The sequence below is a fragment of the Streptomyces longhuiensis genome (genome assembly GCF_020616555.1).
In the GTDB taxonomy this organism is placed as follows: domain Bacteria; phylum Actinomycetota; class Actinomycetes; order Streptomycetales; family Streptomycetaceae; genus Streptomyces; species Streptomyces longhuiensis.
In genome coordinates this window covers 2,677,501-2,732,722 of sequence record NZ_CP085173.1, presented here as the reverse complement: position 1 = coordinate 2,732,722, position 55,222 = coordinate 2,677,501, and the positions used below count along the sequence as shown (strand labels likewise).

At 71.3% G+C, this 55,222-nt stretch carries 58 protein-coding genes and 1 pseudogene (2 of these 59 running past the window's edge); 33 read left to right on the top strand and 26 right to left on the bottom strand.

Annotated features, from left to right (window positions below):
• Positions 1–692: the 5' portion of a nucleopolyhedrovirus P10 family protein gene (locus LGI35_RS12810; protein WP_227293985.1), read on the bottom strand. It extends 43 nt beyond the left edge of the window; only the first 692 of its 735 coding nucleotides appear in the window; it begins with the start codon at positions 690–692; the stop codon falls past the left edge of the window.
• A gap of 117 nt (positions 693–809) precedes the next feature.
• Between LGI35_RS12810 and LGI35_RS12805 the strand changes: the two genes are divergently transcribed.
• Genes LGI35_RS12805 through amaP form a run of 5 tightly spaced genes read left to right on the top strand, consistent with a single transcriptional unit; the run spans position 810 to position 3,083 of the window.
• Positions 810–1,271 carry an Asp23/Gls24 family envelope stress response protein gene (locus LGI35_RS12805; protein WP_227293984.1) on the top strand — a complete coding sequence of 154 codons (462 nt, stop codon included), beginning with the start codon at positions 810–812 and terminating at the stop codon, positions 1,269–1,271.
• Positions 1,272–1,309: 38 nt separating this feature from the next.
• Positions 1,310–1,495, top strand: a complete 186-nt coding sequence (locus LGI35_RS12800; protein ID WP_227293983.1) for a hypothetical protein — start codon at positions 1,310–1,312, stop codon at positions 1,493–1,495.
• A 3-nt stretch (positions 1,496–1,498) separates the two neighbouring features.
• Positions 1,499–1,840, top strand: a complete 342-nt coding sequence (locus LGI35_RS12795; RefSeq protein ID WP_227293982.1) for an Asp23/Gls24 family envelope stress response protein — start codon at positions 1,499–1,501, stop codon at positions 1,838–1,840.
• Positions 1,837–2,499, top strand: coding sequence for a DUF6286 domain-containing protein (locus LGI35_RS12790; protein ID WP_227293981.1), 663 nt, complete (start codon positions 1,837–1,839; stop codon positions 2,497–2,499). The genes LGI35_RS12795 and LGI35_RS12790 overlap by 4 nt, the downstream gene beginning before the upstream one ends.
• On the top strand, positions 2,496–3,083 hold the full coding sequence (gene amaP, locus LGI35_RS12785) for an alkaline shock response membrane anchor protein AmaP (protein WP_227293980.1): 588 nt from the start codon (positions 2,496–2,498) through the stop codon (positions 3,081–3,083). The genes LGI35_RS12790 and amaP overlap by 4 nt, the downstream gene beginning before the upstream one ends.
• Positions 3,084–3,108: 25 nt before the next feature.
• On the opposite strand, the gene LGI35_RS12780 is transcribed toward amaP, so the two are convergent.
• The 6 genes from LGI35_RS12780 to LGI35_RS12755 form a co-directional block, all read right to left on the bottom strand.
• A complete protein-coding gene (locus tag LGI35_RS12780) occupies positions 3,109–3,864 on the bottom strand; it encodes an SDR family oxidoreductase (RefSeq protein ID WP_227293979.1) in 756 nt (251 codons plus the stop codon).
• 5 nt (positions 3,865–3,869) lie between these two features.
• Entirely contained in the window at positions 3,870–5,654 is a 1,785-nt protein-coding gene (locus LGI35_RS12775; RefSeq protein WP_227293978.1) for a glycoside hydrolase family 15 protein, read from the bottom strand.
• Between the two features lie 90 nt (positions 5,655–5,744).
• A complete protein-coding gene (locus tag LGI35_RS12770) occupies positions 5,745–6,539 on the bottom strand; it encodes an SURF1 family cytochrome oxidase biogenesis protein (RefSeq protein WP_227293977.1) in 795 nt (264 codons plus the stop codon).
• A 55-nt stretch (positions 6,540–6,594) separates the two neighbouring features.
• A complete protein-coding gene (locus LGI35_RS12765; RefSeq protein ID WP_100592621.1) occupies positions 6,595–6,828 on the bottom strand; it encodes a hypothetical protein in 234 nt (77 codons plus the stop codon).
• Between the two features lie 63 nt (positions 6,829–6,891).
• Positions 6,892–7,887 carry a DEDDh family exonuclease gene (locus tag LGI35_RS12760; protein ID WP_227293976.1) on the bottom strand — a complete coding sequence of 332 codons (996 nt, stop codon included), beginning with the start codon at positions 7,885–7,887 and terminating at the stop codon, positions 6,892–6,894.
• A gap of 61 nt (positions 7,888–7,948) precedes the next feature.
• A complete protein-coding gene (locus tag LGI35_RS12755; protein ID WP_227293975.1) occupies positions 7,949–8,578 on the bottom strand; it encodes a TetR/AcrR family transcriptional regulator in 630 nt (209 codons plus the stop codon).
• Between the two features lie 83 nt (positions 8,579–8,661).
• Between LGI35_RS12755 and LGI35_RS12750 the strand changes: the two genes are divergently transcribed.
• The 8 genes from LGI35_RS12750 (at position 8,662) to LGI35_RS12715 (ending at position 16,462) form a co-directional block, all read left to right on the top strand.
• On the top strand, positions 8,662–9,459 hold the full coding sequence (locus tag LGI35_RS12750; RefSeq protein WP_227293974.1) for an acetoacetate decarboxylase family protein: 798 nt from the start codon (positions 8,662–8,664) through the stop codon (positions 9,457–9,459).
• A complete protein-coding gene (locus tag LGI35_RS12745; RefSeq protein ID WP_227293973.1) occupies positions 9,459–10,343 on the top strand; it encodes an SDR family NAD(P)-dependent oxidoreductase in 885 nt (294 codons plus the stop codon). The genes LGI35_RS12750 and LGI35_RS12745 overlap by 1 nt, the downstream gene beginning before the upstream one ends.
• Positions 10,344–10,353: 10 nt before the next feature.
• Complete coding sequence (locus LGI35_RS12740; RefSeq protein ID WP_227293972.1) at positions 10,354–11,637, top strand: amidohydrolase family protein; 1,284 nt, start codon at positions 10,354–10,356, stop codon at positions 11,635–11,637.
• Positions 11,634–12,860: an amidohydrolase family protein gene (locus tag LGI35_RS12735; protein WP_227293971.1), complete on the top strand. Its 1,227-nt coding sequence runs from the start codon at positions 11,634–11,636 to the stop codon at positions 12,858–12,860. Before LGI35_RS12740 ends, LGI35_RS12735 begins: the two co-directional genes overlap by 4 nt.
• Before the next feature lie 22 nt (positions 12,861–12,882).
• Positions 12,883–13,605 (top strand): VIT1/CCC1 transporter family protein, encoded by a 723-nt coding sequence (locus LGI35_RS12730; protein ID WP_227293970.1) that lies wholly within the window; start codon positions 12,883–12,885, stop codon positions 13,603–13,605.
• Between the two features lie 124 nt (positions 13,606–13,729).
• Positions 13,730–14,632 (top strand): sterol desaturase family protein, encoded by a 903-nt coding sequence (locus tag LGI35_RS12725; RefSeq protein ID WP_227293969.1) that lies wholly within the window; start codon positions 13,730–13,732, stop codon positions 14,630–14,632.
• On the top strand, positions 14,629–15,360 hold the full coding sequence (locus LGI35_RS12720) for a lysoplasmalogenase (RefSeq protein ID WP_376221525.1): 732 nt from the start codon (positions 14,629–14,631) through the stop codon (positions 15,358–15,360). The genes LGI35_RS12725 and LGI35_RS12720 overlap by 4 nt, the downstream gene beginning before the upstream one ends.
• A gap of 58 nt (positions 15,361–15,418) precedes the next feature.
• Entirely contained in the window at positions 15,419–16,462 is a 1,044-nt protein-coding gene (locus tag LGI35_RS12715) for a zinc-dependent alcohol dehydrogenase family protein (RefSeq protein ID WP_116502839.1), read from the top strand.
• A gap of 18 nt (positions 16,463–16,480) precedes the next feature.
• Here LGI35_RS12715 and LGI35_RS12710 read toward each other — a convergent pair whose 3' ends face one another.
• From LGI35_RS12710 to LGI35_RS12695, 4 genes are all read right to left on the bottom strand, one after another.
• On the bottom strand, positions 16,481–17,512 hold the full coding sequence (locus LGI35_RS12710; RefSeq protein ID WP_376221523.1) for a CopD family protein: 1,032 nt from the start codon (positions 17,510–17,512) through the stop codon (positions 16,481–16,483).
• Between the two features lie 84 nt (positions 17,513–17,596).
• Positions 17,597–19,003, bottom strand: a complete 1,407-nt coding sequence (locus LGI35_RS12705; protein WP_227293968.1) for a CoA transferase — start codon at positions 19,001–19,003, stop codon at positions 17,597–17,599.
• Positions 19,004–19,090: 87 nt separating this feature from the next.
• Positions 19,091–20,638, bottom strand: coding sequence for a S8 family serine peptidase (locus LGI35_RS12700; RefSeq protein WP_227293967.1), 1,548 nt, complete (start codon positions 20,636–20,638; stop codon positions 19,091–19,093).
• A 103-nt stretch (positions 20,639–20,741) separates the two neighbouring features.
• Positions 20,742–22,283, bottom strand: coding sequence for a S8 family peptidase (locus LGI35_RS12695; RefSeq protein ID WP_227293966.1), 1,542 nt, complete (start codon positions 22,281–22,283; stop codon positions 20,742–20,744).
• Positions 22,284–22,618: 335 nt separating this feature from the next.
• Between LGI35_RS12695 and LGI35_RS12690 the strand changes: the two genes are divergently transcribed.
• The 3 genes from LGI35_RS12690 to moaA all read left to right on the top strand — a co-directional run bounded on the left by LGI35_RS12690 (position 22,619) and on the right by moaA (position 25,746).
• Positions 22,619–22,987, top strand: coding sequence for a DUF485 domain-containing protein (locus LGI35_RS12690; RefSeq protein ID WP_116502843.1), 369 nt, complete (start codon positions 22,619–22,621; stop codon positions 22,985–22,987).
• A complete protein-coding gene (locus tag LGI35_RS12685; RefSeq protein WP_227293965.1) occupies positions 22,984–24,612 on the top strand; it encodes a solute symporter family protein in 1,629 nt (542 codons plus the stop codon). Before LGI35_RS12690 ends, LGI35_RS12685 begins: the two co-directional genes overlap by 4 nt.
• A gap of 144 nt (positions 24,613–24,756) precedes the next feature.
• The gene (moaA, locus tag LGI35_RS12680) at positions 24,757–25,746 is read left to right on the top strand and encodes a GTP 3',8-cyclase MoaA (RefSeq protein WP_227293964.1); all 990 of its coding nucleotides are present in this window, start codon (positions 24,757–24,759) and stop codon (positions 25,744–25,746) included.
• Between the two features lie 9 nt (positions 25,747–25,755).
• Here the strand turns inward: moaA and LGI35_RS12675 are convergent, their stop codons facing one another.
• Together LGI35_RS12675 and LGI35_RS12670 are read right to left on the bottom strand one after the other, a co-directional pair.
• Positions 25,756–25,977 (bottom strand): hypothetical protein, encoded by a 222-nt coding sequence (locus tag LGI35_RS12675; RefSeq protein WP_206301923.1) that lies wholly within the window; start codon positions 25,975–25,977, stop codon positions 25,756–25,758.
• Positions 25,978–26,173: 196 nt separating this feature from the next.
• A complete protein-coding gene (locus LGI35_RS12670) occupies positions 26,174–26,584 on the bottom strand; it encodes a DUF3099 domain-containing protein (protein ID WP_376221515.1) in 411 nt (136 codons plus the stop codon).
• Positions 26,585–26,775: 191 nt separating this feature from the next.
• Here LGI35_RS12670 and LGI35_RS12665 point away from each other — a divergent pair, with 191 nt between their 5' ends.
• Positions 26,776–27,051, top strand: a complete 276-nt coding sequence (locus LGI35_RS12665) for a GlsB/YeaQ/YmgE family stress response membrane protein (protein WP_116502848.1) — start codon at positions 26,776–26,778, stop codon at positions 27,049–27,051.
• A 101-nt stretch (positions 27,052–27,152) separates the two neighbouring features.
• Here the strand turns inward: LGI35_RS12665 and tyrS are convergent, their stop codons facing one another.
• The 3 genes from tyrS to LGI35_RS12650 all read right to left on the bottom strand — a co-directional run bounded on the left by tyrS (position 27,153) and on the right by LGI35_RS12650 (position 31,427).
• Positions 27,153–28,421, bottom strand: coding sequence for a tyrosine--tRNA ligase (gene tyrS, locus LGI35_RS12660; RefSeq protein ID WP_227293963.1), 1,269 nt, complete (start codon positions 28,419–28,421; stop codon positions 27,153–27,155).
• 82 nt (positions 28,422–28,503) lie between these two features.
• Positions 28,504–29,898: a metallopeptidase TldD-related protein gene (locus LGI35_RS12655; RefSeq protein ID WP_227293962.1), complete on the bottom strand. Its 1,395-nt coding sequence runs from the start codon at positions 29,896–29,898 to the stop codon at positions 28,504–28,506.
• Positions 29,899–29,903: 5 nt separating this feature from the next.
• Positions 29,904–31,427 carry a TldD/PmbA family protein gene (locus LGI35_RS12650; RefSeq protein WP_227293961.1) on the bottom strand — a complete coding sequence of 508 codons (1,524 nt, stop codon included), beginning with the start codon at positions 31,425–31,427 and terminating at the stop codon, positions 29,904–29,906.
• Positions 31,428–31,671: 244 nt separating this feature from the next.
• Here LGI35_RS12650 and fabG point away from each other — a divergent pair, with 244 nt between their 5' ends.
• From fabG to LGI35_RS12635, 3 genes are all read left to right on the top strand, one after another.
• On the top strand, positions 31,672–32,388 hold the full coding sequence (gene fabG, locus LGI35_RS12645; RefSeq protein WP_116502852.1) for a 3-oxoacyl-[acyl-carrier-protein] reductase: 717 nt from the start codon (positions 31,672–31,674) through the stop codon (positions 32,386–32,388).
• A 5-nt stretch (positions 32,389–32,393) separates the two neighbouring features.
• Positions 32,394–33,161: an enoyl-ACP reductase FabI gene (fabI, locus tag LGI35_RS12640; protein WP_227293960.1), complete on the top strand. Its 768-nt coding sequence runs from the start codon at positions 32,394–32,396 to the stop codon at positions 33,159–33,161.
• Between the two features lie 153 nt (positions 33,162–33,314).
• Positions 33,315–33,692, top strand: a complete 378-nt coding sequence (locus LGI35_RS12635; protein ID WP_227293959.1) for a hypothetical protein — start codon at positions 33,315–33,317, stop codon at positions 33,690–33,692.
• Positions 33,693–33,720: 28 nt separating this feature from the next.
• Here LGI35_RS12635 and LGI35_RS12630 read toward each other — a convergent pair whose 3' ends face one another.
• On the bottom strand, positions 33,721–34,404 hold the full coding sequence (locus tag LGI35_RS12630; protein WP_227293958.1) for a FadR/GntR family transcriptional regulator: 684 nt from the start codon (positions 34,402–34,404) through the stop codon (positions 33,721–33,723).
• A 127-nt stretch (positions 34,405–34,531) separates the two neighbouring features.
• Here LGI35_RS12630 and LGI35_RS12625 point away from each other — a divergent pair, with 127 nt between their 5' ends.
• The 4 genes from LGI35_RS12625 to LGI35_RS12615 all read left to right on the top strand — a co-directional run bounded on the left by LGI35_RS12625 (position 34,532) and on the right by LGI35_RS12615 (position 37,028).
• Positions 34,532–35,815 (top strand): CynX/NimT family MFS transporter, encoded by a 1,284-nt coding sequence (locus tag LGI35_RS12625; RefSeq protein ID WP_227293957.1) that lies wholly within the window; start codon positions 34,532–34,534, stop codon positions 35,813–35,815.
• 60 nt (positions 35,816–35,875) lie between these two features.
• Positions 35,876–35,995, top strand: a complete 120-nt coding sequence (locus LGI35_RS46100; protein WP_264484672.1) for an SGM_5486 family transporter-associated protein — start codon at positions 35,876–35,878, stop codon at positions 35,993–35,995.
• Positions 35,996–36,209: 214 nt separating this feature from the next.
• Entirely contained in the window at positions 36,210–36,425 is a 216-nt protein-coding gene (locus tag LGI35_RS12620) for a hypothetical protein (RefSeq protein ID WP_227300283.1), read from the top strand.
• Positions 36,426–36,509: 84 nt separating this feature from the next.
• Complete coding sequence (locus LGI35_RS12615) at positions 36,510–37,028, top strand: SixA phosphatase family protein (protein WP_227293956.1); 519 nt, start codon at positions 36,510–36,512, stop codon at positions 37,026–37,028.
• Between the two features lie 98 nt (positions 37,029–37,126).
• Here the strand turns inward: LGI35_RS12615 and serB are convergent, their stop codons facing one another.
• Together serB and LGI35_RS12605 are read right to left on the bottom strand one after the other, a co-directional pair.
• Positions 37,127–38,365: a phosphoserine phosphatase SerB gene (gene serB, locus LGI35_RS12610; RefSeq protein WP_116502858.1), complete on the bottom strand. Its 1,239-nt coding sequence runs from the start codon at positions 38,363–38,365 to the stop codon at positions 37,127–37,129.
• Between the two features lie 242 nt (positions 38,366–38,607).
• The gene (locus LGI35_RS12605) at positions 38,608–40,638 is read right to left on the bottom strand and encodes a streptophobe family protein (RefSeq protein ID WP_227293955.1); all 2,031 of its coding nucleotides are present in this window, start codon (positions 40,636–40,638) and stop codon (positions 38,608–38,610) included.
• 267 nt (positions 40,639–40,905) lie between these two features.
• Between LGI35_RS12605 and LGI35_RS12600 the strand changes: the two genes are divergently transcribed.
• Entirely contained in the window at positions 40,906–43,446 is a 2,541-nt protein-coding gene (locus tag LGI35_RS12600; RefSeq protein ID WP_423835703.1) for an ABC transporter ATP-binding protein/permease, read from the top strand.
• Positions 43,447–43,533: 87 nt separating this feature from the next.
• On the opposite strand, the gene LGI35_RS12595 is transcribed toward LGI35_RS12600, so the two are convergent.
• From LGI35_RS12595 to LGI35_RS12585, 3 genes are all read right to left on the bottom strand, one after another.
• Positions 43,534–44,259, bottom strand: a complete 726-nt coding sequence (locus tag LGI35_RS12595; protein ID WP_227293953.1) for a transglycosylase SLT domain-containing protein — start codon at positions 44,257–44,259, stop codon at positions 43,534–43,536.
• A gap of 295 nt (positions 44,260–44,554) precedes the next feature.
• Complete coding sequence (locus LGI35_RS12590) at positions 44,555–45,637, bottom strand: S-adenosylmethionine:tRNA ribosyltransferase-isomerase (protein WP_227293952.1); 1,083 nt, start codon at positions 45,635–45,637, stop codon at positions 44,555–44,557.
• Positions 45,634–46,335, bottom strand: coding sequence for an SDR family NAD(P)-dependent oxidoreductase (locus LGI35_RS12585; RefSeq protein ID WP_227293951.1), 702 nt, complete (start codon positions 46,333–46,335; stop codon positions 45,634–45,636). Before LGI35_RS12585 ends, LGI35_RS12590 begins: the two co-directional genes overlap by 4 nt.
• Before the next feature lie 202 nt (positions 46,336–46,537).
• Between LGI35_RS12585 and LGI35_RS12580 the strand changes: the two genes are divergently transcribed.
• The 4 genes from LGI35_RS12580 to LGI35_RS12565 all read left to right on the top strand — a co-directional run bounded on the left by LGI35_RS12580 (position 46,538) and on the right by LGI35_RS12565 (position 49,201).
• A complete protein-coding gene (locus tag LGI35_RS12580; RefSeq protein WP_227293950.1) occupies positions 46,538–47,683 on the top strand; it encodes a GAF domain-containing sensor histidine kinase in 1,146 nt (381 codons plus the stop codon).
• Entirely contained in the window at positions 47,676–48,320 is a 645-nt protein-coding gene (locus LGI35_RS12575) for a response regulator (RefSeq protein WP_227293949.1), read from the top strand. Before LGI35_RS12580 ends, LGI35_RS12575 begins: the two co-directional genes overlap by 8 nt.
• 199 nt (positions 48,321–48,519) lie before the next feature.
• Positions 48,520–48,762 (top strand): chaplin, encoded by a 243-nt coding sequence (locus tag LGI35_RS12570; RefSeq protein WP_227293948.1) that lies wholly within the window; start codon positions 48,520–48,522, stop codon positions 48,760–48,762.
• Between the two features lie 199 nt (positions 48,763–48,961).
• Positions 48,962–49,201 (top strand): chaplin, encoded by a 240-nt coding sequence (locus tag LGI35_RS12565; protein ID WP_227293947.1) that lies wholly within the window; start codon positions 48,962–48,964, stop codon positions 49,199–49,201.
• 121 nt (positions 49,202–49,322) lie between these two features.
• Here LGI35_RS12565 and LGI35_RS12560 read toward each other — a convergent pair whose 3' ends face one another.
• Positions 49,323–50,111, bottom strand: coding sequence for a hypothetical protein (locus tag LGI35_RS12560; RefSeq protein WP_116502867.1), 789 nt, complete (start codon positions 50,109–50,111; stop codon positions 49,323–49,325).
• Here LGI35_RS12560 and LGI35_RS12555 point away from each other — a divergent pair.
• The 3 genes and pseudogenes from LGI35_RS12555 to LGI35_RS12545 form a co-directional block, all read left to right on the top strand.
• Positions 50,020–50,766, top strand: a pseudogene (locus LGI35_RS12555) (ABC transporter ATP-binding protein); the annotation flags it as partial. The gene LGI35_RS12560 and the pseudogene LGI35_RS12555 overlap by 92 nt on opposite strands.
• Positions 50,767–51,097: 331 nt before the next feature.
• Complete coding sequence (locus tag LGI35_RS12550; RefSeq protein ID WP_227293945.1) at positions 51,098–51,529, top strand: NfeD family protein; 432 nt, start codon at positions 51,098–51,100, stop codon at positions 51,527–51,529.
• 139 nt (positions 51,530–51,668) lie between these two features.
• Entirely contained in the window at positions 51,669–52,601 is a 933-nt protein-coding gene (locus tag LGI35_RS12545) for an SPFH domain-containing protein (protein WP_100592537.1), read from the top strand.
• Between the two features lie 71 nt (positions 52,602–52,672).
• Here the strand turns inward: LGI35_RS12545 and LGI35_RS12540 are convergent, their stop codons facing one another.
• The 3 genes from LGI35_RS12540 to LGI35_RS12530 all read right to left on the bottom strand — a co-directional run bounded on the left by LGI35_RS12540 (position 52,673) and on the right by LGI35_RS12530 (position 54,742).
• Positions 52,673–53,179 carry an HNH endonuclease gene (locus tag LGI35_RS12540; RefSeq protein ID WP_227293944.1) on the bottom strand — a complete coding sequence of 169 codons (507 nt, stop codon included), beginning with the start codon at positions 53,177–53,179 and terminating at the stop codon, positions 52,673–52,675.
• Positions 53,180–53,324: 145 nt separating this feature from the next.
• Entirely contained in the window at positions 53,325–53,864 is a 540-nt protein-coding gene (locus LGI35_RS12535) for a YbhB/YbcL family Raf kinase inhibitor-like protein (protein WP_227293943.1), read from the bottom strand.
• Positions 53,865–53,959: 95 nt separating this feature from the next.
• Positions 53,960–54,742, bottom strand: coding sequence for a sporulation protein (locus tag LGI35_RS12530; protein WP_227293942.1), 783 nt, complete (start codon positions 54,740–54,742; stop codon positions 53,960–53,962).
• A gap of 193 nt (positions 54,743–54,935) precedes the next feature.
• Here LGI35_RS12530 and LGI35_RS12525 point away from each other — a divergent pair, with 193 nt between their 5' ends.
• Positions 54,936–55,222, top strand: partial view of a DNA-3-methyladenine glycosylase gene (locus LGI35_RS12525; RefSeq protein WP_227293941.1) — the 5' end (the start) only. Its footprint extends 355 nt past the window's final position; only the first 287 of its 642 coding nucleotides appear in the window; its start codon is at positions 54,936–54,938; its stop codon lies beyond the right edge, outside the window.

Here is a 55,222-nt window from a genome sequence, read left to right as displayed (position 1 = left end):
GCCAGGGCTCCGGTGACCGCCGTCCGCACGTCCCGTGCCACATCGAGCACCCGCCGCCCGCCCGACACCGCCAGTTCGATCCGCACATGGCGGCGCGGCAGCGTGGCCGCGCCCTCGGAACGCTCCCCGATGTGCACCGCACGCCCCAGGCCGCCCAGTGAACCGGTCAGCCGCGCCACCCCCGCCACGGAGAGCGCGGCCCGCCCGGCCCGCCCCTCGTCCGTGTCGCTCCTCGCCTGCTCGCCGTCCGCGACATCCACCTCCGCGTCCCCCGAGGCGGGCTGAGCCTGCGCGGGGTCGTCGAGCAGCGCCGTCACCCGCAGGTCCACCTCCGCCACCGTGAGCCCGAGCCCGTCGGCCGCCGCGCCGTCCAGTGCCGCGCGCAGCCGGGACGCGGCCGTGGGCAGTGGTTCGTCCGGCGCCGCGGCGCACTCCGCGACGATTCTCAGCGGTCCCGGCGGCAGGGCACTCGGGGGCGCGGGCACCGCGGACTCGTAGAAGCCGTCGGGGTCGGCGAGCTCGATGCGCAGGTTTCCCAGCCGCACCCCCGGCACCGAGTGGACCGCATGGCGCAACGCCGACCGCGCCGCCGATTCGGCCAGCCAGCACCCGTCACGCGGCCCTCCGAGCGGCACCAGCCTGCCGAGCCCGAGCTGGTGTCGTACTGCTTGCGTCCATCGGTCAGCGCTCATTGCCCCAGCCTGCCGCATCCCTGGCGCGCGACCGGGCAACCGCACTTAGTGTGGTCGAAAGAGCAGTGACTCCCAGAGAACGACCTGAGAGAACCTCTTCGAAAGGGACGACCCGCGATGAGCGACACCGCAGAGAAGCCGGGCGAAGCGACCGGGGGCAGGACCACTGTGACCAAGCGGGGCGGGGGATCCGCCGGGACGCGCGGACGCACCACCATCGCCGACGGTGTGGTCGAGAAGATCGCCGGCCTCGCCGCGCGGGACGTCATGGGCGTGCACGCGATGGGCAGCGGCCTGTCCCGCACCTTCGGAGCCGTACGCGACCGGGTGCCCGGCGGCACCAAATCCGTGTCGCGAGGGGTGAAGGCGGAGGTCGGCGAGGTACAGACGGCCCTCGACCTGGAAATCGTCGTGGAGTACGGGGTGTCGATCGCCGACGTCGCCCGCGACGTGCGAGAGAACGTGGTCGCGGCCGTCGAGCGCATGACCGGCCTCGAGGTCGTCGAGGTCAACATCGCGGTGAGCGACGTGAAGCTGCCCGACGAAGAGGACGAGGAGCCGGAGTCCCGGCTTCAGTGACCACCCGCCCGCGGCGTGCCCTTGAGGAGGAGCGCTCGATGAACCTGGCCGTGATCGGCATGATCGCCGGAATGGCTCTCGCATTCGCCGGATACTTCGGCGGCTTCGGGGCCTTTCTGCTGGTGGCGGCGCTCGGCGCCGTCGGCTTCGTCGCCGGCCGGTTCCTCGAGGGGGACCTGGAACCCGGCGACTTCTTCCGCTCGCGCGGCGACCGGCGGCGGTGACCGGTGGCGACGCAGGTCGCGCCCGCCGATCGCGGCGCGACCCGGATCGCCGACCGGGTCGTCGCGAAGATCGCCGCGCAGGCGGCGCGTGAGGCGCTCCCGGCTGTTCCGGTCGGCAGCACCCCGCACGCCACCGTCTCCGTGCGCCACGACATCGCCCATGTGCGGATCAGTCTCGAACTGGACTATCCCGCGGACATCGGAACGCGGTGCGGCGCCGTGCGTCGCCAAGTCGCCGAGCGGGTAAAGGCGTTGGCGGGAATGGAGGTGCCCGAGGTGGCCGTCCAGGTGGAGCGGCTGCACTCGGAGCACGATCGCGGCGCGGCACAGCGGAGGATCCGATGAGCGAGCCCACACAGCCCCTGCCCGTCGTCGAACGCGGGCAGGGCGAGCTCGACCAGTTCGGCCAGTCGGGGTCTGCGGCCACCTACAAGGCGCTGCCCACGCCGGAGGGCGAGCACGGCACCGGCCGCTTCTGGTCGTCGCGCCGGATCCCCGCCGCACTGGTGGCGATCGTGCTCCTCGGCGCCTCCGGAATCCTGCTCTACGACATCGCCGCCGTGCGCGCGGGCCACTCCGCGATGCACTGGAGGCGCGCCCTCGCCCGCGAACTCGCCGACCGGCCCCTGGACAACGTGTGGGTGCTGGTCGGCGCCGGGGTGGCCGCCGCGCTCGGGCTGTGGCTGATCGTGCTCGCCGCGACGCCCGGCCTCCGCGCCGTCCTGCCCATGCGCCGCACCCACACGGACGTACGGGCCGGACTGCACCGCGACGCGGCCGCCATGGTCCTGCGCGACCGGGCCATGGAGGTGGCGGGCGTGCAGTCCGTACGCGTACGGATGAAGCGCTCCAAGGCCGAGGTGCGGGCCGTCTCGCACTTCCGTCGACTCGACGACGTACGCGCCGACTTGGATGCCGTGATCGGCGAGACCGTCAAGGGGCTCGGGCTCACCGCCACGCCCGGCCTGTCCGTCCATGTGGCACGGCCCGGAAAGAAGGGATGAGCCCCGTGCTCAGGACCGTGAACCGGGTCGTCGTCGGCCTTGTCGGACTGATCCTCGTCCTGTTCGGAGGGTCCGTGCTCGCCGTCGGGCTCGGCGCGCCCCCGCCGTCCTGGTGGATCTACCACGGGCGGCACGACGTGCTGCTGAGCAGGGCGGACCGCTACCGGTGGCGCGACACCGGCTGGTGGTGGCCGGCCGTCATCGCCGTACTCGCCGTCTGCGTGCTGCTCGCCCTGTGGTGGCTGGTCGCCCAGCTGCGCCGGCGCCGGCTCGCCGAGGTCCTCGTCGACACCGGGGACGGCGAGGGCGCGCTGCTGCGCGGCCGGGCGCTCGAAGGGGTCCTGGCCGGCGAGGCGGAGTCGCTCGACGGCGTGGAGAGCGCCGGGGTCCACCTGACCGGGCGGCGCTCCGCACCCCAGGTACGCATGGGGCTGCTCCTCGAACCGCACGCGGAGCCCGGGGCGGCGCTTCAGCGGATCAGCGAGGAGGCCCTGGGGCACGCGCGGGACTCCGCCGGGCTCGCCGCCCTGCCGGCCGAGGTACGGCTCCGCGCGGTGAAGCACCGCGCGGAGCGCGTGAGTTGACCCGGCAGGGTCGGCGTCCGCCGGCTCAGAAGCCGTGCCGGGAGCCGCCGTCCACCGGGAGCATCACGCCCGTGAGGTACGACGCGGCGGGCGAGAGGAAGAACGCGGCGGCGCGGCCGAACTCCTCCGGCCTGCCGTAGCGGCGCAGCGGGATGCGCGCCTCGTTGGCGGCGCGGGTCGCCTCCGGGTCGGAGGACAGGCCGTCGAGCTCACGGACCCGGTCCGTGTCGATCCGCGCCGGGAGCAGCCCGACGACGCGGATGCCCCGCGGGCCCAGCTCGTCCGCGAGGGACTTCGCGAACCCGGCGAGCCCGGGGCGCAGGCCGTTGGAGATGGTCAGGCCGGGGATCGGCTCGTGGACGGAGCCGGAGAGCACGAAGCCGATGACACCGCCCTCACCGAGTTCGGCCGCGGCCGAGCGGGCGAGCCGCACCGCGCCGAGGAAGACCGACTCGAAGGCCGACTCCCACTGCTCGTCGGTGTTGTCCGCGAGGAAGCCGGGGGCCGGCCCGCCGACGCTGATCAGTACGCCGTCGAAGCCGCCGAAGTTCTCGCGCGCGGCGTCGATCAGGCGCCGCGCGACGGCAGGGTCGGCGTTGTCGGCGGCGATGCCCACGGCGTTCTCGCCGAGCGCCTCGGCGGCCTCGGTCACCCGCTTCTCGTCCCGCCCGGTGATGATCACCTTCGCTCCGTCGGCGACGAGCTCACGCGCGGCGGCGTTGCCCAGGCCGCGGGTGGCTCCGGTGACGACGTAGACACGGTCCTTCAGTCCAAGATCCATGGGCCCTATCCTGCCTCGCCGGTCCCGAACAGCGTGAGGGCGGTCCCCACCAGTCCGATATGACTGAAGGCCTGCGGGAAGTTCCCGAGCTGGCGCCCCGACACGGGGTCGTACTCCTCGGCGAGCAGCCCCACGTCGTTTCCGAGCGCGCAGAGCTGGTCGAACAGCTCGCGGGCCTCCTTCGTGTGCCCCGTCAGATGCAGCGCGTCCGCGAGCCAGAACGAGCAGACGAGGAACGTGCCCTCGCGGCCCGGGAGTCCGTCGACGCCGGTCGCCTCGGCGCTGTAGCGGCGCACGAAGCCGTTGTCCGAGAGCTCGTCGCGGACCGCCTGGACGGTGCCGAGGACGCGTGGGTCGTCCGGCGGCAGGAAGCCGACGAGAGGGATGATCAGCAAGGACGCGTCGAGCTCGGTCGAGCCGTAGTACTGGGTGAACGTGTTGCGGTCCGCGTCGAATCCGCGTTCCAGGACGTCACGGTGGATGTCGTCGCGCAGCCGCCTTATGGCGACGAGGTCGCCCGGCAGGTCGGGCTCGTCCTCAAGGGCCTTGACGATGCGGTCGGCGGCCACCCACGCCATCACCTTCGAGTGCACGAAGTGCCGGCGCGGCCCCCGGACCTCCCAGAGCCCCTGGTCGGGCTGGCGCCACGCGGTGCTCAGGAACTCCACGAGGGCCAGCTGGAGCCGCCACGCGTGCGGCTCGGACGGCATACCCGCGACCCGCGCCAGGGCGAGCGAGTCGATCACCTCTCCGTACACGTCGAGCTGGAGCTGGTGCACGGCGTCGTTGCCCGCGCGCACGGGGACGGACTGGCCGTATCCGGCCAGCCACGGGAGTTCGATCTCGGGCAGGCGGCGCTCGCCCGAGAGCCCGTACATGATCTGCAGGTCCGCCGGGTCGCCCGCGACCGCGCGCAGCAGCCAGTCCCGCCATGCCTCGGCCTCGTCGAGATAGCCGGCCGACACGAGCGCGCCGAGGGTGAGGGTCGAGTCGCGCAGCCAGCAGTACCGGTAGTCCCAGTTGCGCACGCCGCCGAGCTCCTCCGGCAGCGACGTGGTGGGCGCGGCGACGATCCCGCCGGTGGGTTCGAACGTGAGCGCCTTCAGGGTGACCAGGGAGCGCAGGACCGCGTCCTTGTGCGGGCCGTCGTAGCGGCACTGCGCCGACCACTCCTCCCACTCCTCCTGGGAGCGGCGCAGGGACTCGAACGGGTCGATGAGGTCGGGGCGCGGCTCGTGCGACGGGTGCCAGGTCAGCACGAACGCGACGGACTCGCCCTCCTCGACGGTGAACTCGGAGTGGGTGGTGAGGTCCTTGCCCCAGGTGCGTACGGGGGGTTCGCTGCGCAGCCACATGGAGTCGGGCCCCGCGACGGCCACGCGGTGGCCGTCGGCCTTGCGCATCCACGGCACGATCGACCCGTAGTCGAAGCGCAGGCGCAGGGTGCCGCGCATCGTGACGCGGCCCCTGATCCCTTCGACGATGCGTACGAGGTCGGGGGCCTGGTCGCGCTGTGGCATCAGGTCGGTGACCCGGACGCTGCCCTCGTCGGTGTCCCACTCCGTGTCGAGGACGAGGGTGCCGGGGCGGTAGGAGCGGCGGGTGCAGTCGCCCGCGCCCTTCGGGGCGAGCTGCCAATGGCCGTTGTCCTGCTTGCCCACGAGCGCGGCGAAACAGGCCGCCGAGTCGAAGCGGGGGAGGCAGAGCCAGTCGACGGAGCCGCCACGGGAGACGAGGGCGGCCGTCTGCTGGTCGCCGATGAGCGCGTAGTCCTCAAGGGGTCGGTGCACGTGAGGCGGGTTCCCGGCGGACGGGGCCGCCAATCCCACCGGGGGCCGGGCGGGTGAGGGCGAATACGCGTGCGGCGGTGGCTCCGGGTCCTAGACCGTGGCCGGTTCGGGGCCCGCGGGGGTCTCCTCGGCCGACGCGGTCTCGGCGCGGTCGCGGCGCTCGCGCCGGACCAGCACGACGAAGCCGACGGGCACGGCCGCGGCGAACAGCCACCACTGGACCGCGTACGCCATGTGCGGGCCGATGTCGCTGTGGTTGGGCGTGGGGATCAGCTGGGGGGTGTTGCCCTTCGGGTCGGGCGACGTCTGCTCGATGAATCCGCCGAGGACCTGCTTGCCGAGCGCCTTGGCCTGCTGGCCGCTGCTGATCAGCATGATCTGACGGTCCGGCAGGCCCTTGATGTCCTTGATGCCGCTCGCGGCGGTCGTCTCGTCGGCCATGAGGCGGCCGGTGACGGTGATCTCGCCGCGCGCGGGCGCCGGGATCTTCGGGAACGCGGTCTGCGCGCCGTCGGCGGGGATCCAGCCGCGGTTGACCAGGAGCACCTTGCCGTCGTCGAGGACGAACGGGGTCAGGACGTGGAAGCCGACCTCGTCGTCGGTGTTCGTGCGGCGCCGCACGACGACCTCGTGCGCGGTGTCGAACGTCCCCTTCGCGGAGACCCGGCGGTGGATCTCGGCCTTGGGGACGGGCTTCCCGGGGGAGGTGAGCTGCTCGGCGGGCAGCGGCTTCGCGGCGAGCGCGGCACCGATCTGGTCGTTCTGCGCGACGCGGTGCTCGTGACGGTGCAGCTGCCAGAAGCCCAGCTCGATCATCGTGGGGATGAGGAGGAGGGTGATGAGGGTGAGGATCACCCACTGCCGGGACAACAGGAAGCGGTACACCCCACGACCGTACAACTCGGTCGTGGGGCGACATCACGGGGGTGTGCCGGAGGGCTCAGACCTTGTCGACGATCCCCACCTTCCCCTCCGCGCGGGAGCAGTGGGCCCCGCAGTACCAGTGCCCGTCGACCTCTACTCCCTGGCCGACGATGCGGCACCGGCAGTGCTCGCAGATCGGCGCCATGCGGTGGATGGCGCAGGAGAAACAGTCGAAGACGTGCACCGCGCCCTGCGCGTGCACCTCGAAGGACATTCCGTAGTCGTTTCCGCAGACCTCACAACGTGCCATGCGCCACAGGGTGGGCTTCGCGGTCGCGCGGGGCGAGCGGTGGGCGGGCGAGTCGCCGCGCAATCACCCGTCTGACGCCGGGGCCACGTCCCGCAGGAGCTGCCCGAAGGCCGCCTCGTCGATGACCGGTGTCCCGTACTGCTTCGCCTTGACGGCCTTCGACGTGTACGAGTCGGGGTCGTTCGTGACGAGGACGCTGGTGAGCCGGGACAGGCTCGTCGCGATGTGCAGCCCGGCCTCGACGGCGCGGTCCTCCAGGAGTTCGCGGTCCACCGAGGTGTCTCCGGAGAACGCCACCCGCATGCCCTGCTTGAGTCGTTTGCCCGGTTCGTACCGTCCGGGGTTCGGGTACGGGCACGGCTGCCGCTTGCGCGACGGGCGCCACGTCCCGCCGCCCCCGTACGAGGACGACGACGGGGCCGAGCCCTGGCGGCCGATGCGCGCCGCGCCGTCCGTCCACTCCGTGAGCGGCCTGCACTCGAGCAGGGGCAGCCGCACCCCGCCGCTCGCGGCGGCCCGCAGGCTCGGCCGGAACGCCTCGGCGAGCACGCGCGCGTCGTCGAGCGCGTGGTGCGCGTTGCGCTGGACGACGCCGAAGTGCGCGGCGAGGGACTCCAGCTTGTGGTTGGGCAGGGGGAGGCCGAGCTCCTTGGACAGCGCGATGGTGCACAGGCGCTGGCGGACGGGGGCGGTGCGCTCCGCGCGGGCGTACTCCCGGGCGATCATCGACCAGTCGAAGACCGCGTTGTGGGCGACGAGCACGCGGCCGTCGAGCCGGGTCGCGAACTCCTCGGCGATGTCCTTGAAGAGGGGGGCGCCCTCGAGTACGTCGTTCGTCAGGCCGTGGATCCAGACGGGGCCCGGGTCGCGCTCGGGGTTGACCAGCGTGTACCAGTGGTCCTCGACCTCGCCCCGCGCGTCGAGCCGGTAGACGGCTGCGGAGATTATCCGGTCGTCCCGGGAGAGGCCGGTGGTCTCCACGTCGACGACCGCGTATCCCTGCGGATACGCGGCCGGCCACGGAGCGGCGGACGCGGCGGTCGTCTGGTCTTCGAGCATGGTCCATGAGGATACGGGCCGCGACTGACACCTCTGTCGCCCGGTCCCGCGGCCCCGTCCGTTATGTCCGCAACAGGCCTGACACCAGGGCCCTGACGGAGGCGTCGAACACCTTCTCCGGGTCGGCCGGAAGGCTGAGCGCGCGGGCCAGGGCGGCGTCGCCCTCCGCCGTCCGCGCCCCCCACAGCTCCTCCTCGCCGGGCCGCTGCACGGGCGCGCGCTCGCGTTGACGCTCCACCAGGACATGGCCGACGACATGGAACTGCACCGCCCGCACGACCCCGGCGGCGCGGGTCCCGCGCAGGCCCGCGGCGTGCACCTCGCGCACGAGGGCCTGTTGCGCGGGCAGGAACATCCGCTCGGTCAGGCCGCGTTCGTGGACCATCGCGACGAGGTGGGGATGGTCGCGCAGCTGCCGGCGCAGAGCGCGGGCGACGGAGGTGACGCGCTGCTCCGGTGTGGCGCCGCGGGGGCGGATCTCCCCGAGGTCGGCGACGGTGCGCTCGACCAGGGCTTCGAGCAGTGACTCGCGGTTGCCGACGTGCCAGTAGATCGAGGTGACGGCGGTGCCGAGCTCGGCGGCGAGCTTGCGCATCGTCAGGGACTGCGGACCCTGCTGTTTCACCAGCTTCGCGGCGGCGGCGAGGACCTGTTCCCGGTCGAGATGTGTGCGCGTGTCTTTACCCTTCACGGAAGCTGTTGTAACTGTGTTACAGAGCATCCGCAAGTGCACGCCCGTCCACGCAAGTCCGCGCCGACGAAGGGTGGTACGACATGGCACGCATTCGATACGGAGCACGCACGGAGGCGGAGATCTCCGCCGCGCGCACCGCGAGCTCGAAGCTCCCCGACATCTGGTCCACGGGGGTGGTGGCTGTCTGGGAGAGCGACCCGGACGCGGTCGCCGCGGTGCTTCCGCCCCCGCTCAAGCCCACCGAACGCCCGCTGGTGCGGGCCAACATCAGCAAGGTCGACCTGCCCGGCTATCCCCTGGGCGCCGGATCGGTCGCCGTCGCCGCCGAGCACGGCGGCGTCGAGGGCTGGTATCCGCTCGTCATGCCGATGACGCACGAGCGCGCCCTGATCGGCGGCCGCGAGGTCTTCGGCGAGCCCAAGAAGCTCGGCGAGGTGAGCGTCGAGCGCGACGGCCTCGTGGTGCGCGCCGCACTCGCCCGGCACGGCATCGCCTTCGTGGAGGTGCGCGGCGCGGTGAGCGGCGTCCTGCCCCTGCCGGAGCCGGCGCTCAAGACGGACTTCTACTTCAAGTTCCTTCCCGCGGTGGACGGTTCGGGCTTCGACATGGAGCCGGTGCTCGTGCACTGCCTGCGCAACGAGAAGGTCCGCAAGCTGGAGCGGATCACCGGTGACGTGGTCCTGCGGGAGTCGATGTACGACCCGATCGCCGACCTTCCGGTGCGCGCCGTCGTCGAGCTCACCATCGGCGAGAAGACGACCGACCAGAAGGGCAGGGTCGTCGAACGCGTCAGCGCGCAGGCCCTGCTGCCGTACATCCACCAGCGCTACGACGACCCGCAGCAGATCCTCGACGGGCCGCCCGAGGGGAGCGTCTGATGCGGCTGGAGGCGGGACAGGTCGCCGTCGTCACGGGCGCGGCGAGCGGCATCGGCCTCGCGATGGCGCGGCGGTTCGCGGCGGACGGCCTGAAGGTCGTGCTCGCGGACGTCGAGGAGTCCGCCTTGGAGAAGGCCGCCGCCGGCCTGCGCGAGGACGGTGCCACCGTGCACGCGCGCGTGGTCGACGTCGGTGACCGAGGACAGGTCTTCGCCCTCGCGGACGCGGCGTACGAGAAGTTCGGCGCCGTCCATGTCCTGTGCAACAACGCGGGCGTCGGCTCGGGAGCCGAGGGCCGCATGTGGCAGCACGAACCGAACGACTGGAAGTGGGCCTTCGAGGTCAACGTGTGGGGCGTCTTCCACGGCATCCAGGCCTTCGTACCGCGCATGATCGAGGGCGGCGCGCCCGGCCACGTCGTCAACACGTCCTCCGGCGACGGCGGCATCGCGCCCCTGCCCACGGCCTCCGTGTACGCGGTCACCAAGGCGGCCGTCGTGACGATGACCGAGTCCCTGTACGCGCACCTGAAGGCGGAGCACGCGCGCGTGGGCGCCTCCGTGCTCTTCCCCGGACCCCACATGCTGCGCACCGGGCTGTGGGAGTCGCACCGCAACCGGCCCGAGCGGTACGCCAAGGAGAAGCCGCGCAGGACCCCGTACCGCAGCCTCGGCCAGTGGGAGTCCGCGATGAAGGAGGCGGGCCAGGAGGTGGAGTTCACGCCGGTCGAGGAGGTCGCGGACTTCGTCGCCGAGGGCATCGGGGCCGGCCGTTTCTGGCTGCTGCCGCCGAGCGAGCACAGCGACCGGCAGATCAAGGCCAGGTCCGCCTCGATGCTGGAGCGCGCGAACCCGGCGTACCTGGAGAGCTTCATTCTGGACTGAAGGGCATGTGATGACCGACCAGGACCCCTACCTGATCATCTCCTCCGACTGCCACGCCGGGCTGCCCACCGAGGAGTACCGGCCTTATCTGGACAGCCGTTTCCACCGCGCCTTCGACGACTTCCTCGGCGAGCGGGGCGCTCGTCGCGAGGAGGCGACGCGACTCGGCATCCGCAACGACGCCTTCGCCGCCAAGTGGTTCCAGGACAACGAGGAAGGACTGCGCGGCGGTTGGGACGCCGCGCAGCGTCTCAAGGAGCTGGACGGCGACGGGGTGGCCGCCGAGGTCGTCTTCCCCGACGCGGACGCCGTGGACAGCCGGACTGCCGCGCCCTTCGGCGTGGGGCTCGGGCTCTCCGGTGACCAGGACCCGGAGCTCGGCATGGCGGGCGCCCAGGCCCACAACCGCTGGCTCGCCGACTTCGTGTCCGAACACCCCGAACGGCACTGCGGGGTGGCCCTGTTGCCCATCACCGGCGAGGTGGACCGCGTCGTCGCCGAGGTCCACCGGGCCAAGGAGTCGGGGCTCGGCGCGCTGATGATCCCCTCCATGTGGGTCGACAAGGCGCCCTACCACGACCGGCGTTACGACCCCGTGTGGGCCGCGGCGGCGGAGTGCGCGATGCCCGTGGTCACCCACTCCGGGGCGGCGCCCCGCCACGAGTACGGCGACCACCTCGGGATCTATGTCTCCGAAGTGACGTGGTGGCCCGCGCGGCCGCTGTGGTTCATGCTCTGGTCGGGCGTCTTCGAGCGCCACCCGGGCCTGAAGTTCGGCGTCGCGGAGTCGGGCTGCTGGTGGCTGCCCAACCTGCTGTGGTTCATGGACCGCCTCTACCTGGGCGCGCACGGCGGCAAGAAGCTCTCGCCGTTCGCGGAACTGAAACGCTCCCCGCACGAGTACCTGGACCGCCAGGTGTTCGTCTGCGCCACCAACACCAAGCGCCGCGAACTCGCCCAGCGCTACGAGATCGGCGTCGACAACATCCTCTGGGGCAGCGACTTCCCGCACCCCGAGGGCACCTGGCCCGACACGCGCGCGTGGCTGAAGAAGACCTTCCACGACATCCCGGTGGCGGAGACCCGGCGCATGCTGGGGCTCGCCGCCGCCGAGGTCTTCGGCTTCGACACGGAGAAACTGGCCCCGCTGGCCGCCCGCATCGGCCCGACCCCCGCCGAACTCGGCCAGGATGCCGACCAGTCGGCCGTCGAGGCCTCCTGGGCGCGCTCACGTGAGGTGGGCCGCCACTGGCTGACCGATCACGACTTCCCCACCCTGGGGGTGACCTCATGAGCGAGCGCTACACAGTGATCTCCGCGGACTGCCACGCGGGAGCCGATCTCCTCGACTACCGGCCCTACTTGGAGTCCCGCCACCACGACGCGTTCGACGCGTGGGCGGCGAGCTACGTCAATCCGTACGCCGACCTGCTCGCGGACACCGCCGACCGGAACTGGAACTCGGACCGGCGCATCGCCGAGCTCGAACAGGACGGCATCGTCGCGGAGGTCGTCTTCCCGAACACGATCCCGCCGTTCTTCCCGTCCGCGTCCCTGATGGCCCCGGCCCCGACGCGCGAGGAGTTCACGCGGCGCTGGGCGGGGCTGCGCGCCCACAACCGCTGGCTCGCCGACTTCTGCGCCGCCGCCCCGGGGCGCAGGGCGGGTGTCTTCCAGATCCTCCTCAACGACGTCGACGAGGCCGTCGAGGAGATCAGGTGGGCCGCGGCCGCCGGGCTCACGGGCGGGCTGCTGCTGCCCGGCACACCACCCGGCTCGGGCCTTCCCGAGCTGTACTCGGCCGCGTACGACCCGATCTGGGCGACCTGCGCCGAGCTCGGCGTACCGGTCAACCACCACGCGGGCTCGGCGTCCCCGCCGCTCGGCGACGAACCGGCCGCGCGCGCCGTGTTCATGGTGGAGACGACGTGGTTCTCGCACCGGGCCCTGTGGCATCTGGTGTTCGGCGGCGCGTTCCGCCGTCACCCCGGCCTGAAACTGGTCCTCACCGAACAGGGCTCGGGCTGGATCCCCGGGGTCCTGGACATGCTGGACTACTACCACGGGCGCCTGGTGGCCGCTGCCTCGCGGGCGAACACGGCGGAGTCCAAGTTCGGTGCCGGGCTGGCCGATTCGATGGGCAAGGGGCCGTCCGAGGTGTGGCGCGAGAACTGCTACGTGGGGGCCAGCTTCATGCGCCCGCACGAGGTGCCGCTGCGCGACCGGATCGGCCTCGACAAGATCATGTGGGGCAGCGACTACCCGCACGACGAGGGCACCTACCCGTACACGCGCGAAGGGCTGCGGATCGCGTACGCGGGGCTGCCGCGCGACGAGGTCGCCGCGATGGTCGGCGGCAACACGGCCCGCGTCTACGGCTTCGACCTCGGCCTGCTCGACCCGATCGCGGCCCGTGTCGGGCCGACCGTCGAGGAACTGGACGAACCCCTCGACGAGGCGCCGAAGGACGCGACAAGTCCGGTGTTCGCCCGAGGAGGGTCGGTCCGGATCTGGTGACCGACGGTGCGATGCTCTTCGGGTGACTGACGATGTGCAGGACGCACCGCACGAGGAGTCCCACGGCGGCGCGCTCGGAACGCGGCTCAACTGGCTGCGCGCCGCCGTGCTCGGCGCCAACGACGGCGTGGTGTCCACCGCCGGGCTGGTCGTCGGCGTGGCCGGCGCCACCGAGGACCGCAGCACGCTCCTGACGGCGGGCCTCGCCGGGCTGCTCGCCGGCTCCATGTCGATGGCCGCGGGGGAGTACGTCTCCGTGTCCACGCAGCGAGACTCGGAGAAGGCGGCGCTCGCCCAGGAGAAGCGGGAGCTGCGCGAGTACCCGGAAGCCGAACTCATGGAGCTGACGGGGCTGCTCGAGGACCGAGGGCTCAGCCCCGAAGTGGCGCGGGAGGCCGCGGAGCAGCTCACCTCGCGTGACGCGCTGCGGGCGCACGCGCGCGTGGAGCTCGGCATCGACCCCGACGCACTCACCAACCCGTGGCACGCCGCCTGGGCGAGCTTCCTCGCCTTCACCGTGGGCGCGCTGCTGCCGCTGCTCGCGATCGTCCTGCCGCCCGGCGCCTGGCGGCTGCCCGTCACCGTGGTCTCCGTGCTCGGGGCGCTCGCCCTCACCGGCTGGAGCAGCGCCCGGATGGGCTCGGCTGCGGTGCGGCCCGCGGTGTGGCGGAACATGGCGGGCGGGGCGCTCGCGATGGCTGTGACGTACGGGGCGGGGTCGCTCCTGGGGGCGGCCGGTGTATGAGTGAACGCGCGGGAACCGGCGGAGATCAATGGAGGAAGGCGCCAACAACGAGCGTCGTACCGCAGGTAATACTTGTCGGTAACACCGTCTAGCCGTGGCCCGTCCGCGGCCCTACGGTGCAGGCATGTCGCCGAACCTGCCCGATGTCGTGCTCTGGTCGATCCCGGCCTTCGTGCTGCTCACCGTCGTCGAGATCGTGAGCGTACGCATCCATCCCGACGACGACGCCGCAGGCTACGAGACCAAGGACGCCGCGACGAGCATCGGCATGGGGCTCGGCAGCCTCGTCTTCGACTTCCTGTGGAAGATCCCGATCGTCGCGATCTACACCGCGGTCTACGAGCTGACCCCGCTGCGTGTGCCGATCCTGTGGTGGACGATCCCGCTGATGCTCCTCGCGCAGGACTTCTTCTACTACTGGTCGCACCGCGGGCACCACGTCATCCGCATCCTGTGGGCCTGCCACGTCGTGCACCACTCCAGCCGCAAGTTCAACCTGTCGACCGCGCTGCGCCAGCCGTGGACGAGCCTGACGGTGTGGCCGTTCTACCTGCCGCTCATCGCGTGCGGGGTGCACCCGGCCGCGCTCGCGTTCTGCTCGTCGGTGAACCTCGTCTACCAGTTCTGGATCCACACCGAGCGCATCGACAAGCTGCCCCGCGCCTTCGAGTTCGTCCTCAACACGCCCTCCCACCACCGCGTCCACCACGCCTCCCAGGGCGGCTACCTGGATCGCAACTTCGGCGGCATCCTGATCGTCTGGGACCGCCTCTTCGGGTCCTTCGTGCCCGAGGTCGAGCGCCCGGTGTTCGGCCTGACCAAGAACATCAGCACGTACAACCCGCTGCGGGTCGCCACGCACGAGTACGCGGCCATCGCCAGGGACCTGAAGGCGGCCGGCAGCTGGCGCGAGCGCGGCGGCCGGGTGTTCGGCGGACCGGGCTGGCAGCCGAAGGACAAGCCCACGCCGGTCCCGGCCCCCGCCGCGGGCCAGACCACCGAGCAGGCAGCCGAGGGCGCCGCGTGACGCCGACCCCGGCCCCGGTGCCGGCGCCCGCAGAGGCGCCGGCACCCGCCCGCGAGCGCGCGGCGCGCCTCCTGCTCGCCGCCTTCGCCCTGGCGTCCGCCGTCGACCTGATCGCCCTGCTCGCCGGGACCGACGCGGTCCACACCGCCGCCAAGCCCCTCCTCATGCCGCTGCTCGCCGCCTACGGCGTCCTGCGCGGCGGCCCCCGGCTCCTGACCGCCGCGCTGCTCCTCGGGTGGGGCGGCGACCTGCTGCTGCTCTTCGACGCCGACCTCGCGTTCCTCGCGGGCATGGGGTCCTTCGCCGCCGGACACGTCTGCTACCTCGTGCTCTTCAAGCGCGCGGGCACGCCACGCGCGCGTGGCGCCCTGCTCGCGGCCGCGTACGGCGTCGCGCTCGTGACGACCGTGGCGCTCCTGTGGCCCGACCTGCCGGCCGACATGCGCGGGCCCGTCGCCGGTTACAGCCTGCTCCTGACCGCCATGGCGTACGGCTCCTCGCGCCTGGGCGCCACGGCGGGGTGGGGCGGCGCGCTCTTCCTGCTGTCGGACACCCTCATCGCGACCGGCGTCGCCGACTGGCCGCAGCTCCCGCGGCCCGACTTCTGGGTCATGCTCACCTACCTCGCCGCCCAGTACCTGCTGGCGCGCGGAGTGCTCGGACACCCCCTCGACGCGCGGGCCGTACCCGTGGCGGCGTACCGTGAAAGGCGCACGACCGCCACCTGAGGCGCCCCGCACGCGATCCGTCAGCGGCGCCTGTGACCAGCACGAAGGACCCCCACTCATGCGCGCCACCACCATCCATGCCCCGTTCGACATGCGCGTGGAGGACGTGCCGGAGCCCGTCGTCCAGCTCCCCACCGACGCCGTCGTCAGGGTCCTGCGCGCCTGCATCTGCGGCAGCGACCTGTGGGCGTACCGCGGCGAGGCGGCACGCCAGCCCGGCCAGCGCATCGGACACGAGTTCCTCGGCATCGTCGAGGAGACCGGCTCCGAGGTGACCGGCGTCCGGCGCGGCGACCTGGTCGTCGCCCCCTTCATGTGGTCGGACGGGGTCTGCGACTACTGCACCGAGGGCCTCACCACCTCCTGCGAGCACGGCGGCTTCTGGGGCGCGGTCGGTTACGACGGCGGCCAGGGCGAAGCGGTCCGCGTCCCGTACGCGGACGGCACCCTCGTCCAGCTGCCCGCCGACGCCGCCTCCGACGAGCACCTCCTGTCCGCGCTGCTCACGCTCTCCGACGTCATGGGCACCGGCCACCACGCCGCGCTCGGCGCGGGTGCGCGCGCGGGCGCCACGGTCGCCGTCGTCGGTGACGGAGCCGTCGGCCTGTGCGCGGTCCTCGCGGCCAAGCGGCTCGGCGCCGAGCGGATCATCGCGCTCGGCCGCCACCAGGTCCGCACCGACATCGCGCGCCGCTTCGGCGCCACCGACGTCGTCGCCGAGCGCGGCGACGCGGCGATCGAGGCCGTCCGTGAGCTGACCCGCGGCCAGGGCGCCCACGCCGTGATCGAGGCCGTCGGCACCGAGCAGTCCATGAGCACGGCCGTGAACATCACCCGCGACGGCGGCGCCATCGGCTTCGTCGGCGTGCCGCACGGCAGCGGCACCGGTCTCGACCTGAGCGTCATGTTCGACCGGAACATCGCCCTGCGTGGCGGCGTCGCGCCCGTGCGCACGTACATCCCGCAGCTGCTGCCCGACATCCTCGACGGCACGATCGACCCGTCGCCCGTCTTCGACCTGACCGTCGGCCTCGAAGGTGTACCCGACGGCTACAAGGCGATGGACCAGCGCACCGCGCTCAAGGTGCTCGTCACGAACTGACGCCCCGCGCGCGGGGGGTCACGACCAGCGGATCGGGAGCGGCAGCGCGGTCAGGACGGCCGACACCGCGACCACCACGCCCAGGGCTGCCACCTCCGCGCGCGCGGGCACATACGCGGCCCCCGGGTCGCCGTGCCGCAGCCGCCGCCGCGAGGCCAGCGCGAACACGGAGACGACGGCCACGAGGATCACCTTCGCCAGCAGGGTGCGCCCGTAGGCCGTCGTCACCAGCTGGCCGAGGACGGTGCCCACCGGCATCCGGCGCAGCGTGCTGCACACACCGGTCGCCGTGAGGGCGGCGAGCAGGACGGCCGCCACGCGCGCGTAGAGCCCCAGCAGCACGGCTCCCGCCTCGGGCGCCGTCGTACGCCAGCGGCGCAGCGTTCGCAGGACGTGCAGCAGACCGCCCACCCACAGCGCGGCACACGTCAGATGGACGACGGTCAGGGCCGCGCCCAGATACGCCGTGTGCTCGGCCGGTGGGTGGGCGCGCAGCGCCTCGGCCACCACGACGGCGGCCAGCGGCGCGAGCGCGGTCGCCGGGCGGCGCGAACGGGCGCACAGGCCCGCCACCACGAACGCGTTGACCTCAAGGAGGGCGAGGGTGCCGTCCCTGGTCCCGTAGAGCCCGGCGATGTCCAGCTCGGAGAGCGCGTGCGGCACGAGGTTGCCGTTCGCCACGATCGACGCCAGCCCCAGCGCGGCCAGGAACCCCGCCCAGGGCGCGCACGCCGACCAGCCGCGCGGCCCGTCCGCGGACGGCGCCCCGGGCACCCGCCGGGCCAGCCGCGCCGCGAACAGCTCGCCCGCCTGTACGCAGAGGGCGGCGAACAGGACCGCCCGAAGGAGCGCCACACCGGTGACCCCGGGCGCCGCTGCCTCTCCCGTGCCGTCGAGGGCGGCGGAGGGCCCGAGCAGGGGGATCACCGCGGCCGCGGCCACGAGGACGAGCACGAGGACGGCCCGCCCCGTGGCGGGCCGTCGGGAGGGAGGAGCGGGGTCGTCCCCGCCGGGGGAGGGCGCCTCGGTGGTCGGTCGTATGGAACTCACCGCATGATCTTCGCCAGGTGTGACAGATCCGGGCAAGTCCAGGAAAACAACTGGCGCAGCGTCATTCCGCCTGAGCGGGCGACGTCAGCCATGCCGCCACTCGGGCGCGTCGACACCCCAAAGGCCGGACGGATGCGCCCAGTTGGCGGGCCCTCCGGCGAAGCCGGCCGGCGGCAGCGCGTGCCGCAGCCGTCCCGCGGGACTGTCGGTCTCCGCGAGCCAGCGCGCCGGGTTCTCGGCGTCGTACGTCTCCGTGGCCGCGGTGGGCCCGTGCGGGAGCTCCCGCGTCAGCCAGTGCGCGGTCCGGGCGAGCGCGGGCCGCAGCGTGCGTGTGCCGCCCTCGTCCAGCTGCTCGGTGACGGCGCGCAGCACGGCCGCCGCCAGGAGATAGCCCGTGCCATGGTCCAGAGCCTGCGCGGGCAGCGCCCCCGGCCGCTCCCCGGACCCCTCGACGGCCGCGATGCCCGTGGCCACCTGCACCACGCTGTCGAAGCCGCGCCGCTCGCCCCACGGCCCGTACGCACCCCACGCGGACAGCTGCGCGACCACGAGCCCCGGCCTGCGGGAGGCCAGCGCCTCGGGGGCGAGGCCGAACCGGTCGAGCGCGCCGGGCCGGTAGCCGGTCACGACGACGTCCGCGCCCGCGAGGAGGTCCTCGAAGACGCGCCGGTCCGCCGCGCCCGTCAGATCGAGCCGCGTGGAGCGCTTCCCGAAACCGGTGTCCGCGTGCGCCTCCGGGTCCTCCGGCAGCTGCGGGGCGTCGACGCGCAGCACGTCCGCGCCGAACAGCGCGAGGGTGCGCGTGGCGACGGGTCCTCCGGTGACCCGCGTCAGGTCGAGGACGCGCAGGCCGGACGCGGGCAGCAGCGGGTCGCCCGTGAGCGGGGGCAGCGACCGGGGCGCCGCCTTGTCGAGCCGCTCCCGGTCGAGCAGCGGCCGCCCGGCGATCGCCATCGCCTGAGGGTGCGCGGCCCATTCCTCCGTGGTGCGCAGGGCGACGGCCAGGCCCCCGGCGGCGTACACGGTCTCCTCGACCTCGGCGGCCGACCGCTCCGCGAGCAGCGCGGCGACCCGCTCCACGGACGCGTCGTCGCCGAGCCCGAGCGCGGCCAAGAGTCGTGCCCGGTGGTGCGGATAGTTGGCGTGGGTGCGCAGCCACCCGTCCGCCGTGCGCCAGAACCGGGACAGCGGCGCGAAGTTGACCGTCGCGCGCCCGTCGATCAGCAGATGCCGCTCGCTGACGAACGCGGTGGCCAGGGCGCCGTCGTCGAGGACCACGCGAGGTACGGGCCGTCCGGTGCGCCGGGCGGCCAGCTCGGCCGCGGCCAGCGAGCACGCGCCCACGCACGCGCGGGCCAGGTCGATCACGGGCAGCCGCGCGGGCAGCGCCCCTTCGCGTACTACGGACGCGATGTGCGAGGTCAGGGCAGGGTCGCCGCCGAGCGCCGCCCAGGCCGCCCGCGTTCCCTCATCCACCGGTGCATGTGTCATGCAGGCACTATCGCGCACGGCCCCCGGAACGACACAGGTGGGCCGGACGCAACCGTCCGGCCCACCTGAACTGCCATGCCTACACGGTTACTTGGTCACCGCGTCCAGGGCGTCGGCGATGCCGTGCCCGTAGAAGCCGTTCTTGTTCTTGCCGCCCTCGCACACCGCGTCGACCTTGCCGTCACCGTCGATGTCGTACGGGTCGGTGCACGGCGTGGCGTCGGCCTGCGCGTACAGAAGCGCCTTCACGGCCGCCGCGGAGGCGTGCGGGTGTGTCGACTTGATCAGCGCGGCGACGCCGGCGACGTGCGGGGACGCCATTGACGTACCGGCCATGTAGCCCCACTTGCCACCGGGCAGCGGGCCGAGGATCAGGCCGCTCGTGGCGGGCGGCGCCGGGGTCTGGTACGCCGTCGAGTCGCCGCCGGGGGCCGCGATGTCGATGATGCCCTGACCGTAGTTGGAGAACGACGACTTGAGGCCCTTGGCCCCGGTCGCCGCGGTCGTGACGACGCCCGGCAGCTGCGTCGGGATGTCGAAGCACTTGGACGGGTCGACGACCCGGTCGCCCGGGGTCGTGTCGTTCGGGCTCGACGGGTCGGTGATCTCGTCGGCGGCGAAGTCGTAGTTCTCGTTGCCCGCCGCCGCGACGTTCACGGCGCCCTTCTTCTCCGCGTACTGCGAGGCCCGCGCGACGGCCTTCACCAGCGCCTTCTGGTCCGGGTCGTCCGTGCAGTTGAAGTACCACGGGTCGGTGTAATAGCTGTTGTTGGTGACGTCGACGCCGTGCTCGGCCGCGAACACGAAGCCGCACACCACGGCCTCCGTGTAGAAGAAGCCGTCCGGGTTGCCCACCTTGATGCCCGAGACCTTCACGCCGGGCGCGACGCCCGTGATGCCGACGCCGTTCTTGGCGCCCGCGATCTCACCCGCGACATGCGTGCCGTGCGGGCTCTCCGAGGCGCTGGGACGCCAGGAGCCGTCCGTCGTGTCCGGCTTGCCCGAGACACAGTTCGCGGACGCCCCGCGGTCGAAGTTCGGCGCGATGTCCGGGTGGGTGTCGTCGACGCCGGTGTCGATCACGGCGACGGTGACCTTCTTGCTGCCGAGCGACTTCTCGTGCGCCTTGTCCGCCTTGATGGCGGGCAGGTCCCACTGCAACGGCTCCAGCGGGTCCTGTCCGGCGGCGGCCTGACCGGCCGTGGCCTTCAGCTGGGCGGCGCTCAGCGCCTTCGGGGTGCCGAGGTCGGTCGTGGACTGGGCGGGCAGCGGCGCGGTGCGCGTGGCACCCGCCGAGTCGACCCCGCGTGCCTTGCGGATGGTCTTCGCGAAGTCCGGGTTCGAGGAGTGCGCGACGATGACACCGATCTTGTCGTACGCGATGACGACGGTGCCGCCGGCCTTGGTGATCTCCTTCTGGACGGCGGCCGAAGTGCCGTGTCCGGAACGTACGTTGACCACGTAGCTGAGCGAGGGGCCGTCCGTGGCGACCGGGGCCTGAGGGGCCTGCGGGGCCTGACCCGCGGCCGACGCGGTCGCGTTCGGCAGGAACGCGAGCGCCGTGGCCATGGCCATCCCGGCCGGGATGGCTATCGAACGGCGGATGGAGCGGGAGCGCGCGAGGGGCGCCGTCATGGTGTCTCCTGGGTTCGTTGCGTTCGGGATGCGTGGAGCGGCAGGCAGGCGGAGCCGCCCCAGGTACCTCTGGTGCAGGTCTGCTCGGCGGGTCGCGTCCGGGTCACTTCTTGACGGCGTCGAGCGCGTCGACGATGCCGAAGCCGTAGAAGCCGTTGACACGCTTCCCGCCCTCGCAGGTGGCGTCGACGACACCGTCGCCGTCCCCGTCGTACGGGTCCGACGGGCAGCCCGGGTTGTCGGCCTCGGCCTTGAGCAGGGCCTGGAGCTGGGCCGGAGTGGCCTTCGGGTGCGCCGACTTGAGCAGCGCGGCGACACCGGCGGCGTGCGGCGACGCCATCGACGTGCCCTGGAGGAAGCCGTACTGGCCGCCCGGCATCGTCGACAGGATGCGGCCGTTCTTCGACGGGGTGTCCGGGAACTGGAACTTGTCGCCGCCCGGCGCCGCGATGTCGATGACGCCCTTGCCGTAGCTGGAGTAGTACGACTTGGCACCCGTCGGGCCCGAGGCGCTGACGGTGACGACGCCCGGCAGCTGCGTCGGGATGTCGAAGCACTTGTGCGGGTCGATCGTGCGGTGGACCGGCGTCGCGTCGTCGGGGCTGGAGTCGTCGACGAGCGCGTCCGAGTCCAGGTCGTCGTTGGAGTTGCCGGCCGACGCCAGGTTGAGCGTGCCCTTCTTCTGGGCGTACAGCTGGGCCCGGTCGACCGCGTCGACGATGGCCTTCTGGTCGGGGTCGTCCATGCAGTTGTAGAGCCAGGGGTCCACGTAGTAGCTGTTGTTGGTGACCTCGACGCCGTGGTCGGCGGCGAACACGAAGGCGCAGACCACGTTCTCCGGGTAGAAGAGGCCGTCGTTGGGGTCGCTGACCTTGATGCCCGCGACCTTCACACCGGGAGCGACCCCGGCGACGCCTATGCCGTTGCGGGCCGCGGCTATCTCACCGGCGACGTGCGTGCCGTGGTAGTCCTCGGCCGGGTCGTAGGGGCGCCACGCGCCGGGCGAGGTGTCCGCCTTGCCGCCGACACAGTTCGCGGACTGCGAGGCGGAGAAGTTCGGGGCGAGGTCGGGGTGGGTGTCGTCGACGCCGGTGTCGATGACACCGACCGTGACGTCGCGGCTGCCCGGGTTGATCTTCGCGGCCTTGTCGGCGCCGATCGCCCGCAGGTCCCACTGGTCGGCCTCGAGCGGCTCGGAGCCCGACGTCGCCTGCGCGGCGAGGGACTTGGCCTGTGCCTTCGACAGGACCTGGGCGGCACCCTCGTCCGTGGTGCCGGCGGCGACGAGCGGGGACGTACGCGTGGCGCCCGCCGACTGCACCCCCTTGACGGCGCGGATCTGCCGGCCGAAGTCCGGGTTCGACGCGTGGACGACGATCACGCCGATCCGGTCGTACGAGGCGACGACGGTCCCGCCGGCCTTGGCGATCGCCTTCTTCACGGACGCGAGGGTGCGGTGGTCCGTCCTGGTGTTCACGACGTACGCGAGTGCCCCGGCGTCGGCGGTGGCCGAACTGGCCTTGATGGCAAGGGAGTCGGCGGGTGCGGCCGACGCGGCGCCGGGCAGGAAGCCGAGGGACGCGGTGAGCGCGAGGCCGAGCGGCAGGGTGAGCGCCGGCCGGCGTCTGGAGCGCAGATGAGCCATGGGATCTCCACATCATCCGTCGTATATGGAAAAGCCCGAACACAGTTGGTGCCCGGGCAGGTACATGACGCGTGGTGCTCGGGTGAACGTATCCCGGGTCCTCGCAGGCCAGCAATGAAATCCCAAAGAAAACGCATGACTGGGCAACGCAGTTGAACCGGTGCGCACGTGCCCCCGTGACGTTGAGCAGGGGGCATCCGCACGATCGCCGCCCCCTGTCGGATCACGCCGGGTGGCCCTACCATCGCCTCCCGGCCCAGGTGATCCAGATCACTGTGAGGTCTGAGAACCACATGTCCGTTTCACCCGCCGCACCCGCACCGCGAGGAGACTCCGTGGCCACCGATGCACCGCCACCGCCGAAAAGCGGCTCCCGCAACCAACCCGCACCGCCCTCCACGGAGGAATTCATCGCGGAGCAGGAGAGCGCGGAGTTCGCCGAACTGCGCCACGCGCACCGCTCGTTCGCCTTCCCCCTGACCGTCGCCTTCATCGCCTGGTACCTGCTGTACGTACTGCTGTCGAACTACGCGGGCGACTTCATGGGCACCAAGCTCTTCGGCAACATCAATGTCGCGCTGGTCCTCGGCCTCGCCCAGTTCCTGACCACGTTCCTCATCGCCTGGTGGTACTCCCGCCACGCCGCCACCAAGCTCGACCCCAAGGCCGAGGCGATCAAGTCCCGGATGGAGGGCGGCGCATGAGCCCCGCAGTCACGCAGGTACTCGCCGCGGGTGAGGCGAGCGAGCACCGGCCGCTGATCATCTCGCTGTTCGCGGTGTTCGTCCTCGCCACCCTGGTGATCACCGTCTGGGCGGGCCGCCAGACGAGGAACGCCTCCGACTTCTACGCGGGCGGGCGCCAGTTCACCGGCTTCCAGAACGGACTCGCCGTCTCCGGCGACTACATGTCCGCGGCCTCGTTCCTCGGCATCGCCGGAGCCATCGCCCTCTTCGGCTACGACGGCTTCCTCTACTCCATCGGCTTCCTCGTCGCGTGGCTCGTCGCCCTGCTCCTGGTCGCCGAGCCGCTGCGCAACTCCGGCCGCTACACGATGGGTGACGTCCTCGCGTACCGGATGCGCCAGCGCCCGGTCCGCACCGCCGCCGGCACCTCCACCATCGTCGTCTCGATCTTCTACCTGCTCGCGCAGATGGCGGGCGCGGGCGTCCTCGTCTCGCTGCTCCTCGGCATCACGTCCGACGCGGGCAAGGTCGGCATCGTCGCCCTCGTCGGCCTGCTGATGATCGTGTACGTCACCATCGGCGGCATGAAGGGCACCACCTGGGTCCAGATGGTCAAGGCCGTGCTCCTGATCGCGGGCACGCTCCTGCTCACCTTCCTGGTCCTGCTGAAGTTCAACTTCAACATCTCCGACCTGCTCGGCAAGGCGGCGTCCAACAGCGGGAAGAGCGCCGCGTTCCTGGAGCCCGGACTCAAGTACGGCGCCACGTCGACGTCGAAGATCGACTTCATCTCGCTCGGCATCGCGCTCGTCCTCGGCACCGCGGGACTGCCGCACATCCTGATCCGCTTCTACACGGTCCCCACCGCCAAGGCCGCCCGTAAGTCCGTGAACTGGGCGATCGGCATCATCGGCGCCTTCTACCTGATGACGATCGCGCTCGGCTTCGGAGCCGCCGCCCTCATCAAGCCGGAAGAGATCATCGCCTCCAACCCGGCGGGCAACACCGCGGCGCCGCTGCTCGCCCTCCACCTCGGCGGGGTCGACTCGTCGTGGGGCGCGATCCTCCTCGCGACGATCTCGGCGGTCGCCTTCGCCACGATCCTCGCGGTCGTCGCGGGCCTGACCCTCGCCTCGTCCTCCTCATTCGCGCACGACATCTACGCGAACGTCATCAAGAAGGGCAAGGCCTCCGAGAAGCAGGAGATGAAGGCGGCCCGCTGGGCGACCGTCTTCATCGGCATCGTCTCCATCGGCCTCGGCGCCCTCGCCCGTGACCTGAACGTGGCCGGCCTGGTCGCGCTCGCCTTCGCGGTGGCTGCCTCCGCGAACCTGCCGACGATCCTCTACAGCCTCTTCTGGAAGCGCTTCACCACCCAGGGCGCGCTCTGGTCGATCTACGGAGGCCTCTTCACGGCGGTCTTCCTGGTGCTGTTCTCGCCGGTCGTCTCCGGCAACCCGAAGACGTCCATGTTCAAGGGCGTCGACTTCCACTGGTTCCCGCTGGAGAACCCGGGCATCATCTCGATCCCGGTCGGCTTCCTGCTCGGCTGGCTCGGTACCGTCCTGTCCAAGGAGAAGGCGGACGCCGGCAAGTACGCGGAGCTCGAAGTCCGTTCCCTCACCGGCACGGGAGCCCACTGACCTCGGGATTCGGACGGCCGCCCCGCGGACCCTCGTATGGATCTACGAGGCGGCCGTCCCGCTCCCGTGGGATCTGGAGCCCGCTCACGCCGGACCCATCACGTAGGCTCGGACTATCAGATCCGCATCGGAGAGGGGGCCCAAGTGCTGATCGACACCTATGGCCGAGTGGCTACCGACCTCCGCGTCTCGCTGACCGACCGGTGCAATCTCCGGTGTACGTACTGCATGCCCGAAGAGGGCCTCCAGTGGCTGGCCAAGCCCGATCTGCTCACGGACGACGAGATCGTCCGGCTCATCCGGATCGCCGTCACGCAGCTCGGCATCACGGAGGTCAGGTTCACCGGCGGCGAGCCCTTGCTGCGCCCCGGCCTCGTCGGCATCGTGGAGCGCGTGGCCCAGCTGGAGCCCCGCCCCCAGATGTCCCTGACGACGAACGGGATCGGACTCAAGCGCACCGCCGCCGCCCTCAAGCAGGCCGGCCTCGACCGGGTCAACGTCTCGCTGGACACCCTGCGCCCCGACGTCTTCAAGACCCTCACCCGGCGCGACCGCCACAAGGACGTCATCGCCGGCCTCGAAGCCGCGAGCGAAGCCGGCCTCACCCCCGTCAAGGTCAACTCCGTGCTGATGCCGGGGCTGAACGACGACGAGGCACCCGACCTCCTGGCGTGGGCCGTCGAGCACGACTACGAGCTGCGCTTCATCGAGCAGATGCCGCTGGACGCCCAGCACGGCTGGAAGCGCGACGGCATGATCACCGCCGGTGACATCCTCGCGTCCCTGCGCACGCGCTTCGACCTCACGCCCGAGGGCTCCGGCGAGCGGGGCTCCGCCCCCGCCGAGCGCTGGCTGGTGGACGGCGGACCGCAGCGCGTCGGCGTCATCGCCTCCGTCACCCGCCCGTTCTGCTCGGCCTGCGACCGCACCCGGCTCACCGCCGACGGACAGGTGCGCACCTGCCTGTTCGCCAGCGAGGAGACGGACCTGCGCGCGGCCCTGCGCTCGGACGGCGGGGACGACGAGATCGCCCGCATCTGGAAGCTCGCCATGTGGGGCAAGAAGGCCGGCTCCGGTCTGGACGACCCGACGTTCCTCCAGCCCGAGCGCCCGATGTCCGCGATCGGCGGCTGACCCGGGGCCTCAGCCCTCGTGGTCCCCGGACTCCCAGTCCTTCAGCGCGACGACGTCCTTCAGGAAGCCGCGCACACCGAGGAACTGGGAGAGATGCTCGCGGTGTTCGTCGCACGCGAGCCACGTCTTGCGCCGCTCCGGCGTGTGCAGCTTCGGGTTGTTCCAGGCGAGCACCCAGACCGCGTCGACGCGGCAGCCCTTGGCGGAACAGATCGGGTTTTCGTCACTCACAGGTACCGCCCCAAACACATACGCGCCCAAACAAAGGCGACGCCGAGCAGCCACGGGGGGAGCTGCCCGGCGTCGGTCCGTCGCTCCGACGGGGGATGCGGAGCGCGTACGAAGTATGTCATGGGGGACCGGCAGCCCGGCACCGGAACTACATGATTGATCTGAGCTTTTCTTGAGCTTTGCGGATAGTCGGTGGTCAGCCGCGGTCGCCCAAGTGATCACGCCTCGCGTCGTCGTGCGCACCGGTGCCGTCCTCCGGAACGGATTCCGCGGGGGCGCCGGCGGCGGGCGGCGTGAGCATCGGCCGCACGGGCGTGGTGACGAAGGTCGACGGCAGCGAAGGGACGTTCTCCCGGCCCGCGTTGGCGATCACCACGGCGACGTAGGGGAGCAGCAGACCGAGCACCAGGGCCGCGATCGCCACCGGGCGTTCGACGTTCCACAGGGCCGCGCCGAGGATCACGGCGAGGGTGCGGACCGACATCGAGATGACATAGCGGCGCTGCCTGCCGCGGACGTCGTCGGCGAGACTCTGCCTCGCCCCGGTGATCCGGAAAACCTCGCCGCTGCTCTGCTTCCGCATCACATTCCACCGCCTGCCTGCCATGCCGGACTCTCCCCGGTCCGGACTCCCTCCACGGTACGCCCGGCTTCCTCCACGTTCGAGACCGGGGCGGACCCCACCTGTGCGTACGTGCTGCGCCGTACCGCGTACGGGTGCGCCCGACATGCGCTGTATGGCGGATAAGCCGAGACTGGGCGCAGATGCGCACAGCGCGCCACAGAGGAGGCGACGACATGAGCTGGTTGTGGGCGATCATCGTGGGTCTGGTGCTCGGACTGATCGCGAAGGCGATCCTGCCGGGCAAGCAGCAGATCCCTCTGTGGCTGACCGTGATCTTCGGAATCATCGGCAGCGTGCTGGGCAACACGGTCGCCACCTGGATCGGAGTCAACGACACCAAGGGCATCGACTGGACCCGCCACCTGCTCCAACTGGCCGGAGCCGTGGTCATCGTGTGGCTGGGAGACATGGCCTGGGTGGCCCTGCGACGCGACAAACAGCGCGTATGAGGCAGCGCTTCTGAGACGGACAGCCGAAAGGGCGGCCACGCACCAGGTGTGCGGCCGCCCTTTCGGCTGTCCGTCTCAGAGCGTGTTCACAAGCTGTGCGCTCAGGCGCTGACGACCTCGACAGCCGCCAGGTTCTTCTTGCCGCGGCGCAGCACGAGCCAGCGCCCGTGCAGCAGCTCGTCCGCGGCCGGCACCGCGTCCTCGGCGGCGACCTTCACGTTGTTCACGTACGCGCCGCCCTCCTTCACCGTGCGCCGGGCGGCCGACTTGCTCGCCACGAGACCGACCTCGGCGAGCAGGTCCACGACCGGGCCGAGCGTGTCGACCTTCGTGTGCGGCAGCTCGGAGAGCGCGGCCGCGAGGGTCGCCTCGTCCAGCTCGCCCAGGTCGCCCTGCCCGAACAGCGCCTTGGACGCGGCGATGACGGCGGCGCACTGCTCGGCGCCGTGCACCAGTGTCGTCAGCTCCTCGGCGAGGGCCCGCTGAGCGGTGCGCGCCTGCGGCCGCTCCTCGGTGACCTTCTCCAGCTCCTCCAGCTCCTCGCGGGACTTGAAGGACAGGATCCGCATGTACGTCGAGATGTCCCGGTCGTCCACGTTCAGCCAGAACTGGTAGAACGCGTACGGCGTCGTCATCTCCGGGTCCAGCCAGACGGCGCCGCTCTCGGACTTGCCGAACTTGGTGCCGTCCGCCTTCACCATCAGCGGCGTCGCCAGCGCGTGCACCACGGCGTCCGGCTCCATGCGGTGGATCAGGTCGATGCCCGCGGTGAGGTTGCCCCACTGGTCGCTGCCGCCCTGCTGGAGCGTGCAGCCGTAACGCCGGAACAGCTCCAGGAAGTCCATGCCCTGAAGGAGCTGGTAGCTGAACTCCGTGTAGCTGATGCCCTCCTGGGACTCCAGGCGGCGGGCCACGGAGTCCTTGGTGAGCATCTTGTTGACCCGGAAGTGCTTGCCGATGTCGCGCAGGAACTCGATCGCGGACAGGCCCGCGGTCCAGTCCAGGTTGTTCACCATCGTCGCGGCGTTCTCGCCCTCGAAGGACAGGAACGGCTCGATCTGGGAGCGCAGCCGGGACACCCAGTTCGCGACGGTCTCCGGGTCGTTCAGGGTCCGCTCGGCGGTCGGCCGGGGGTCACCGATCTGGCCGGTGGCCCCGCCCACGAGCGCCAGCGGACGGTGACCCGCCTGCTGGAGCCTGCGGACGGTGAGCACCTGGACCAGGTGGCCGACGTGCAGGGAGGCCGCGGTCGGGTCGAAGCCGCAATAGAACGTGACGGGACCGTCCGCGAGCGCCTTGCGCAGTGCATCTTCGTCGGTGGACAGGGAGAAGAGTCCCCGCCACTTCAGCTCGTCGACGATGTCCGTCACGGTCGTGTGTCTCCTTGAACGGTGCTGATGGGTCAAACAGTGCTGGTGAGTACTCGCCAGTGTATGGGCGAGTCTATGGGGGTCAGACGCCCTGGCTGACCGAGCTCATGTTGAAGTCCGGCACCCGCAGGGCGGGCATCGCAGCCCTAGTGAACCAGTCGCTCCACTCCCTGGGCAGCGTCTTTTCCGTCCGGCCGGCCTCCACCGCGCGCCCCAGCAGGTCGACGGGCGACTCGTTGAACCGGAAGTTGTTCACCTCGCCCACCACCTCGCCGTCCTCCACGAGGTACACCCCGTCCCGGGTCAGCCCGGTCAGCAGCAGCGTCGCCGGATCGACCTCGCGGATGTACCAGAGGCAGGTCAGGAGCAGCCCGCGCCCGGTGGCCGCGACCATCTCGTCCAGGGAACGGTCCTCGCCCCCGTCCAGGATCAGGTTGTCGATCGCCGGCGCCACCGGGAGACCGGTGAGGCCCGCGCTGTGCCGGGTCGTCGTCAGACGGGCCAGCTCGCCCTCGCGCACCCAGTCCGTCGCCGTCAGCGGCAGCCCGTTGTCGAACACGGAAGCGCTGTCGCCCGAGGCGTGCGCGAGGACGAACGGCGCCGACTCCAGGCCCGGCTCGTTCGGGTCGCTGCGCAGCGTCAGCGGGAGCTCGGTGAGCCGCTCGCCGACGCGCGTGCCGCCGCCCGGCCTGCTGAAGACGGTCCGGCCCTCGGCGGCGTCCCGGGCCGCGGACGACCACAGCTGGTAGATCAGCAGGTCGGCGACCGCGGTCGGCGGCAGCAGCGTCTCGTACCGGCCCGCGGGCAGCTCGATGCGGCGGCGCGCCCAGTCGAGGCGCTGCGCCAGCTCGGCGTCGAGCGCGCCCGGGTCGACGTCCTTGAAGTCGCGCGTCGAGCGCCCCGCCCAGGCCGAGCGCGTCCGGTCCGGGGACTTCGCGTTCACCTCCAGCGTCCCGTTCGGCTGGTCGTGCCGCAGGCGCAGGCCCGTCGACGTACCGAGATAGCTGGAGACGAGCTCGTGGTTGGCGAAGCCGTACAGCTCACGGCCTCCCGCGTGGGCGCGGGCGAACGACTCGCCCAGGGCCGGTGCGAAGTCCGCGAAGACGGCCGACGAGGTCTCGGCGGGCGCGTCCGTGAAGTCGGGGGAGTGCGGCACTCCGGAGACCAGCGGCCCGGCGTCCTCGGCGGGCGCCGCGCCCCGGGCGGCGGCCTCGGCGGCCCGCACCAGCGGTTCGAGGTCGTCCGGGGTCACGGCCGAGCGGGAGACGACCCCGGAGGCCGTGCCCTCCTTGCCGTCGACGGTCGCGATGACCGTGAGGGTGCGCCCGCGCGTGACCCCGTTCGTCGTGAGCGCGTTGCCCGCCCAGCGCAGATTGGCGGTGGACTGCTCGTCGGCGATGACCACGCAGCCGTCGGCCGTGGACAGTTCGAGGGCACGCTCGACGATCTCGTGGGGCTTGTTCGTACGAGGACTCATAGGGCTCACCGTCCGGCCTCCTGCGTGGTGTTCAGAATGTTCACGCCCTTGAAGAGGGCGGACGGGCAGCCGTGCGACACCGCCGCGACCTGCCCCGGCTGGGCCTTTCCGCAGTTGAACGCGCCGCCCAGTACGTACGTCTGCGGGCCGCCGACCGCCGCCATCGAACCCCAGAAGTCGGTGGTCGTGGCCTGGTAGGCGACATCGCGCAGCTGCCCGGCGAGCCGGCCGTTCTCGATGCGGTAGAACCGCTGCCCGGTGAACTGGAAGTTGTAGCGCTGCATGTCGATCGACCAGGAACGGTCGCCGACGACGTAGATCCCGCGGTCGACGCCGCCGATCAGGTCCTCGGTCGACAGGCCGCCCGGATCCGGCTGGAGCGACACGTTCGCCATGCGCTGGACGGGCACATGGCCGGGGGAGTCCGCGTACGCGCAGCCGTTCGACCGGTCGAAGCCCGTCAGCTTCGCGATGCGGCGGTCCAGCTGATAGCCGACGAGCGTCCCGTCCCTGACCAGGTCCCAGGACTGTCCGGCCACGCCCTCGTCGTCGTACCCGATGGTCGCGAGGCCGTGCTCGGCGGTGCGGTCGCCGGTCACGTTCATGATCTCGGAGCCGTACCTGAGCTTGCCGAGCTGGTCGAACGTGGCGAAGGACGTGCCCGCGTACGCCGCCTCGTAGCCGAGCGCCCGGTCCAGCTCCGTCGCGTGGCCGATCGACTCGTGGATGGTCAGCCACAGGTTGGACGGGTCGACCACGAGGTCGTACAGGCCCCCCTCGACGCTGGGCGCCCGCATCTTCTCGGCGAGCAGCTCCGGGATCTCGGCCAGCTCGCGGTCCCAGTCCCAGCCGGTCCCGGTGAGGTACTCCCAGCCCCGGCCCACCGGCGGCGCGAGCGTCCGCATCGAATCGAACTCGCCGCTCGAACCGTCCACGGCGACCGCCGTCAGCTGCGGATGCAGCCGCACCCGCTGCTGCGTCGTCACCGTCCCCGCCGTGTCGGCGTAAAACTTGTTCTCGTGCACGGTGAGCAGCGAGGCGTCCACATGGTCGACGCCGTTCGCACCGAGCAGCCGCGCACTCCAGTCGGCGAGCAGCCCGGCCTTCTCCTCGTCCGGCACGGAGAACGGATCGATCCCGTACGAGGACACCCACGTCCGGTCCTCGTGCACCGGCTCGGGGGCCAGCTCCACCCGCTCTTCCGAACCCGCGGCCTTGATCACCTGTGCCGACAGCTTCGCCATCGCGACGGCCTGCGACGCCACCTTCGCGGCCGCGTCCATCGTCAGATCCACGCCCGACGCGAAGCCCCAGGTGCCGCCGTGCACGACGCGCACCGCGTAGCCGAGGTCCGTGGTGTCCGACGAGCCCGCGGGCCGCGCGTCCCGCAGCCGCCGCTCCGCGCTGCGCACCCGCTCCAGGCGGAAGTCCGCGTGGTCGGCGCCGAGAGCCCGCGCGCGGGCCAGCGCGGCATCGGCGAGGGCCCGCAGCGGCAGCGCCGTGAAGGCTTCATCGATCGAATGGGGCACGGATGTTCTCCCTGCTGTCGGAGACGCTGTCGCCAGCGCTGTCAGGCGTCTCGGGCACCGGCCGCTCCCGGGTGCGGGCACCGGTCAGCCCCGATCATGTCGCGTCGGCGGGCCCCGCGGCCACACTTTTCTGTAGGGACCCGACAGCGACTGTCCGGCGCCACTGTCGGTGGTCGATTCTCCGGATCCAGGGCGGTACCGATAGGTTTTCGAGGTACCAGACCGCTATCGAAAGGGTGATCCGTTGAGCCGCTCGGTTCTCGTCACCGGAGGAAACCGGGGCATCGGCCTCGCCATCGCCCGTGCGTTCGCCGACGCCGGCGACAAGGTCGCGATCACGTACCGCTCGGGCGACGCGGCCGAGTTGGAGAAGGCCGGCTTCCTCGCCGTCAAGTGCGACATCACCGACAGCGAGCAGGTGGAGCAGGCCTACAAGGAGATCGAGGAGAAGCACGGTCCCGTCGAGGTCCTCGTGGCCAACGCCGGCGTCACCAAGGACCAGCTCCTCATGCGCATGTCCGAGGACGACTTCACGTCGGTCCTCGACACCAACCTCACCGGCACCTTCCGGGTCGTGAAGCGTGCCAACCGCGGCATGCTGCGCGCCAAGAAGGGCCGCGTCGTACTCATCTCCTCCGTGGTCGGCCTGCTCGGCTCCGCGGGACAGGCGAACTACGCCGCGTCGAAGGCGGGTCTGGTCGGTTTCGCGCGCTCCCTCGCCCGTGAGCTCGGGTCGCGCAACCTCACTTTCAACGTCGTCGCGCCCGGTTTCGTCGACACCGACATGACCAAGGCGCTCACCGACGAGCAGCGCGAGGGCATCGTGAAGCAGGTGCCCCTCGGCCGCTACGCGCAGCCCGAGGAGATCGCCGCGACGGTGCGGTTCCTCGCCTCGGACGACGCCTCGTACATCACTGGAGCCGTCATTCCCGTCGACGGCGGATTGGGCATGGGTCACTGATCACCATGAGCGGAATTCTCGAGGGCAAGCGCGTCCTGATCACCGGTGTGCTGATGGAGTCCTCCATCGCCTTCCACGCCGCGAAGCTGGCCCAGGAGCAGGGTGCGGAGATCATCCTCACCGCGTTCCCGCGGCCCACGCTGACCGAGCGCATCGCCAAGAAGCTCCCCAAGCCCACCAAGGTCATCGAGCTCGACGTCACCAACGACGAGCACCTCGGCCGCCTCGCCGAGGTCGTCGGTGAGGAGCTCGGCGGCCTCGACGGCGTCGTGCACTCCATCGGCTTCGCGCCGCAGGACGCCCTCGGCGGCAACTTCCTCAACACCCCGTTCGAGTCGGTCGCCACGGCCATGCATGTCTCCGCCTTCTCCCTGAAGTCGCTGACCATGGCCTGCCTGCCGCTGATGCAGAACGGCGGCTCGGTCGTCGGCCTCACCTTCGACGCCCAGTACGCCTGGCCGCAGTACGACTGGATGGGTCCGGCCAAGGCCGCCCTCGAGGCCACCAACCGGTACCTCGCGCGTGACCTCGGCAAGCAGAACGTCCGCTCGAACCTCATCTCGGCGGGCCCGATCGGCTCCATGGCCGCCAAGTCCATCCCGGGCTTCAGCGAGCTGGCCGCCGTCTGGGACGACCGCGCTCCGCTGGAGTGGGACCTCAAGGACCCGGAGCCGGCCGGCAAGGGCATCGTCGCCCTGCTGAGCGACTGGTTCCCGAAGACCACCGGCGAGATCATCCACGTCGACGGCGGTCTGCACGCGATCGGCGCCTGATCACCCGTACGTGGCCGACGCCCCGTTCCCCGCACCGCGCGGGGGGCGGGGCGTCACCCGTTCGGCCCACCGGCCGGGCGGGCGCGCGGGGTGGGCACGCAGGCTGAGAAGGCGTTCGTTCCCCCTCTCCCGTACGGCCGAGGAGGTCCCCTTGTGCGCCATCTCCAGCGCAGTGCCCCGGTACTCGCAGCTCTCGTACTCCTCTTCGCGGTGCCGTACGACGCCGCTTCCCGCCCCGTCCGGACCGCGCCCCACGCGCGCGTGGCCGACGCTGGAGACGACCGAAGGACAGAGCCCTTCGGAGCGGACTGCCGGGTGACCGTCACCGGTTCGGACGTGACCGCGTACTGCCACAACCCGTATCCGGCGACCGACGCGGTCAGCCTCCACGTCGAGTGCGAGCGCTGGTGGGACATAGACAGCGACGGCGGGCGGATTCCGGCCGAGGCCGCCGAGACCGTGCGGCTCACCGGCCGGTGCTGGAAAGAGGTCCGCTCGGCCTGGATCAGTCACGCCAAGGCCGACAGCTGAGCGCCGGGCCCGGGCCCGGGTTTCCGGCCTACTGAGCGGCGGACGGGATCGGCAGGCACAGGAACGGGTACCGCGCCGCCTCCGCCGCGGCGGCCTCCGCGTCGCCGACCCGGATCGCGTCGAGCAGACCCGTGTGGTCCATGTGGTTCTCGGGCGTCAGCTCCTCGCCCACGTCCACGCGCAGGACGTCGCGCAGGACCTCACCGAGATCCGCGTACATCGCCGTCATGACGTCGTTGTGCGACGCGGCCACGACCGCCAGATGGAAGGTCGCGTCGGCCGCCACGAACGCCTCCGCGTCGCCCGACGCCCAGGCGTCCTCGCGGCGCACCATCAGCGCGTCGAGCTGCTTGAGGTCGCGTTCGGTACGGCGCTGCGCGGCGAGGCTCGCGGCGCTGGACTCCAGGGTCGAGCGCAGCTCGGCGATGTGCCGGGGGTCGGCGTCGGCGAACCTGCGCTGCATCACGCCCGCCAGCTCGCTGGTCGCGACGACGTAGGTGCCCGACCCCTGCCGGATGTCGAGCAGGCCGTTGTGGGCGAGCGCGCGCACGGCCTCGCGCACCGTGTTGCGCGCGACGCCGAGCTGCTCGACCAGCTCGGGCTCGGTCGGGATACGGGAGCCCACCGGCCACTCGCCCGACGAGATCTGGGCGCGCAGCTCGGCGATGACCTGTTCGGAGAGAGCCGAGCGCCTGGGGGAGGTCAGCGGCATGACGGTCCTTGGTGCGATGTCCGGGGCGAACCGGGGCGGGCAGAAACGGGCGCGGACGGGGTGGCCGCGCCAAGTGTGACGCAATCCGATTGGACACCCAATCATCCCATGATTCTAAGATGGGGTCATGGCCAGTGAGGAAACCCCGACGATGACACAGACCCCGATACGGACCGAGAGCGCACCCGCAGCGAAAACGGCCCCCACGCGCGCGTGGGCCGTGCGCCTGATGATCGTGGGCATCGTCCTCGCGGCTCTGAACCTGCGCCCCGCCATCACCAGCCTCGGCGCCCTCCTCGAAGAGGTGCGCGACGGGCTCGGCATGAGCGGCAGCGTCGCCGGTCTCCTCACCTCCGTACCCCCGCTCTGTTTCGCGATCTTCGGCGTGATGGCGCCCCGGCTCGCCCGCCGCTTCGGCCCCGGCGCCGTGGTGTGCGCCGGCATGGCCGCGATCGCCGCCGGTCTGGTGATCCGCCCGTTCACCGGCAGCACCGTCGGCTTCCTCGTCGCCAGTGGCCTCGCCCTCATGGGCATCGCGGTCAGCAACGTCCTCATGCCGGTGATCGTCAAGCGCTGGTTCCCCGACCGCGTGGGCTCCATGACCGGCCTCTACTCGATGGCCCTCGCGCTCGGCACCTCCCTCGCGGCGGCCGTGACCGTGCCCATGACGGACGCGCTCGGCGGCAGCTGGAAGACCGGACTCGCCGTCTGGGCCGTTCTCGCCGTGGCCGCCGTCGTCCCGTGGGTCCCGCTCGTCCGCGCACGGGGAGCCGAGGGCGGCGCCACCTCCGGCACCCCGCAGCACGACGACGGCCTGCGCATCACCCGCAGCCGCACCGCCTGGGCGCTCGCCGTCTTCTTCGGCCTCCAGGCCACCGCTGCCTACATCACCATGGGCTGGATGGCGCAGATCTTCCGTGACGCCGGAGTCTCCGCGGGCACCGCGGGCGTGCTGCTCGCCGTCACCATGGCGATGGGCGTACCGCTCGCCTTCGTCATCCCGCGCCTCGCCACCCGCCTGCCCAGCCAGGGCCCCATCGTGGTCGCCCTCGGCGTGTGCGGACTCGCCGGTTACGCGGGCCTCTACCTCGCCCCGTCCGGCGGCGCCTGGGCCTGGGCCATCCTCCTCGGCATCTCCAACTGCGCCTTCCCGCTCGCCCTGACGATGGTCGGCATGCGGGCGCGGACCGGTACGGGCGTCGCCAAGCTCTCCGCCTTCGCCCAGAGCACCGGCTATCTGATCTCCATCCCGGGACCGCTGCTCGTCGGCGTGCTCTACCAGCACAGCGGCGGCTGGGGCGTCCCGATCGCGCTCATGGCGGCCCTGATGGTGCCGCAGATCGTGGTGGGCGTCATCGCGGGACGCAACCGTACGGTCGAGGACGAGGCCGCTCCGGCCGGCGCGGCCTGACCTCCGCCCGTGCCCACCCCGGCTCCCGGAGCCGGGGCAAAGGGTGCGAGACTGACTCGCATGTCGCCTGTGCTCGACCCGAACCCCCAGAACGGCCAGAAGAAGCTCCTCATCGTGCTCGGCTCGATGCTGGCCATCACCGTGATCATCGCGGTCATCGCCTCGATCGCCTCACCGTGACCATGGACGCCGTCGCGACGCCGTGACAGCGGTCCCCGGCCCGTTCGCGGCCGGGGTCGGTGGGGCTAGCACCCCCAACCCCTAGGGGGTCAGTGTCAGGGTCAACTGGGTGGATCACCGGATGGGTTGAGGGCCCGGCCTTCCGTAGATTCGAGATGTGACCGCGAGTACCGCGGACCACGGCACCGAGCATCTCGATGACCCCGGAGGCGTCATGTCGGCCCCTACGCACACCCGGCCCCACCCGGCCCCAGCGGGCGGCGTCGACGTCAGGCTCCCGTGGTGGGCGATCGCCCTGCCGGCGATCATCTTCGCCGTACTCCTGCTCCTGATACTCAACCCGGCCGACGCGCACGCCGCGACCGGCGACCCGGCGGTCGGCCAGCTGCTCGACCGCATCCAGCAGGCGGTGCTGCACACGGCCCCGTGAGCCTCCGCAAGGCGTGTCACCCGTGCCGGTCGAGCGCTTCAACTCTCTGCGCCCCGTGGCCGGTTTCATGCGAAGCTGGGACCCATGAGCGTCGCAGAACCCCGCAGGATTGTCCTTTTCCGGCATGCGAAGGCGGACTGGCCCCAGGTCTCCGACCATGAGAGGCCGCTCGCCGAGAGGGGCCGAAAGGACGCCCCCGTCGCCGGCCGCAAGCTCGCCGACTCCGGTATCGACCTCGACCTGGCCCTCTGCTCGACCTCCGCGAGGACCCGTGAGACGTGGAAGCTCGCCGTCCACGAGCTGCCCCACCGGCCGAGGACGGTGTACGAGGAGCGGGTCTACGAGGCCTCGCCCGGTGAGCTCATCGCCGTGCTGAACGAGACCCCGGACGACGTGCGGAGCGCGGTGCTGGTCGGCCACAATCCCGGGATCCAGGGGCTCGCCGAGATCCTCTCCGGGCAGGCCGAGGGCGACGCGGGGGAGCGGATGGCCCGGCGCGGCTTCCCGACCTCCGCCTTCGCGGTCCTGTCCTTCACCGGCTCCTGGAAGTCCCTCGAGCCGGGCACCGCCACCCTCCTCGACTACTGGGCACCGTCCGAATGACCCGTCGACCGACGGCCGGACCCTGATACGCCGGCGGGCCCCGGTACCGCATGGGTACCAGGGCCCGCCGCATCAGTGATCGTCCGCGTCGGCCGGAGTCAGTCGTCGTGGGCGTCCGCGGCCTCGACCTCTTCACGGGTGATGCCGAGGAGGTAGAGGACGGTGTCGAGGAACGGCACGTTCACCGCGGTGTGCGCGGCCTCGCGGACCACGGGCTTCGCGTTGAAGGCGACACCGAGGCCCGCCGCGTTCAGCATGTCCAGATCGTTGGCGCCGTCGCCGATCGCCACGGTCTGCGCGAGCGGCACCCCGGCCTCCGCGGCGAACCGGCGCAGCAGCCGCGCCTTGCCCGCGCGGTCCACGATCTCGCCGGTGACCCGGCCGGTCAGCTTTCCGTCGACGATCTCCAGGGTGTTCGCCTGGGCGAAGTCGAGCCCGAGCCGGTCCTGCAGATCGTCCGTGACCTGGGTGAACCCGCCCGAGACGACACCCACTTGATAGCCGAGCCGCTTCAGCGTGCGGATCAGGGTCCGCGCGCCGGGCGTGAGCCGCACCTCGGCGCGGACCTTGTCGACGACCGACGCGTCGAGTCCGGCGAGCAGCGCGACCCGCGCGTGCAGCGACTGCTCGAAGTCCAGCTCGCCCCGCATCGCCGCCGCGGTGACCTCGGCGACCTTGTCCTCGCAGCCGGCGTGCGCCGCGAAGAGCTCGATGACCTCGTCCTGGATGAGCGTCGAGTCGACGTCCATCACGACGAGGCGCTGGGCGCGCCGGTGCAGCCCGGCAGCGACGACGGCGACATCGACGCCGAGCGCCGCCGACTCCGTCGCGAGTGCGGTGCGCAGGGGCTCGGTCTCGGTACCGGAGACGGCGAACTCGACTGCGGTCACGGGGTACTTCGCGAGCCGGAAGATACGGTCGATGTTGCCGCCGGTGCCGGTGATCCTGGCGGCGATGGCGGCCGTCGTCTCCGCGGTCAGCGGGTGGCCGAGCACGGTGACGAGCGAGCGGCCGAGACCGCGCGGACGGTTGTCGCCGATGCCCGAGATGATCTCGGCCTGCATCCGCATGGACTCCGCCCAGCTGTGGACGGTGGACCGCAGGTCGCCCTCGAGACCGGGGGGCGGCTCCGTCACCAGGGCGCACAGGACGATACGGCCGCGGGTGACGACCTGCTCGATGTCGACGACATCGACGGAGTAGGCGGCGAGGGTGTCGAAGAGCCCGGCGGTGATACCGGGGCGGTCCTTGCCGAATATCTTGACGAGGAGCGTCGGGACGTCGTCCGGAACTGCGACCGGGACGTCGGCGGGGTGGCGGGGCTGCGAAGCACTCATGGTGGTCCCACGTTATCCGGCCCGCGTCGCGGCGCGCGGCGGTGGTCCGTGTGGCGGACAGGTGCGGCGCCCACTCTCCGACCGGCCGGTTCGCCGTCCGCCGCCCACTCCGACCGGCTGGTTCGCGTCCAACGCTCACTCCGACGGGCCGGTTCGTCGTCCATCGCCCACTCCGACGGGTCGGTTCGTCGTCCGCCGCCCACTCCGACCGGTCGGTTCGTCGTCCGCCTCCCGTCCTCGCGTCATCCGCGCGGGCCCCTCCGGGGTGGCGGCGGCCCCTCCTCGTCCGGCGACGACGGTGAGGGTGACGGCGGGTGCGGCAGTGGCGGTGGGGGAGGAGGCGGTGGCGGCACGGGCCATCCGCCCTTGCCGGTCCCGGAACCCGATCCGGGCCGCCCCCGCGGGCGCGGCGGCACCGGTGGCCTGACCGGCCCCACCATCGTCGGCGCCCCGTACAGATCGTCCGGCAGATCATCCTGCCGATTGCCTGACCGATCCCGTGACCGATCGCTCGGCCTGTTCCCCGTCTGATCCCGTGACCGATCGCTCGGCCTGTTCCCCGTCTGATCCCGTGACCGATCGCTCGGCCTGTTCCCCGTCTGATCCCGTGACCGATCGCTCGGCCTGTTCCCCGTCCTATCCCGAGACCGATCGCTCGACCTGTCCCCCGACCGATCGCCCGCCCGTTCGTCCGGCGGCTTCAGATACGGGTTCGTCCCGTCCGGCGACGCCCGGTACGGAGTGCTCGGCCGATACGGCCCCGCCTCCTGGGGTGGGACGGGCCCGACGGACCGGACCATGCCGTCCCCCCGTCCACCCCGGTTCCCCTGTCCGCCTCGTTCCCACCGCTCCTCCGGTTCCACGCCGCCCCCGCCCAGCGCGGCAGGAGCCGCCCGCCGACCCGCCGCCCCCGCCCCGTGAGCCAGCAGCGCCCCCACCGCTCCCGCCCCCGCTCCCCAAGCGGCCCCGAGCAGCAGCGCCGTTCCGAGATGTCCGTGCAACTCGATCCCGGCCCCGAACGCGTCGAAGCCGAGTACGGACAGCGAGGCGTCCGCCGACACGTCCGTCAGCCGCACGAGCAGCGGCAGGGCGAGCGCCGTGACGACCCCGAGCCGCAGCGCGCACCTCCCGGCGAAACCGACGGCGCCCATCGGCCGCGACCCGGGCCCGCCGGTCACCGCGGGTGTCCGTGCGGCGGTCAGCACGCCCGCGAGTACCGTCATCAGAACGGTCGCGAAGGCCAACAGCCATATCCTTCCGTCCAGTTCGGCAAGGCGGCTCAGCGTCACCGGCTCGTTGGCGCGCATCCGCAGCAGTTCGTCGACCGGGTGGGGAAGGGCCTGCGCGAGGGCGCCCGTCGCCTTGCCGTCCCATGGGACGAAGAGGCCGAGGGGAATGCCGAGCCACACCCCGTTGGGCGCCCCGAGCAGCGCGGCGCCCGCGATCCGCCGAGGATGGTCGTCGCCGATCATCGCGTACGCCGCCGCCGCGAGCCCCGCGGCAACCGCTACCAGTAACACTGTGACCAGCGACGAAGCGGCGGGGCGGACCACCCGGTGCAGCGGGTCGAGGGCGCGCGGGAGCGGCGTCCGGCGCGAGGCGAGCAGTGCGATCAGCAGGACGCCGGTCACCCACGCGGCGCCGCCCAGCAACGAGGACCCGGTCTCGACGGTGAACCCGACGGTCGCCTTCGCGTCCACGAGGCCGCCGATGTGGTCCGGCAGGAGCCCTCCGAGGTCGAGGCCGCCCGGCAGCTTGTCCTTGATGCCGCCCGGCAGATCCCCGTCCGATATCCGGTCGAGCCCGAGCTTCCCGCCGTCAATCGTGATGAGGTCGTGACCGGCCCAGGCAAGCCCCGCGAGCATCGCCAGAAACAGCGCGACCAAGCTCCCTGCGCGTGCCGCGAGTTCGGCCGACGTGACCTCAACTCCCGCCCCACGTAAGGAACGCAGGAAGAACCAGCTGAGCAGCAGAGCGCCCACGAGGCCCACGCCGAGCGGCGCGATATCGATCGCCGTGCGGGCCTGCGCGCCGTCCAGTCCGAAGGCCGAGACGTCTCCCGACGGGGTGACTTTCCCACCCACCCCAAGGGCCACCACCGCGGCCGTCATCGGGCCGAGCGAACCCGCGGAATCCGCACCGAGCAGATGGAGACCGGCCGCGGCGACCGCCGCCATCCCGATGAACGCCCAGCTCACGGAGGCGACTGCGGAGAGCAGTACGTCGCTCCAGCGCACGCCCTCGCGCCGGCTCCCCCGAACAACGGTCTCCATCAGGGCCCCCGATCCGTACCGTGATGTATCGGATGTCCCACTCGCGCATGATCCGTAGGCACTTGTGGGCGCTTACCACTCTCCGGGGCTGTTTCTGCCTCGTCAACGGGGCGGGCGTACAGGGGCGTGGACAGTCTTCACAAGGCCCGCCTCAAGGCCCGACTTTCGGTCAGGGGGCTCCGCCTGAAATAGTTCCCCACGATGTTCGACATCCCTAGACTCCCCAAGATGGGGGCTAGCTCGGGGGACAACTCAGTGGGGCATGGAGTGCCGGAACTCGTACTGGAATTGAATGGACGGACCTGGACGCTCGACCCGTCCAGGCCATACACCCTCGGACGTGATCCGCAGGGGGACGTCGCGATCGACGATGCCAGGGTGTCCTGGCGTCACGCCACCATCAGCTGGGGCGGCCGGAGTTGGGTCATCGAGGACCACGGCTCCACCAACGGCACGTTTGTGCAGGGCCAGCGGATCCATCAGATGGAGATCGGCCCGGGCTCGACGCTGCACCTCGGCAACGCGACGGACGGTCCGCGGGTCAACCTCTCGGGCAGCGCCTCCGGCGCGGCCGTGCCCGCGGCCCAGCAGCAGGCCCAGCAGCAGGCCCACCCGCAGCAGGCGCCGGCGCAGCAGCCGCACGCCGCGCCGCAGGGTGGTGACCCCGGCTGGGCGCACAACGCCCCGCCGCAGCAGCAGGTGCCCGCCCAGCAGGGCTGGCAGCAGCCGCAGAAGGCGCACAACGTCCCGCCCCAGCAGGGGCCCGGCGGTGTCGCGGGGGCTCCGCCGGTGTACGGCGACCGCAGCCCCACCACGTTCCACCAGCTGGCCCTCGGCCGCGTGATGCGGATCGGCCGTGCCCTCGAGAACGAGCTGGTGGTCTCCGACCTCCAGGTCTCGCGCCTGCACGCCGAGTTCCACGCGACGCCCGACGGCCGCTACGAGATCCGTGACCTCGGCTCGCACAACGGCACGTACGTCAACGGCATGCCGATCGCCAAGGGCGGCTCCGCGCTGCTCGGCCCGAACGACATCGTCGGCGTCGGCCACTCGACGTTCCGCCTCGTCGGCGACCGTCTCGAGGAGTTCGTCGACACCGGTGAGGTCTCCTTCTCCGCCCGCCATCTGACGGTGACGGTCGACGGCGGCAAGGACATCCTCAAGGACGTCTCCTTCGGCGTCCCGGAGAAGTCGCTCATCGCGGTCATCGGCCCCTCGGGCTCCGGCAAGTCCACGCTGCTCAAGGCGCTCACCGGCTACCGGCCCGCCAACAAGGGCGACGTGCTCTACGACAACCGGAACCTGTACAAGCAGTTCGCCGAGCTGCGTCAGCGCATCGGTCTGGTCCCGCAGGACGACATCCTGCACAAGGAACTGAGCGTCAAGAAGGCCCTCAAGTACGCGGCCAAGCTGCGCTTCCCCTCGGACACCAGCGAGCAGGAGCGCGAGCAGCGCATCGACGAGGTGCTGCGCGAGCTCAAGCTGGACATCCACAAGGAGAAGAAGGTCACCTCCCTCTCCGGTGGCCAGCGCAAGCGCGTCTCCGTCGCCCTGGAGCTGCTCACCAAGCCGTCGCTGATCTTCCTGGACGAGCCGACCTCCGGCCTCGACCCGGGCATGGACCGCGACGTCATGCAGCTCCTGCGCGGTCTCGCCGACGACGGCCGTACGGTCCTCGTCGTCACACACTCGGTCGCCGAGCTGGCGATCTGCGACAAGCTCCTGGTGATGGCGCCGGGCGGTTCGGTGGCGTACTTCGGCCCGCCCGAGGAGGCCCTGAACTTCTTCGGCTACAGCACCTGGGCCGATGTCTTCTCCGCCTTCGAGAACTACCGCGACTACGACTGGGCGGGCCGCTGGAAGGGCTCGCAGCACTACCAGATGTACGCCGCGGACATCGACGCCGTCGCCGCACAGTCCGTACACATGCCGCCGCCGCAGGCGATGAAGCCGCCCAAGCCGCAGGGCTGGGGCTCACAGCTGTGGACCCTGATCCGCCGCTACACGTCGGTGATCGCGTCCGACAAGGGCTTCCTGGGCCTGATGGTGATCCTGCCGGCGGTCCTCGGCGTCGTCAGCACGGTGATCCCGGCCGACTTCGGCCTGGCCCCGCCCAAGCCGCCGTCCCGGTTCAACGGCGACGCCGGCACGATCATGCTGATCCTCGCGGTCGGCATGTGCTTCTCGGGCGCGGCCAACTCCGTACGTGAGCTGATCAAGGAACGCGTCATCTACGAACGGGAGCGGGCCACCGGCCTGTCCCGCTCGGCGTACCTGATGTCGAAGGTGATCGTCCTCGGCGTCGTCACGGCCATCCAGGGCGTGATCATCTGCGCCATCGGCTTCATCCCGCGCGACCTGCCCGCCGAGGGCCTGATGATGCCGCCGGCCGTCGAGCTGTGCATCGTGATCATCGCGCTGGGCTTCACGTCGATGATGTTCGGCCTGGTCATCTCCTCGCTGGTGAAGACCGCCGAGAAGACGATGCCGCTCCTGGTCATGTTCGCGATCGTCCAGGTCGTCTTCACCGGCATCCTGTTCCAGGTGTACGGATCGCCGGGCCTGGAGCAGTTCGCCTGGCTGATGCCGTCGCGCTGGGCCATCGCCGGCGCCGGTTCGACGCTCGACCTCGCGCACCTCATGCCGCCGTGGGACCAGGCGCACCCGAACGACCTGGACCCGCTGTGGGAGCACTCGGTGAGCCAGTGGGGCATCAACCTCGCGATCCTGATCGCCCTCGGTGTCATCTGCGGCTTCGCGGTCGCGCGCCTGCTGCGCCGCCACGAGCCCGAGGTCATGCGCAAGTAGCGTGACCCGCGCACGGATGAAGGGCGGCACCCCGCACGGGGTGCCGCCCTTCGGCGTTCACGAAGACCCTGAGGTCCAGGGAGAGTCTCAGTAAGCGCTGTTCACGTTGTCCATCGAGCCGTACTTGTCCGCGGCGTAGTTCGCGGCGGCCGTGATGTTGGCGACCGGGTCGTAGATGTTCCACGAGGTACCGGGGACGTGGTACGCGGTGAAGGTCGGCGGGATGACCTGCAGCAGACCCTTCGACGGGATGCCGTTGATCGCGTTGATGTCCCAGTTGTTGATCGCCTGCGGGTTGCCGGACGACTCGCGGAGGATGTTGCGGTGCAGGCCCTCGTAGGAGCCCGGAATGCCCTTGGCCTTCATGATGGACAGGGACTCGCGGATCCAGCCGTCCAGGTTGTTCGCGTAGACCGGCTTGCGGGCGGCGGCGCGGCTGGCGGCCTCCCGGACCTGGCGGTCCTTCACGGCCTTTGCAGCAGCGTCGGCCTTCGCCTTCGCCGCGGCCGCGTCGGCGGCCTTCTTCGTCGCGGCTACCTGCGTGGCCTTCAGCTTGGCGGCCGCGTCCTTGACCTGCTGGTCGGCGGCGGCCATCTGGTTGGTGACGCTGGCGTGCACGTCCTTGATCTGGGGCTTGCCGGCGGTCGCATCGAAGGCGACCGGAGCGGCCGAGATCGTCTCCGCCTCCGCTTGGGAGTTGCCCGGCACCAGCGTGAACGCGAGGGCAGCGGCGCCGAGCGTGGCGACACCGGCGATCGAGTACTTGTGGGTCTTCGTCAGGGGACTATGACCGGAGAAGCTGAGCTTGGACATGGAGGACCTCTTCGAATCGGGGAAGTCGCTCACCGGTCCAGAGCAGGACCGCTCATGTTTCGGTCATGAACGTTGTGGGTAGCGGCCCACGCTGTCGAGCAACGAGAGCCATTGTTAGCGGCCGCAAAATTGCGTGGCAAAGGTGTGACGTACGAAGCCGGGTAGTGGATCAGGCCCCCCGGCGAGGTCCATTTCGCCCCTCCTGCCCCGGTACCGCCGCCCGCAGCTACTTCCTAGCCACCTTCGTACGTGACGTGCGCCCTATGCGCGGGCTCACATCGGGCACGTAACAACCTCACCAGGCGTTGCCACTGCAATGCGCTGTGTGACCGGATTCGTCAGGAAGTATCAGGTGGACGTCCCCGAACTCATGCCACAGGTAAAAATGTCCCAATGCTTCCGCATATGTACGGGTAATTGCCTCGGTTCCTGCTACGGCCTCCAGCATCAGCAGGTGCGACGCCTCCGGCTCGTGCAGCCCGGTGAGGAGGCCGTCCACCACCCGCACACCCCGCTCGGGCGTCACCACGAGGTCCGTCCAGCCGGCGGCCGCCCGCACCACCCCGTCCCGCCCCGCGGCCGACTCCACGGCCCGTACGGCCGTCGTGCCGACCGCCACCACCCGCCCGCCGCCGGCCCTCGCCGCGTTGATCAGCCGTGCCGACGCCTCCGGCACCTCGAACCGCTCCGGATACGGCGGCTCGTGCGACTCCGCCGACGCCACCCCCGTGTGCAGCGTGATGGGCGCGAACTGCACACCCCTGCTGACCAGCTCCGCCACCAGCCGCGCGGTGAACGGGCGGGCCGCACTCGGCATCTCCGCACTGCCCGCCCCGTCCGCGTACGGCAGCGCGAACACCGTCTGATAGACGGAGAGCGGCTGATCGCGCTCCGTATAGGAGTAGCGGATGGGCCTGCCGTGCCGCCGCAGCAGGGCGGGCACGTCTCCCGTGGCCCGCACCCACCACAACCGCGCCCCACCACCAGCCAGCGGCTCCTCCCATATGAGGCGCACACTCCCGGAGAGCGCCACCACTGTCCCCTTCGGACCGCCCGCACGCGGGCGCGTGGTGCCACGCCCGTCCGGATTCCGCAACTCGACGGCCCAGCGTCCGTCATCTCCACGGGTGGAGAAGTGCACCACCACGCGCGCGTGCCCGATCCGCCCGTCGACCGCGGCGGCCAGCGTCGGCGACGTATTGACCACGAGCAGATCCCCGGCCCGCAGCTCTCCCGGCAGCTGCGCGAAGTCCCGGTGCGCGACGTCCGTACCGCGCGAGACGAGCAGCCTCACCGCGTCCCTGTCGAGGCCTGGCCCGCGCTGCTCCGCCGGCACCCGGGCCGACAACTCCTCCGGTACCCGCACCGCGAGCGTCACCGTGCCTCCAGGAGAAGAGAGGGGGCGGCATACCGCCCGCTGTCCGGCCGCTCGTCGAGCAGCCGCAGGAACGCCGGCACCACCGTCTCCGGCAGCGGCCGGTCCGAGTCGTCGTCGAGCGGCGCCGCCGCCCGGTAGAGATCCGTGCGCATGTCGCCCGGATCCACCGCCCACACCCGCAGCCCCGGCTCCTCCACCGCGAGGACCGCGGACAGCTGGTCGAGCGCGGCCTTGGATGCGCCGTAGCCGCCCCAGGTCTCGTACGCTTCCGCCGACGCGTCCGAGCTCACCGAGACGACCGCGCCCCCGGCCGACTCCCGCAACAGCGGCAGCGCCTCCCGCACCAGCCCGAGCGCCGCCACGACATTGACCTCCAGCGCCCGCCGCAGCCCTTCCACCGGCAGCGCGTCGAGGCGCACCAGCGGCTCGGCCCCCAGCGCGCTCGCGTTGTTCACCAGCAGATCGAGACCCCCGAGACCGCGCGCCACCGCCACCAGCTCCGCGCGGTGTGCCACGTCCGTGACATCCCCGGACAGCGCCTCCACCCGCGTCCCGTACTTCCCCACGTCGTCCGCGGTCTCCCGCAGCACCGCCCCGGACCTGGCGTCGAGCACCAGATCCCAGCCGCGTCGCGCGAGAGCCACGGCGAGCGCGCGACCGAGCCCCTTAGAAGCCCCCGTGATGATCGCCACCGGCATGACATCCGTCCCCTCGGGCCCGTCGGGCCGCCCTTGTGCCGTACGTGCTTCGATCTGCCTCCAACGTAGGAACCGACCCACCCCGGGCGCCTCGTCCGCGGGCCGCACCTCACCGGGGCCCTTCGCCCTACGTCCACCGGACCAGAGGGCGGCCGCCACAGGCCCGATACGCGCTGTCACACCCCGCCGGTACCTTGAGGTCATGAGTCACGGCCCACGATCAGGCCTCTCCGCGGTGAGCTCCGCGCTGCTGGCCATGAGCAGACACCTCGAGGTGCGCGACGTCCTCAAGACGATCGTCGCGTCGGCCCGAGAGCTGCTCGACGCCGAGTACGCGGCCCTCGGAGTGCCGGACGACCACGGAGGCTTCGCCCAGTTCGTCGTCGACGGCGTCAGCGACGCGCAGTGGAAGGCCATCGGCCCGCTCCCGCGCCAGCACGGCATCCTCGCCGCGATGCTGCGCGAGGCGAAGACCGAGCGCCTGGGCGACGTGCGCAAGGACCCGCGCTTCGAGGGCTGGCCGTCGGCGCACCCCGAGATGTCCGACTTCCTCGGCCTGCCCATCCGTGACGGGGACGAGGTCATCGGCGCCCTCTTCCTCGCCAACAAGAAGTGCCCCAAGCCGCAAGGAGGTTGCGGCTTCACGATGGAGGACGAGGAACTGCTGACGATCCTCGCCCAGCACGCGGCCATCGCCCTGACGAACGCCCGCCTGTACGAGCGCAGCCGCGAGCTCACCATCGCCGAGGAGCGCTCCCGCCTCGCCCACGAACTGCACGACGCCGTAAGCCAGAAGCTCTTCTCCCTGCGCCTGACCGCCCAGGCCGCCGCGGCCCTCGTCGACCGCGACCCGTCCCGCGCCAAGGGCGAGTTGCAGCACGTGGCGGAGCTGGCCGCCGAAGCCGCCGACGAACTGCGCGCCGCCGTGGTCGAGTTGCGCCCCGCCGCGCTCGACGAGGACGGCCTGATCGCCACACTGCGCACACAGATCCAGGTACTCGACCGCGCCCACTCGGCCCGCGTCACCTTCGCCTGCGGCGGCATCCGCGCCCTGCCCGCCGCCCAGGAGGAGGCCATGCTCCGCGTCGCCCAGGAGGCGCTGCACAACGCGCTGCGCCACTCGGGCGCCGAGCACGTCCGCGTGACGCTCGACAAGCGAGGGCCCGGAGCCGTCCTGCGCGTCAGCGACGACGGCTGCGGATTCGAACCCAAGGCCGTCCGGCATGCGGGACGCCACCTCGGTCTGGTCTCGATGCGTGACCGGTCCAGTGGCGTCGGCGGCCGTCTGACGGTGGAATCGGAGCCCGGCAAGGGCACCACGATCGAGATGGAGGTCCCCGGTGGCTGACAACAGGATCCGGGTGCTGCTGGTCGACGACCACCAGGTCGTCCGCCGAGGGCTGCGCACGTTCCTCGAGGTCCAGGACGACATCGAGGTCGTGGGGGAGGCGGCGGACGGCGCGGAGGGCGTCGCCCTTACCGAGGAGCTGCGGCCGGACGTCGTCCTGATGGACGTCAAGATGCCGGTCATGGACGGCGTCGAGGCCCTGCGCAAGCTGCGCGAGCTGGCCAACCCCGCGCGCGTGCTCATCGTCACGAGCTTCACCGAACAGCGCACGGTGGTCCCCGCCCTGCGCGCGGGCGCCGCCGGGTACGTCTACAAGGACGTCGACCCGGACGCCCTGGCCGGCGCCATCCGCTCGGTGCACGCGGGCCATGTGCTGCTCCAGCCGGAGGTGGCCGGGGCTCTGCTCTCTCAGGAGGAGAGCAACGGCGGGCAGGGGAGGGGCAATTCCCTGACCGAGCGCGAGCGCGAGGTGCTCGGCCTGATCGCGGACGGCCGGTCGAACCGGGAGATCGCCCGCGCCCTCGTCCTCTCCGAAAAGACGGTGAAGACCCACGTGTCCAACATCCTGATGAAGCTCGACCTGGCGGACCGCACTCAGGCCGCGCTGTGGGCCGTGCGCCACGGGGCGGCCGGCTGACCGATGCCGCGGCTGCGGGACGGCACGAGTCGTTGCCGGACCGGGCGAGGGCGACGGCAAGTCGGATGGTTCCGTTCCGGGCTGAGATTCATACTGTCGTGTGTATGTCCCCCGGATGGCGCATCCTGCGCGAGGCCCCGGCGTTCTCCAGTGCGTGCTGCGGCGGTTCGTCGCAGTGATCGCCTAGGAGGGTCAAGAAGTGAAGAAGCTGAAGAGGGTCGCGGCCGTGACGATGGTCGCCGGTGGGCTCGTCGCCGCCGGTGCCGGTATGGCCTCCGCCACCGACGCGCACGCGGACGGCCAGGCCGTGCACTCGCCCGGCGTCGTCTCGGGGAACGTGATCCAGGCCCCGATCCACGTCCCGGTCAACGTCGTCGGCAACACCGTGAACGTCATCGGTCTGCTCAACCCGGCCTTCGGCAACCTCGGCGTCAACCACTGACGTACGCCCTAGGTCCACCAGTGACCACCGGCCCCCGGTATCCCCGGGGGCCGGACCCGTTTCCGGCCCGGCCGCGGACAAAGTTGATCCGAACGGGCGCATAGCCGCTCCCACCCGTGTCATCCGCCCGGCCCACCCGTTGCACAGCGTGCACCCCCGTGGCTGGGGTCGAATCGCCATAGCTGGAGGAATACTTCTCATGAACATCGCCAAGAAGGCCGCCCTGGCCGTCGCCGTCGCCGGTATCGCCGCGGGCGCTTCCGCCGGAGCCGCTTTCGCGGACTCGGACGCCGCGGGCCTGGCCGCCAACTCCCCGGGTGTCGGCTCGGGCAACCTGGTGGAGGTCCCGGTCCACGTTCCGGTCAACGCCACGGGCAACTCCGTCAACGTGATCGGCCTGCTGAACCCGGCGTTCGGCAACGCCTCCGCGAACAGCTGACACACCTCTCCAGGAAGGGCCTCACGGACACGGATCCGCGGGGCCCTTCCTGCGTGTCACGCCACTCCCGAGCGCCTGAGTCCCGACGCCCCCGCGCCCTCGACACCCATGCGCCCCCGCCTCACCGTCCCCCGCGCTCCCGCTCCTCCACGAACGCGTTGTACGCCGCGACCTGCGCCCGCCGAGCCGTCCGTTCCACCGGACGCAGCGCCTCCGACCTCGCCGCCATCTCCGAGGCACTCACAGCCCCGCCGTGCCCGCTCTCGTACGCCACCGAGATCAGCAGCCCGACGCGCTGCGCCAGCTCCAGCACCCTCACCGCCCGCGGTGGATAGCCCGGCGCGAGAACCTCACGGCCCCGCTCGGCCCGCGCCCGGTACGCGTCCACCGCCGCCTCGGCCACAGGGCCCGATCCGGCGACGTCGAGCCGAGAAAGCACGGCCGTCGCGTCCCGCAGCGCCTCCGCCAGCTCCCGCTCGGCCTCACCGAGGGAGGGCACGTCCGCGGGGGGCGCCTCCCGCACGGGAAGGCAGTGCCACAGGACGTCCACATGGACGTCGCCGGCGGGCCCGGCCTCGTACACCTCGGGAACGAGCCCGAGCGCGGCCCCCTGGCACACGACGGCCTCCTCCGCGTCGAGGGCGCGCGCGTTGAACTCGGGAGGACCGCTCAGGCCCAGCGGGTGGCCCGGCGCGGGCAGCGCCACCCGCAGCCCGGTCGCCCCCAGCGTGCGCAGCCGCCCCAGGGCGAGCGTCAGCCCCACCGGCGCCGACTCGCCGGGCAGCCCCTCCACCCGGTGCACCGCGTCCTCGCCGACTATGGCGAGCGCGGCGTCATCGGGAGCAACAAACCCGGCCAAAAGGGCATTTCCCCATGAGGCCAGCCGACCTGAGCGTGGTTCCGAAAGCATGGGCTCCACCCTAAAGACCGACCGATGGATTGGACCGGTCGACCGGTGGCGTAGGTTTTCCCTTGGGGGATGCGTCCACAAGACGCACGCGACTGCCGAGACTGCAATGGGAGACAACGCGCTCATGAGCGATGTACTGGAGCTGGTGGACGTATCCGTGGTCCGCGAGGGCCGGGCTCTGGTGGACCAGGTCTCCTGGTCGGTCAAGGAAGGTGAGCGCTGGGTCATCCTCGGCCCGAACGGCGCCGGCAAGACAACCCTCCTGAACGTCGCCTCCAGCTACCTCTTCCCCAGCCGGGGCGCCGCCACGATCCTCGGCGAGACCCTCGGCCGGCCCGGCACCGACGTCTTCGAGCTGCGCCCGCGCATCGGCGTCGCCGGCATCGCGCTCGCCGAGAAGCTCCCCAAGCGCCAGACCGTCCTGCAGACGGTCCTCACCGCCGCGTACGGCATGACCGCCGGCTGGCACGAGGACTACGAGGACATCGACGAGCAGCGCGCCCGCGCCTTCCTCGACCGCCTCGGCATGACCGAGTACGTGGACCGCAAGTTCGGCACGCTCTCCGAGGGCGAGCGCAAGCGCACCCTCATCGCCCGCGCCCTCATGACCGACCCCGAGCTCCTCCTGCTCGACGAGCCCGCCGCCGGCCTCGACCTCGGCGGCCGCGAGGACCTCGTGCGCCGTCTCGGCCGCCTCGCCCGCGACCCGATCGCCCCCTCGATGATCATGGTCACGCACCATGTCGAGGAGATCGCCCCCGGCTTCACCCACGTCCTCATGATCCGCCAGGGCAAGGTCCTCGCCGCGGGCCCCCTGGAGCTGGAGCTGACCTCCCGCAACCTCTCCCGCTGCTTCGGTCTCCCGCTCGTCGTCGAGCAGCGCGGCGAGCGCTGGAGCGCGCAGGGCCTCCCGCTGGGCTGAGACGGCGCGGGCCGCTCCCACGGCACCCTGTCGCAGGAGGGAACCCCGGTCCTACCATGACCATGTGGCAGACATCGACGCATGGGTGTGGTGGCTGATCGGGGCGGCCGCGCTCGCAATCCCTCTCGTCATCACCGCGATGCCCGAATTCGGCATGCTCTCCGCCGGCGCCGTCGCGGGCGCCGTGACCGCCGGCCTCGGCGGCGGGATGGTGACGCAGGTCCTCGTCTTCGCCGCCGTCTCGGTCGCGCTCATCGCCGTCGTACGGCCCATCGCGGCCCGCCACAGCGCCCAACGGCCCGTGCTCGCCACCGGAATCGAGGCCCTCAAGGGCAAACAGGCCGTTGTCGTCGAACGCGTCGACGGCAGCGGCGGCCGTATCAAGCTGGCCGGAGAGATCTGGTCCGCCCGCTCACTCGACGAGTCCGAGAGCTACCAGCCGGGCCGTCACGTCGATGTCGTCGACATCGAAGGAGCCACCGCGATCGTCGTGTGATCATGGTGACGTGATCGGGGAGGTGGCTTGAACTCCCCACGCCGCAGGGCCCGTTCTGACAGACTCGACCAGCAAGATCCTCAAGATCTTCCGGCGGGACCCGCCGGAACGACACGGCACGAAGGGCACGGGAGACGCGATGTCAGCGATCATCATCGTCCTGATCATTCTGGTGGTGCTGGTCTTCATAGCCCTGATCAAGACCATTCAAGTCATCCCGCAGGCGAGCGCGGCGATCGTCGAACGCTTCGGCCGCTACACCCGCACACTGAACGCGGGCCTGAACATCGTGGTCCCGTTCATCGACTCGATCCGCAACCGGATCGACCTGCGCGAACAGGTCGTCCCCTTCCCGCCCCAGCCGGTGATCACCCAGGACAACCTGGTCGTGAACATCGACACCGTCATCTACTACCAGGTGACCGACGCCCGCGCCGCGACCTACGAGGTCGCCAGCTACATCCAGGCCATCGAGCAGCTCACGGTCACCACCCTGCGCAACATCATCGGCGGCATGGACCTGGAGCGGACCCTGACCTCCCGCGAGGAGATCAACGCGGCCCTGCGCGGCGTCCTCGACGAGGCCACCGGCAAGTGGGGCATCCGCGTCAACCGCGTCGAGCTCAAGGCGATCGAGCCGCCCACCTCCATCCAGGACTCGATGGAGAAGCAGATGCGCGCCGACCGCGACAAGCGTGCCGCGATCCTCACCGCCGAAGGTATCCGCCAGTCCCAGATCCTCACCGCCGAGGGTGAGAAGCAGTCCGCGATCCTGCGCGCCGAAGGTGAGGCCAAGGCCGCCGCCCTGCGCGCAGAGGGCGAGGCCCAGGCCATCCGTACGGTCTTCGAGTCCATCCACGCCGGCGACGCCGACCAGAAGCTCCTCGCCTACCAGTACCTCCAGATGCTCCCGAAGATCGCCGAGGGCGACGCCAACAAGCTCTGGATCGTGCCCAGCGAGATCGGCGACGCGCTCAAGGGACTCTCCGGCGCCATGGGCAACTTCGGCCCGATGGGCGGCGGCTCGGCCCCCGCGGGCGCCGAGCGCCGCGAACAGCCCCCCATCGACTGACCCGACCGCACACAGAGAAGCCCGCCCCGGCACCCCGGAGGCGGGCTCTTCCGTGCGCGCCGCGTCCCGTGCTACGCCGCCGTACGCGCCAGCCATGCCGGCAGCGCGTCCCGCTCGGAATGGCCGAGCGTCAGCAGCATCGCATCGGCCGGCGTGGGCTCGAACGGCTCCCGCAACAGCGGCATCCCCGCCTGCTCCGGAGTCCGGTCCGCCTTGCGGTGGTTGTCCTCCGCGCACGAGGCGACCGTGTTCAGCCAGGAGTCCGCACCACCACGCGACCGCGGCACCACGTGGTCCACGGTCGTCGCCCGCCGCCCGCAGTACGCGCACCGGTGCTGGTCACGCACCAGCACACCCCGCCTCGACCACGGAGCCTGTCTTCGGAAAGGCACTCGTACGTACCTGCAGAGCCTGATCACCTGCGGCACCGGTATGTCCACGGCAGCCGCACGCACACGGAGTCCGGGGTGGGCCTGCTCGACGACGGCCTTGTCCTGCAGCACCAGCACGACGGCCCGGTTGAGCGTCACCGTCGACAACGGCTCGAAGCTGGCGTTCAGTACCAGCGTGTCCCGCATCTCGCCCACCTCCCGTACGTCCCCGGCCCACCCCCGTGGCGGGCTTGGATCAACTCTGGCCGGGCGCGCCGAGATGGACAACGCAATAAAAATGCCCGCCCCCGATCACTTCCATGACCGGGGACGGGCAAACAGCCGATGAACGCTAGCTGTCCGCGGAAGCGGCGTACTCCGCGAGGACCTGCGCGCGCGCCAGCGTGTGGAAGCGCAGGTTGAACCCGACGACGGCCGGCGAGGCGTCCGAGTCGGGACCCAGCTTCTCCTGATCCACCGCGTACACGGTGAAGACGTAACGGTGGGCCGGGTCACCGGGCGGCGGCGCGGCGCCCCCGAAGTCCTTCGTCCCGTAGTCGTTGCGCACCTGCACCGCACCGGCGGGCAGCCCCTCGAACTTGCCGCTGCCCGCACCGGCCGGCAACTCGGTCACCGAAACCGGGATGTCGAACACGGTCCAGTGCCAAAAGCCACTGCCCGTCGGGGCGTCCGGGTCGAAGCACGTCACGGCGAAACTCTTCGTCCCGGCCGGAAAGCCCTCCCACCGCAGCTGCGGCGAGGTGTTCCCGGCCGCGTAGACCTGAGCGTCCTTGAGTACCGCACCCGGCTCGAAGTCCTCGCTCACCACCGTGAACGACGGCACCTTCGGATGGAAGTCATGGGGAAGCGGCGGCCTCTTGAGGTCGGTCACGTCGGCACCTCCTGATCGGCGAAAACTCTCGGTGCCGAGCCTATGCCCCGCCCGGCCGGCAGCGGACGGCGCCGCCACCGGCCGGCGCACGGGGGTCAGAACCAGTTGCGCTTGCTGCCGACCTCGGACAGCCACTGGTGCAGATACGCCGACCAGTCCGTCCCCTGGAAGTCGTTGTGCCCCACGACGAACGACCGGAACGTGTCACTGCTCTCGCTGAAGAGCCCCGGCTTCTTGTCCATCTCCAGGACGACGTCCATCTCGCGGTCGTCCGCCACGAAGCTCAGCTCGACCTGGTTGAGCCCGCGGTACTGCTGCGGCGGGAAGAACTCGATCTCCTGGTAGAAGGGCAGCTTCTGCCGCGTGCCCCGGATGTGCCCGCGCTCCATGTCCGCGCTCTTGAACCGGAAGCCCAGCCCGATGAAGGCGTCCAGGATCGCCTGCTGCGACGGCAGCGGGTGCACGTTGATCGGGTCGAGGTCACCGGAGTCCAGCGCGCGGGCGATCTCCAGCTCCGTCGTCACACCGATGTTCATGCCGCGCAGCTGCTGCCCGTCGATCGTCGTGACCGGCGTCTCCCACGGGATCTCCAGCCCGAACGGCACCGCGTGCACCGCGTTCGCCTGCAGCTGGAACGCCCCGCCGAGGCGCAGCTTCGTGAACTCGATGTCCTGCTTGGTCTCCTGGTCGGCGCCCTCGACCTCGACCCGCGCCTGCAGACCGACCGACAGCCCCTCGATGTCCTGGTCCACGGACCCGCCCTGGATCCGCACCTCACCCTGGACGACGCCACCCGGCACCACGTTGACCTCGGTCAGCACCGTCTCGACCGACGCACCGCCCGCACCCAGACTCGCCAGCAGCCGCTTGAACCCCATGACTCCACTCCTCCCCGTGCCACAACCGTGGCCCGTGTCTTCCTGTCGCGATCCTTGATCTCTACCAACGCGATAGACCGGTGACCGGTTCCGCGCGGCTCACCCTGGCAAGCAACGGAGCCCGAGGGCTACCCGTCCACGCCGATTCGCCGCACTTCTCCGTTACTTCTCCGTTGGACTACGCTCGTCCGCCATGATCGCGGCCCCTGACCGTACGCCCCTCCCACGGGACTTCTTCGACCGGCCCGTACTGGAGGTCGCCCCCGATCTCCTCGGGCGCGTCCTCGTGCGCAACACCCCGGAAGGCCCGATCGAGCTGCGGCTCACAGAGGTGGAGGCCTACGACGGCCCGAACGACCCCGGCTCCCACGCCTACCGCTCCCGCACCGCCCGCAACGACGTGATGTTCGGTCCGCCCGGCCACGCGTACGTCTACTTCACCTACGGCATGTGGCACTGCCTCAATCTGGTGTGCGGCCC

Excerpts from the sequence above, each read along its gene's own strand:
- LGI35_RS12805 (WP_227293984.1), top strand. The coding sequence starts at position 810 with ATGAGCGACACCGCAGAGAAGCCGGGCGAAGCGACCGGGGGCAGGACC.
- LGI35_RS12800 (WP_227293983.1), top strand. The coding sequence starts at position 1,310 with ATGAACCTGGCCGTGATCGGCATGATCGCCGGAATGGCTCTCGCATTC.
- LGI35_RS12790 (WP_227293981.1), top strand. The coding sequence starts at position 1,837 with ATGAGCGAGCCCACACAGCCCCTGCCCGTCGTCGAACGCGGGCAGGGC.
- amaP (WP_227293980.1), top strand. The coding sequence starts at position 2,496 with ATGAGCCCCGTGCTCAGGACCGTGAACCGGGTCGTCGTCGGCCTTGTC.
- LGI35_RS12780 (WP_227293979.1), bottom strand. The coding sequence starts at position 3,864 with ATGGATCTTGGACTGAAGGACCGTGTCTACGTCGTCACCGGAGCCACC.
- LGI35_RS12765 (WP_100592621.1), bottom strand. The coding sequence starts at position 6,828 with ATGGCACGTTGTGAGGTCTGCGGAAACGACTACGGAATGTCCTTCGAG.
- LGI35_RS12760 (WP_227293976.1), bottom strand. The coding sequence starts at position 7,887 with ATGCTCGAAGACCAGACGACCGCCGCGTCCGCCGCTCCGTGGCCGGCC.
- LGI35_RS12750 (WP_227293974.1), top strand. The coding sequence starts at position 8,662 with ATGGCACGCATTCGATACGGAGCACGCACGGAGGCGGAGATCTCCGCC.
- LGI35_RS12745 (WP_227293973.1), top strand. The coding sequence starts at position 9,459 with ATGCGGCTGGAGGCGGGACAGGTCGCCGTCGTCACGGGCGCGGCGAGC.
- LGI35_RS12740 (WP_227293972.1), top strand. The coding sequence starts at position 10,354 with ATGACCGACCAGGACCCCTACCTGATCATCTCCTCCGACTGCCACGCC.
- LGI35_RS12735 (WP_227293971.1), top strand. The coding sequence starts at position 11,634 with ATGAGCGAGCGCTACACAGTGATCTCCGCGGACTGCCACGCGGGAGCC.
- LGI35_RS12725 (WP_227293969.1), top strand. The coding sequence starts at position 13,730 with ATGTCGCCGAACCTGCCCGATGTCGTGCTCTGGTCGATCCCGGCCTTC.
- LGI35_RS12715 (WP_116502839.1), top strand. The coding sequence starts at position 15,419 with ATGCGCGCCACCACCATCCATGCCCCGTTCGACATGCGCGTGGAGGAC.
- LGI35_RS12705 (WP_227293968.1), bottom strand. The coding sequence starts at position 19,003 with ATGACACATGCACCGGTGGATGAGGGAACGCGGGCGGCCTGGGCGGCG.
- LGI35_RS12700 (WP_227293967.1), bottom strand. The coding sequence starts at position 20,638 with ATGACGGCGCCCCTCGCGCGCTCCCGCTCCATCCGCCGTTCGATAGCC.
- LGI35_RS12695 (WP_227293966.1), bottom strand. The coding sequence starts at position 22,283 with ATGGCTCATCTGCGCTCCAGACGCCGGCCGGCGCTCACCCTGCCGCTC.
- LGI35_RS12685 (WP_227293965.1), top strand. The coding sequence starts at position 22,984 with ATGAGCCCCGCAGTCACGCAGGTACTCGCCGCGGGTGAGGCGAGCGAG.
- LGI35_RS12670 (WP_376221515.1), bottom strand. The coding sequence starts at position 26,584 with ATGGCAGGCAGGCGGTGGAATGTGATGCGGAAGCAGAGCAGCGGCGAG.
- LGI35_RS12665 (WP_116502848.1), top strand. The coding sequence starts at position 26,776 with ATGAGCTGGTTGTGGGCGATCATCGTGGGTCTGGTGCTCGGACTGATC.
- LGI35_RS12655 (WP_227293962.1), bottom strand. The coding sequence starts at position 29,898 with ATGAGTCCTCGTACGAACAAGCCCCACGAGATCGTCGAGCGTGCCCTC.
- fabI (WP_227293960.1), top strand. The coding sequence starts at position 32,394 with ATGAGCGGAATTCTCGAGGGCAAGCGCGTCCTGATCACCGGTGTGCTG.
- LGI35_RS12630 (WP_227293958.1), bottom strand. The coding sequence starts at position 34,404 with ATGCCGCTGACCTCCCCCAGGCGCTCGGCTCTCTCCGAACAGGTCATC.
- LGI35_RS12625 (WP_227293957.1), top strand. The coding sequence starts at position 34,532 with ATGGCCAGTGAGGAAACCCCGACGATGACACAGACCCCGATACGGACC.
- LGI35_RS46100 (WP_264484672.1), top strand. The coding sequence starts at position 35,876 with ATGTCGCCTGTGCTCGACCCGAACCCCCAGAACGGCCAGAAGAAGCTC.
- LGI35_RS12620 (WP_227300283.1), top strand. The coding sequence starts at position 36,210 with ATGTCGGCCCCTACGCACACCCGGCCCCACCCGGCCCCAGCGGGCGGC.
- LGI35_RS12615 (WP_227293956.1), top strand. The coding sequence starts at position 36,510 with ATGAGCGTCGCAGAACCCCGCAGGATTGTCCTTTTCCGGCATGCGAAG.
- serB (WP_116502858.1), bottom strand. The coding sequence starts at position 38,365 with ATGAGTGCTTCGCAGCCCCGCCACCCCGCCGACGTCCCGGTCGCAGTT.
- LGI35_RS12605 (WP_227293955.1), bottom strand. The coding sequence starts at position 40,638 with ATGGAGACCGTTGTTCGGGGGAGCCGGCGCGAGGGCGTGCGCTGGAGC.
- LGI35_RS12595 (WP_227293953.1), bottom strand. The coding sequence starts at position 44,259 with ATGTCCAAGCTCAGCTTCTCCGGTCATAGTCCCCTGACGAAGACCCAC.
- LGI35_RS12585 (WP_227293951.1), bottom strand. The coding sequence starts at position 46,335 with ATGCCGGTGGCGATCATCACGGGGGCTTCTAAGGGGCTCGGTCGCGCG.
- LGI35_RS12580 (WP_227293950.1), top strand. The coding sequence starts at position 46,538 with ATGAGTCACGGCCCACGATCAGGCCTCTCCGCGGTGAGCTCCGCGCTG.
- LGI35_RS12565 (WP_227293947.1), top strand. The coding sequence starts at position 48,962 with ATGAACATCGCCAAGAAGGCCGCCCTGGCCGTCGCCGTCGCCGGTATC.
- LGI35_RS12560 (WP_116502867.1), bottom strand. The coding sequence starts at position 50,111 with ATGCTTTCGGAACCACGCTCAGGTCGGCTGGCCTCATGGGGAAATGCC.
- LGI35_RS12545 (WP_100592537.1), top strand. The coding sequence starts at position 51,669 with ATGTCAGCGATCATCATCGTCCTGATCATTCTGGTGGTGCTGGTCTTC.
- LGI35_RS12540 (WP_227293944.1), bottom strand. The coding sequence starts at position 53,179 with ATGCGGGACACGCTGGTACTGAACGCCAGCTTCGAGCCGTTGTCGACG.
- LGI35_RS12530 (WP_227293942.1), bottom strand. The coding sequence starts at position 54,742 with ATGGGGTTCAAGCGGCTGCTGGCGAGTCTGGGTGCGGGCGGTGCGTCG.